Raw genomic sequence first — 55,481 nt, forward strand, 5'->3', positions numbered from 1 at the left:
ACGGCGGCTCCCGCCGCGCATACATCGCCCGCACCGCCGCCACGATCTCCGGCGCCGGCTCCGGCCACGGCGTCGGCTGCACCGACATCACACACACCATCCCACGGCCGGGACAGGGATAGGGGCCCGCCGTCAGATGATCATGAAGCCAAAACCCGCCACACCGACACCGACACGCCAAGCCCCACCAGCACAACACTCGCCGCCGAATTAGCCAGCAGGGTCACCCGGCGTCGGAAAACGCGCCCGACTGGCGATCAGCACCTGACAGCGCCCGGCGCAACGCCTCCAACGCGGGCGCAGGCTCATCCCAGGAGCATGAGCTACGCGCAGGAAGGGCACGCCCCCGTGTACGCCGCCGACACCCCATGATCACCAGACTGGCGCATTCCCCGACACCTGGCGTCGGAAAACGCGCCCGAACAACGATCAGAACCCCGCGAGGACCTTCCGCAGCGCCTCCAGCGCCGGGGCAGGCTCGTCCCAGAACACCATGTGCCCCGCCCCGGGGACCTCGACGAGCTGCGCCGCCGGGTTCGCCGCGGCCGCCTCCGCAGCGCCCGCGGACGTGACCACCGGGCTGTCGCCGCCGTGCACGAGCACGGTGGGGGCGGGCACCCGCGGCCAGGTGTCGAAGAAGTCCTCGCCCTCGAAGCCGGCGTGGGTGGCGGCGACCGCCTCGCGGTCGCAGCTGGACAGCCACCGGGCCCGCAGCTCCTGCTCGCGGCGCGGCCAGCGCGGCCAGGACCGGGCCACCTCGTCGGCGTCGGTGCCCCGCTGCGCCTGCTCCAGCTGCCCGAGGAACGCCTCGAGCGTGGTCGGGTAGGGCCCGCGCCCGGGCCCGCTCATCGGCGGGTCGACGAGCACGGTGCCGCGCAACGGCACCCCGCGGGCCGCGACCACCGCGACGATCCGCGCGCCCATCGAGTGGCCGAGCAGCAGCGGTCGGTCCAGGCCGAGGCCGTCGAGCACGGCCACGGTGTCGTCGGCGTAGTCGTCGAGCGTGTAGGACTTGCCCGCGTCGGAGAGCCCGCGGCCGCGGACGTCCAGGACGATCGGGCGGACGAGGTCGGTGACCTCCCGCGCCACGAAGTCCATGGTGATCGCCGGGCTGGTGATCCCGGGCAGCACGACGAGCGGCACGCCGGGGCCGCCGTAGTCGAGGACGTGCAACCGCAGGTCGCCCGCGCGCACCCAGCGTGAGGTGGCGGGCACGTCGGCGAGGTCCGCCAGCGCGGACTGCAGCACGGCCCTCATCGGATCTCCTCCAGGTAGCCGAGTGCGTCGGCCAGCTCGATCACGTCGCCGTACTTGGCCTGGATGTCGAACAGGTTCGCCTCGTGGGGGTCCTTGGCGCGGTCGCCCACGCACTGGCGCGGCACGAGCACCGGGAACCCGCTCTGCACGGCGTCGACGGCCGTGGCCCGCACGCAGCCGCTGGTGGTGGCCCCGCACACCAGCACGGTGTCCACCCGCAGGCCGGCGAGCAGCCCGGCGAGGCCCGTGCCGAAGAACGCCGACGCGCCCTTCTTGGTGATCAGGTGGTCGCCGGGGCCGACCGGCAACCGGTCGTCGACGGCCACGGCGCGACTGCCCTCGCGCAGCGCCCGCATGCCGGGCGCCTTGGTCAGCCAGGTGACGGCGTCGCCCTCGGCCTCGGCCGGGGTGTAGGCGATCGTCGTGAACACCACCGGTACGCCTGCCGGGCGCGCGCACTCGATCAGCTGCGCCGTCGCGGCCACCACGTCCGAGAGGTCGGCGCCGGTCGGCGCCTCCGGATCGGTGAAGCCATGGGTCAGGTCGACCACGACGATCGCGGGCCGCTCCCCCCGCCGCACCGACGCGCCGAACCCGGCCCGCTCGTACACCGCGTCGATCATGCGTTCCTCCGGCGGGCCGCGCAGGCGTCCACGGCCTCGACGATCGTCTGGTAGCCCGTGCACCGGCACAGGTTGGACGCCACCACCTCGCGGATCTCCTCCTTCGTCGCATCGGGTCGCTCGGCGAGGAAACCCTGCGCGAGCATCAGGAAGCCGGGCGTGCAGAACCCGCACTGCAGCCCGTGGTGGGCGGAGAACTCCTGCTGCAGGTCCGACGGGGTGCCATCGGGTGCCTCCAGGGACTCGACGGTGCGGATGTCGGCGTCCTCCACCTGCGCGGCGAACACCAGGCACGCCCGCACCGGCGCCCCGTCCACGAGCACGGTGCACGCTCCGCAGATCCCGTGCTCGCACCCCACGTGGGTGCCGGTGAGGCCGAGGTCGTGGCGCAGCACGTCCACGAGCGTGCGGCGGGGCTCCACGGCGAGGTCGTGCCGCTCGCCGTTGACGGTGAGCTCGACCAGCTGGATCTCAGCCACGGTGTGCCTCCAGCGCCCGGAAGACGGCCTCCCGGGCGATCGGGGTGTCGTCCAGCTCCACGCCGGTGTCGCGCAGGGCGTCGTTCACGGCGCCCAGCACCGCGGCGGGAGCGCCGATCGTGCCGCCCTCCCCCGCCCCCTTGGCGCCGTTGGCGGTGAACGCGCACGGGGTCTCGAGGTGGTGGATGGCGACGTCGGGGATCTCGGCGGCGGTCGGCACCTTGTACTCCATCAGGCTCGGGGCGAGCGGCTGCCCGGCAGCGTCGTAGGTGATCTGCTCGAACAGCGCACCGGCGATCCCCTGTGCGATGCCGCCGCGGCACTGCCCCTCGACGATCTGCGGGTGGATCGCCACCCCGCAGTCCTCCACGCACACGTACCGCAGGATCTCGACGCCACCGGTGCCCGGGTCCAGCTCCACCACCACGCCGTGGGTGGCGTTGGAGAACGTGCCGTCGCCTGCCACGTCGAAGCTCGCGGTGGCGGTGAGGCCCGGCCCGACGCCCTTGGGGAGCAGGTGGGCCCGCAGGTAGGCGACGTCGGCGAGCTCGGCGAACGAGAGCCGCCGCTCGGGGTCGTCCCGCAGCCGCACGCCACCCGCGCCGTCCAGCTCGACGGAATCGACGTCGGCGTCGAGCAGGTGCGCCGCGATCTCCCGCAACTGGTCGCCGAGCTTCTCCGACGCGGCCGCCACCGCGCTGCCGCCGATCGTGATCGAGCGGCTGGCGAACGAGCCCCACCCGTAGGTGATCCGGTCGGTGTCGCCCTGCACGATCTTGACCTGCGCGAGGTCGAGGCCGAGCCGGTCGGCCACGATCTGGGCCATCGTGGTCTCGTGGCTCTGGCCGTGGCTCATCGTGCCGGTGGTCACGGACACGGTGCCCGAGACGTCCATCCGGATCTCCGAGATGTCGAACCCCGGCACCACCTGCATCTTGCGCTGCGCGAAGGCGCCGGAGCCGTAGCCGGTGCGCTCGGAGAAGCAGGAGTAGCCGATGCCGATCACCCGGTCCGAGTCGCGCACGTCGTACCAGCCCTCGTCGCGCAGCACCTGCTCGCACAGGTCCAGCGACTCGCGGTAGGAGCCGGGGTCGTAGGTGATGCCGTTGACGCCGGTGTACGGGAACACCGTGATCAGGTTGCGGCGGCGGATCTCCACCGGGTCGACGCCCAGCTCCCGGGCGGCGCGCTCCATCAGCCGCTCCATGACCATCACGTACTGCGGGCGGCTCACCCCGCGGTACGGCCCGGTGGGCGCCTTGTTCGTGGTGACGGCGCGGCCGCGCACCCGGTAGGCGGGCACCCGGTACACCGACGGCATCTCCGCCGAGGCCATCAGCGGCTCGATCCCGGCCGTGAACGGGTAGCAGGAGTAGGCGCCCATGTCGCAGACCACGTCGGCGTCCAGGCCGAGGATGTGGCCCTCGGCGTCGAACGCGGCGCGCACGTCGTAGCGCTGCTCCCGGGCGAGGAAGGCCGCGGTGAGGGCGTCGCGGCGGTCCTCGATCCATTTCACCGGGCGGCGCAGCCGCAGCGCGGCGGCCGACGCGGCGATCTCCTCGCGCCCCACCACGCACTTCTGCCCGAACCCGCCGCCCATGTCGGGCACGGTCACGCGCACCTGCTTCTCGGCCAGTCCGGCGCAGCCGGCGAGCACGGTGCGCACCTGGTGCGGGATCTGCGTGTTGGTCTGCACGAGCAGCTGCTCGTCGCGGTCGTCCCAGTGCGCCACGACGCCGCGGGTCTCCAGCGGGAGCGCGTTCTGCCTGCCGGTCTTGGTCTGCACCCGCACGACGCAGGGCGCCTCGGCGAAGACGTCGTCGATGCCCTCGGTGGCGAAGAGCGAGACGTCGACGAGCGTGTTGCGCGGGGCCTCGGCGTGCACGAGCGGGGCGTCGTCGGCGAGCGCGGCGGTGTCGCTGACCACCGGCGGGAGCTCCTCGTACTCGACGAGCGCGGCCTCCACCCCGTCCTCGGCGGCGTAGGGGTCGCGGGCGATCACGATCGCGACCGGCTCGCCGACGAAGCGGACGGTGTCGCGGGCCAGCACCGGCATCGCGGTGGGCACGAACTCGTGCGGAGGCCGGTCGAGCAACGCGGTGATGTCGCCGAGGCCGAGGTCGGCCGCAGAGAACGCCGCGACCACACCGGGCACCGCGCGCACCTCGTCGAGGTCGACCGCGACGATCCGGCCGTGGGCCACGCTGCTGCGCACGAACTGGGCGTGCAGCATCCCGGGCAGGGCGATGTCGTCGACGAACCGGCCGCGCCCGGCCACCAGCCGGGGGTCCTCACGCCGCGGGACGGAGGCGCCGATCCAGGCGCCGTCGCGGCGGAACCGGGGTTCGCTCATCGGGTGGCCGCCTCCTCGCAGGCTCGGGCGACGAGCGTGCGGACGAGGCCGCGCCGGTAGTGCGCGCTCACCCCCGGCTCGTCGCGGACGTCGATGGCCTCCGCCGCAGCTGCCCCCACCCGTGAGTGGATACGAGTGCTATAGCCCTCGTTTCCACTCACGGCCTGGGTGAGGACGGCTTCCGCCTCGGGGACACGCAGCGGGACCGGGGCGACGCCACCGAGCACGACGCGGGGCGCGTCCAGGTCGACAGCGGCCGCGACGATCGCGAAGTCGCCGCGGCGCTCCGCGAACTCCGTCAGCACCGCCCGGGGCGCCGGGCGCGGGAACAGCACCTCGACGATCAGCTCGTCGGGCTCCAGCGCGGTGGTGAACACGCCCTGGAAGAAGTCCCCGGCCTCCACGGTGCGTCGCCCCGCCGGGCCCTCCACCACGATCCGCGCGTCGAGCAGCACCGCGAGCAGGCACCACTCGGCGGTGGCGTCGGCGTGCGCGAGGCTGCCCCCCACCGTGCCGCGCGTGCGGATCGGCAGGTGCCCCACCCAGCGCATCGCGTCGGAGAGCAGCCGGAACCCGGGCCCGAGGTCGGCGGTCTCGACGGCGTGGTGGGTGGCCAGCGCGCCGATCCGCAGGCCGTCGCCGTCGCGGGCGATGGCGTCCAGGCCGGGGATCCGGCTGATGTCGATCAGGTGCTCCGGCCGGGCGAGGCGGAAGTTCATCATCGCCACCAGGCTCTGCCCGCCTGCGATGACCTTCGCCTCGTCCCCCAGCTCGGTGAGCAGCCCCACCGCGCCCGCGATGCTGCGGGCGCGGTGGTAGCTGAACTGCGCGGGCTTCACGTGGTCAGCTTCTCCATGAGCGGCTCCTCGTCACCGGTGATGTGGTCGAGCTCGCGCCCCCGCGTCTCCGGCGCCGCCACCGCCATCCAGAGCACGGCGGCGAACACGAGCACGCCGAGCACGGTGAACGTCAGCGGCAGGCCGAGCACCGGCCACAGGACGCTGCCGAACAGCAGCGGCGCGAACCCGGTGACGGCCCGGCTCGACGACGACGCCCAGCCGAACCCACTGGCGCGCAGCGGCGTGGGGTAGAGCTCGGACACGTAGGCGTACATCACCGGGATCACGGTGAGCGACAGGAAGCCGAACACCGCGATCATGCCGATCGCCGCCGCCGGCACGTCGAGGACCAGCGCGAACACCACGAGCGCCACCGCGGCGGCGGGCCCGGACACCCCGATCACCCACTTGCGGCCCACGACCTCCACGAGCAGCACGGCGGTGACCACGCCGAGGATGCCGACCGCGTTCATGATCGTGGTGCCGGCGAACGCGGCGACCTGGTCCATGCCTTGCGCCCGCAGGATCGAGGGCATCCACGACAGCGCGGCGTAGTACACGAGCATCACGGAGATGAACAGGGCCCAGGCCGCCGACGTGATCCGCGGGTTGAACGCCCACACGAGCCGCAGCTGCTCCAGCCCGGCGGCGACCCCGCGACGCCGGCGGGCGGGCGGTGCCGCGGCCGTGATCTCGTACGGCTCGAGGGTGGCGCCCGTGCGCATGACGAGGTCGTCGATCACGGCGCGGGCCTCGGCCTCACGCCCGGTGCGGGCGAGGTAGAGCGGCGACTCGGGGATCCCGCGGCGCACCCAGAACAGCAGCAGTGCGGGCAGCACCATGAGCGCGAGCATCCAGCGCCAGTTGCCCGACACCGGCACCAGCAGCGTGGCCGAGAGACCGGCGAGCGTGGTGCCGACCGGCCACCAGCCGTCCATCGCGGCGAGCACCCGGCCACGCTGCTTGCGCGGGGAGAACTCGCTGACGAGCGCGTAGTCGACCGGGATGCAGCCACCCAGGCCGACGCCTGCGAGGAACCGCAGCACCAGGAAGATCTCCCAGCTCGGCGACAGCGCGCCCAGCACCGAGAACAGCGCGAAGATCAGCAACGTGATGCTGAAGGCGCGCTTGCGGCCCACGCGGTCGGCCACCGTGCCCCACGCCACGGCACCCACGGCCATGCCGACGAGGTTGGCCGTGGCCACGAGTCCGCGCTGGCCGGTGGAGAGGCCGAACTCGGTGCCGAGCAGCGGGGTGAGGAAGCCGTTGAGCGCGACGTCCCAGGCATCGAACATGTATCCGAGCCCGCCGATGATGAAGATCTTTCCCTGCACCCCCCATCTCCAGGGGAGGTCTTGCACGACCTGATCGCCGCTACGCATGGTGGGCTCCGTTCTGGAGGGGAGGGATCAGCGCACGAACGGGTAGGAGAACGACTCGAGGTCCGGGTTGTTCAACGGGGTACCGCGCCAGAGCCAGTCGTAGGACACGTCGGACTCGCCCTGGAAATCACGCAGCGCCTGGTCGCGCCGCTCCTGCTCGGGGCCGTCGGGCAGGTGGTAGAAGCGCATGTTGGCCAGCGACGCGTCCTGCACCATGCCGGCGTGCGTGGCCCGGCGGGACACGTAGCGCACCAACGCACCCGCGATGCCCTCGCGGGTGACTCCACCCAGCTCCTCGGCCAGCACCGCAGCATCCTCCATCGCCTGGGACGCACCCTGCGCCTGGTACGGCAGCATCGCGTGGCACGCGTCGCCGAGCAGCGCGACGTGGCCGTCGACCCACACCGGGTCGCGCCTGCGGCGGAACATCGCCCACTTCGACGCGTCGCCCTCGGCCTTGGACAGCATGGCCCCGACCCGGTCGTCCCACTCGGAGAAGGCGTCGACCATCTCGTCGGCGGTGGCCGGGCCGCTCCAGGTGCGGTCGACGTCGAGCGTGTTGGGCACGATCGCGACCACGTTCAGGTACTCGCCGCCGCGGATGCAGTAGTGCACGAGGTGGCGGTCGGGGCCGTACCAGATGGTGGAGTGGTAGCGGTCGAGCAGGAACCGGGTGGCCGGGTCGGCAGCGATCTTGTCGCCGGGGATGAGGGCGCGGTAGGCCATCTCCCCGGAGAAGGCGAGCGTGTCGGGCAGGCCCATCGCGTCGCGCACCGCGGAGCGGACGCCGTCGGCCCCGACGAGCACGTCGCCGGGGAACCGGCGGCCGTCGGTGGTGAGCGCCGTGGGTACCTCGGGGTCGGCGAGGTCGATGTCGACCACCTGGGCGCCGGTGTGCACCTGCACCACCGGGCCCGGCCCGTCCGGGTCCAGGCAGGCGTCGAGCAGCACCTGGTGCAGGTCGGCGCGGTGGTAGTGCCAGTACGGCGCGCCGAACTCCCGCTTGACGCGTTCGCCGAGCGGCAGCGTGGCGATGATGCTGCCGTCCTTCCAGCGGCGCCGCACCTGGTCCTGCGGCTCGGTGTGGATGGCCTCGAGCTGCCGACGCAGCCCCAGGCCGAGCAGGATCCGGCTGGCGTTGGGGGCGGTCTGGATGCCGGCGCCGACCTCGCCGAGCTCCGGGGCCTGCTCCAGCACCGTGGTGCGGAGCCCGCGTCGACGCAGCGCGAGAGCGGTGGTGAGACCACCGAGACCGCCACCGGCGATGGTGACGGCGAACGACTGGCTGGCCGGCACTGGTGCCCTCCTAGATCCACAGTGGACAGTTCGCCTGGGGCCGCACTCTGTGCTCTGGGCCACCCGGCGGAGATAATCCGAACACTGACGATCCCATGAGCGCAAGGGGTTCGGCGAGCTGTAACGCGTCAGAAACCCGCGGAAACGCCGGCGACCACCTCAGTCGTCGACGAGGCTCTCCCAGTGCTCGGTGAGCGCCGTGAGGCGGCGCAGCAGCGCCACCTGCTCCGCGCGGTCGTAGCCCTGCATCAGGAGTTTGTCCAGGTCACGGGCCCGTCGATCGGTCTCGCGGAGCGTGGCCTCCCCCTCCGGCGTGAGGTGCAGCAGGCGCTTGCGGCCGTCCTCGGCCGGCCGTTCGCGCACGATCAGGCCGCGGTCCTCGAGCCTGCGCACGATGCTCGCCATCGTCGACCGGTCGAGCGCCACGGACGACCCGAGCGACCCCTGCTCGACCCCGGGATAGGCGTTCACGGCCGTCAGCACGGCGAACTGGGGCCCCGTCAGCACCGGATCGACGAGCCGGACCCACGCCGCCGTGTACGCCTGGTGCATCCGCCGCGCCACGTAGCCGGGCGCCGCGAGCAGCTCCTCAGGTGGCGGCAGCCCCTTCGAGGACTCGATTCCCGCACGTCCCGCGCGTCCCCCGGTACTCACGACCCCAGCTAAGCACGCCGCCGGTCACGCACTCGAAACACGACACCCCTTGACCGGGCACCCCGATAGAGGGATCGTCAGCGTTCGGACTATCTCCGGAGGACCCTGTGGACCAGAACCTGTTCAACGAGATCTGCCTGCAGCAGCTGACCCTGTCCGGGGTGCACGAGGGCGAGACCGTCGCCGTCCTGACCCGCGGTGACGAGCGCGGCGAATACGCGAACGCGTTCATGTGGGCGGCCCAGAAGCTCGGGGCGGCGACCTTCCACCTGCGGCTGCCCTCGCCCGCGTCCGCCTCTGGCGCGTGGGCCGTCGGCGACTCCGGCCTGGCGGCCAACCCGCTCGCCGTCGAGGCGCTGGGGCGCGCCGACATGCTCGTCGACTGCACGTTCCTGCTGTTCAGCAAGGAGCAGTTCGAGATCCAGGGCGCGGGCACCCGCATCCTCACCGCCGTGGAGCCCGCCCCGCTGCTCGCCCGCCTCATGCCGACCAAGGAACTGCGCGAGCGCGTCGAGATCGGCGCCGAGCTGCTGGCCAAGGCCCAGACCATGCGCATCACGAGCCCGCACGGCACCGACGTCACCTACCGGCTCGGCGTCTACCCGACGATCAGCGAGTACGGCTACACCGACCAGCCCGGGCGCTGGGACCACTGGCCCGCCGCGTTCGTGTTCACCGGCGGCGCCGACGACGGCGTCGACGGAAAGATCGTCCTCTCCCCCGGCGACGTGCTGCTGCCGTTCAACACCTACGTGCAGACCCCCGTCGAGATCACCATCGAGCAGGGCTTCATCCGCGACATCCGCGGCGGACTGGACGCCGAGCTGCTCTCGTCGTACATCAAGAGCTTCGACGACCCGCGCGGCTACGGCATGAGCCACGTCGGCTGGGGCCTCGACGAGCGAGCCCACTGGCACGGCCTCACCCAGTTCGGCGGCGGCATGGGCATGGAGCTGCGCAGCTTCTACGGCAACGTCATGTTCTCCATCGGCCCCAACAACGAGCTCGGCGGCCCCAACGACACCCCCTGCCACTTCGACATCCCGATGCGCGGCAACTCGCTCTACCTCGACGACGAGCTGATCGTCGACGCCGGCGAGCTGACCGTGCCCGAGATGCGCCCGGCGGGTAAGCGCTGAACATGGGCACGCACCACATCGGCATGATCGTCCCGAGCTCGAACCTCACCATGGAGACCGAGCTGCCGCGGATGCTCGCCGCGCGCGAGCGCGAGTTCCCCGAGGACCGGTTCGTCTTCCACTCGGCGCGGGCCCGCATGCAGCACGTCACCCCGGAACAGCTGCGCGCCATGAACGCCCAGGCCGAGCGCGCGGCCACCGAGCTGGCGGACGCCCGGCCCGACGTGCTGGCCACCGCCTGCCTCGTCGCGATCATGGCCCAGGGCCCCGGCTACCACTGCACCGCCGAGGACACGATCACGGCGGCCCTGCGCGCCGAGGGCTCGGACGCCCCTGTCGTGTCGAGCGCCGGGGCCCTGCTGTCCGGGATCGAGGCGCTCGGCGCGCGCCGCGTCGCCATCGTCACGCCGTACATGAAGCCGCTCACCGAGCTCGTGGTGCAGTACATCGAGGCCACGGGCGTCGAGGTGGTCGACGCGCTGTCGCTCGAGGTGCCCGACAACCTCGCCGTCGCCCGGCTCGACCCGGCCGACCTGCGCGAGCACTGGCGCAAGCTTGACCTGGCGCGCGCCGACGCGCTCGTGCTGTCGGCGTGCGTGCAGATGCCGTCGCTGGAGTCGATCGCGGCGGTCGAGGCAGAGGCCGGCATCCCGGTGCTCTCGGCGGCCACCGCGACGACGCACCAGATCCTCACGCGGCTGGGCCTGCAGCCGCGCGTGCCGGACGCGGGGCGACTGCTCGCCGCATGAGCGATGCGGGAAGCGGCGATCCGGACCACCATTGGGGCCGTGCCGAACGACGAGCCCGCACCGCTGCGACCGACGCCCCGCTATCGCGCCGTGCTCCGGCACGCCGAGGAACAGGCCAGAACCCACGGGCACGACCACCTCGGGGTCGAGCACCTGATGCTCGCCATCCTCGACGCCGGGCGGTCGGTGGCCACGGAAGTGCTGCAGAAGTACGTCGACCTGCCCGACCTGCGCAAGGCGATGGAGCGGGCGCTCGCGTCCGAGGGCTACCACCGCGCGACGCACCCCCGCTCCGACGACGACGCCCGGTCCGAGAGCACACCCGTGCTGCTCGTCCGCGGTGCCGAGCGGGAGCACGCGGTGACCCACTGGGCGCTGCGGCCCGCGAGCGGACCGGGCGAGCGGTTCCGCATGATGCTGGACTGGTCGGGCGAATCGGTCCTGGTCGACGCGCCCGACCTGTTCGAGGCGCTGACCCGCATCCGCGAACGGATCGAGCCCGCGGGCTGGCTCGTCGCGGTGCAGGGCGCCCGCTCGGACGTCTACCCGAGCGCCATGCAGCGCGAGATGGCCTCCGGGCTCACCGCCTTCGTGCTGCACACCGACGAGCCCGGCCGGCTCCAGGAGGTCGTCGACATCCTCGACCCGGCCGAGCCGCACGCGGTCACCACCGTGGCCGCCCAGCGTGCCCACGCCGAGGAGTGGGAACGCTCGGCACGCGCGGGCACGGCCTCGCCGTAGCCCCGCGGGCGCTGCTCAGAAGGGCAGCTGGATCGGGTTGACCACGTCGGCGACAAGCAGGATCGCGCTCCACCCGATGAACAGCAGCGCCACCACGTAGGCCACCGGGAGCAGCTTGGCCGCGTCCACCGGTCCGGGGTCGGGCTTGCCCCGCAGCCGCGCGATGCGCTTCTTCACCGCCTCCCACAGCGCGGGGAAGATCTGCCCGCCGTCGAGCGGGGGCAGCGGCAGCAGGTTGAACAGGAACAGCGAGATGTTCACCAGCGCCAGCAGGTTGAGCAGGAACAGCACCTGCTGCGTGGCGGTGAAGTCCTCGTTCGCCAGGAACTCGCCCCCGATGCGGGACACCCCGACGATGCCGACCGGCCCGTCCTGATCGCGCTCGGCGCCGAGGAACGCCGAACCGAACAGGTTCGGCAGCCGCTCGGGCAGGTTGAGGATCGCCTGCCCGGTGCGGAGCACGACGTCACCGACCGCCACCGCCACGGCCACCGGGCCCTGCCGCGCGATCGTGGGCACCGGCGTGACACCGAGGAAGCTCACCTGCACGACACGATCCGGGTCGTCGAGGTCTTGCGCCTCGGTGCGGATCAGCGTCGGGGTGAGATCCAGCCGCTCGCCGCCGCGCTCCACCGTGATCGTCACGGTGCCGGACGCGACGCGAATCGCCTCCTGCAGCGCGCGCCAGTCGTTCTCGACGACCGGCGCGCCGTTGAACGCGACGATCTTGTCGCCCGGCCGCAGGCCCGCCGCGGCGGCCGGGCTCGGCGGGGCGTCCGCGGGGCAGGAATCGGTCTGCGGCGCCGTGGCAGGCAGGACGCACTCGCTGACCGTGCCGATCGTGGTGCTGCTCGTCGGCACCCCGATCCCCATGATCGCGATCGCGAACAGCACGACGGCGAGGATCAGGTTCTGGACCGGCCCCGCCGCCATCACGATGATCCGCTTCCAGGGCGCGCGCGTGTAGAACTGCCGGTGCGCGTCCTCGGGCATGACGTCCATGGCCGACTGCTGCCGGGCGTCGTCGATGAGCCCCTGGAACGGGCCGGTGCGGCGGCTGCGCCCCAGCGTGCCGCCCTTGGCGGGCGGCAGCATGCCGATCATGCGGACGTAGCCGCCGAGCGGGATCATCTTGACCCCGAACTCGGTCTCGCCGACCTTGCGCGACCACAGCGTGCGGCCGAACCCCACGAAGAACTCCGGCACCTTGATGCCGAACTTCCGCGCCGCGAGGTAGTGGCCCAGCTCGTGCCAGGCCACCGAGAACATGATCCCGGCGAAGAGCACCAGGATCCCCAGAACGAACATCATGAGAGTGGCGCCCTCCTCGACGCGGCGAGCTCCCCGGCACGTGCCCGCGCCCACTCCTCCGCCGCCAGCACGTCACCAACGGTAGCGGGGTCGCCGGTCCAGCCGTCGGCGGCGTCGAGCACGCGCTCCAGCACGTCGAAGATGCCCACGAACGGCAGCCCACCTGCCACGAACGCCGCCACGGCCTCCTCGTTCGCGGCGTTCAGCACCGCGGGCACGCACCCGCCCGCCGTGCCCGCCGCCCGCGCCAGCCGCACCCCGGGCAGCGCGTCGTCGTCGAGCGGCTCGAACGTCCAGCTCTGCGCGGTGTCCCAGCGGCACGGCGCGGCCGCGTCCGCGAGCCGGTCGGGCCAGCCGAGCGCCAGCGCGATCGGGAGCTTCATGTCCGGCGGGCTGGCCTGGGCGAGCGTCGACCCGTCGGTGAACGTCACCATCGAGTGCACGATCGACTGCGGGTGCACCACCACGTCGATCCGCTCGTAGGGCACGTCGAAGAGCAGGTGGGCCTCGATGAGCTCGAGCCCCTTGTTGATCAGCGTGGCCGAGTTGATGGTGACGACCGGCCCCATCACCCACGTCGGGTGCGCCAGCGCCTCCGCCACCGTGACGGCGGCGAGGTCGGCGCGTCGCCTGCCCCGGAACGGCCCACCGGACGCGGTGAGCACCAGCCGGTCGACCTCCTCGGCCCGGCCCCCGCGCAGGCACTGCGCCAGCGCCGAGTGCTCGGAGTCGACCGGCACGATCTGGCCCGGCGCCGCCGCGCCCGTGACGAGCGCACCCCCCGCCACCAGCGACTCCTTGTTGGCGAGCGCGAGGGTGGCGCCCGACGCGAGCGCCGCCAGGGTGGGGCCGAGCCCCACCGAACCGGTGATCCCGTTGAGCACGATGTCGGCGCCCGCCGTGGCCGTGAGCTCGGTGGCGGCCTCCGGCCCGGTCAGCACCTCGGTGCCGGGCAGGCGCTCGCGCAGCTCGGCGGCGGTGTCGGCGCCCGCCACGGCGAGCCGGGGCACCCGGTGCTCCCGCACCTGGCGCACCAGCAGGTCGGTGTCACGGCCGCCCGCCGCGAGCCCCGCCACCGTGAACCGGTCGGGGTGTGCGGCGACGACGTCGAGGGCCTGCGTGCCGATGGAGCCCGTGGCACCCAGCACGAGGACGGAACGAGTGGTCATCACCGTCCATCATCCCCGTCGCCGCGTTGTGCGACGATGAGGTCCACAACCCTGTTCAGGAGGAATTCGGTGGCAAGCAACACCCGTGATCTGGCGCGGCGGCCCGCGGTCGACCCGGCGGACGAGCCCTCGGCCGAGTGGGGCTGGCACGGCGGGTTCCCCCGCGGCAGCGTCATCGCCGGATGGGTCGTCGTCGTGATCCTGCTGCTCATGAACTTCACGAACAACAACCTCACCAACAACACCGCCAACGTCTGGCTCACCGGCCTCGCCATCGTCCTGGCGATCGGGCTCGTGCTGCACTCGGTGCGCCAGCGCACGTCCTGGCGGCGCTGAGGCCGTGGCGGCCCCCGCCGTCGAGCTGGAGGTCGGCGACCGCGTCGTCCGGATCTCCAACCCCGACCGGGTGTACTTCCCGGCCCGCGGGGAGACCAAGCTCGACCTGGCGCAGTACTACCTCTCCGTCTCCGACGGCGTCGTGCGCGCCCTGCGGGACCGCCCCTGCATGCTGCACCGCTTCCCCACCGGCGTCACCGGGGAGAAGGTCCACCAGAAGCGGCTGCCCAAGGGCGCACCCGACTGGGTGCAGACCGTCCGCATCCACTTCCCCCGCTGGAACCGCACCGCCGACGAGCTCTGCGTGCAGCACCCCGCCGACGTGATCTGGGCGGTGCAGATGTCCACCGTCGAGTTCCACCCCTGGAACTCCCGGCGCGCCGACACCGAGAAGCCCGACGAGTGGCGCATCGACCTCGACCCGATGCCCGAGGCCACCTACGCCGACGTCCGGCGCGTCGCCCACGTGGCCCACGAGGTGCTCGACGAGCTCGGCGCCACCGGCTGGCCCAAGACCTCCGGCGGCAAGGGCATGCACATCTACGTGCGGATCGCCCCCGACCACGGATTCGCCGACGTCCGGCGAGCCGCCCACGCCTTCGCCCGCGAGGTCGCCCGCCGGTGCGACATCGTCGATCTCACCTGGTGGCGCAAGGACCGCGACCCGAAGTCGATCTTCGTCGACTACAACCAGAACACCCGCGACCACACCATCCGCTGCGCCTACTCGGTGAACGGCGTGCCCGAGGCCGTGGTCTCCACCCCGATCCGCTGGGAAGAGATCGACGACGCCGAGCCGCGCGACTTCACCATCGCCACCGTCCCGGCCCGGTACGCGGAGCTCGGCGACCTGCACGAAGGCATCGACGACGCCGTCTTCCTCATCGACGAGCTCCTCGAGTGGGCCGACCGCGACGCCCGCGACGGCGAGGAACCCCCCGGCGACGACGACGCCCAGGACCTCGACGCCTGAGGCCGCGCCCCTGGCCCTCGGACGCTCACACATCACCACTGGGGCTCACACACCGACTGCAACCGATGTGTCGACCCCACGACCGGTGTGCGACGCCGGGGAGCAATCCGACCCGCCGCTCACACACCACCGCTGTGCGAGCACCACAACCGATGTGCGAGCGCCATCCCGGCCGCGGAGGGCCCACGACGCAGTGCCCTGGGGCTCGCACACCACCACTCGCGCTCACACACCGACTGCAACCGGTGTGCCGGCACCACGACCGGTGTGCGAGGACCATCTCGGTCCGCAGCCCCGCGCGGGAAGCCCCGCACCACACCGCGCCTCGGAGACCACCGGCGTGAGCGGTCCCCGGGCCGCTCACACACCACCACTCACACCGACACACCGACTGCAACCGATGTGTCGTCCCCACGACCGGTGTGCGAGGCCGCTTCGGCGAACCCCTCCAGCGCTCACACACCGACATCCGTACCCACACACCGACTGCAACCGATGTGCCGGCACCACGACCGGTGTGCGAGGCCGTCAGGGGCGCAGCGCCGCCAGGGCGGCCTCGATGTCCGACTCGTCGTTGAAGTAGTGCACGCCGATGCGGAGGCGATCGCCGGTGATCCCCGCCCGGACGCCGTGGGCGGCCAGGGCGGCGGCCACCGCGGTCGGGTCGGACACGCGCACGACCCGGATGTGCGAACCGGGGCCATCGCGGACCGGCACCGCGCCCCGTTCCACGGCCCCGGCCTCGAACCCCTCGGCCAGCCGCAGGCAGTGCGCCTCGACGGTCGGCGGGTGGAGGGCGGCGACGACGCGCAGCGCGGCCTCCGCCCCCACCCACGGCAGCCAGGCGCGGCCGGTGTCGCTGCGCGCGAGCGGGCCGTCGGTCGCCGGCCGCCCGCCGACGCGGGAGCCCGGCTCGGCGGGCGTCTTCCACCCGGGCGCGATCGAGCGCAGCCGCGCGCCCGCGGTCGGCGCGGCGTGGAGCCACGCGGCCCCGCGCGGGGCGAGCAGCCACTTGTAGCCGTGGACGGCCAGGTAGTCGGGGCGGTGCGTGGCGAGCGCGGGGTCGAGCACACCCAGGCTCTGGGTGACGTTGACCAGCAGCTCGGCGCCCACCTCGTCGGCCCGCTCGCGCAGTGCCCGGATCGGCATCCGCTCGCCGTCCAGCGTGGTCGTCTCGCTCACCGCGACGAGCCGGACGTCCGGGGTGATCGCGGCGAGCAGCGCCTCACCCCGGGACTGCCCCGGGCGCGCCCTGGCCAGCGTGACCGGCCGCTCGGGCGAGCGTTCGGCGAGGAACGGGAACAGCACGCTCTGGAACTCGTCGGCGGCCAGCAGCGCCGTGCCGGGCGGGCGGTGCCGCGCGACGGTGGCCGCGGCCTCCGCCAGCGAGCCGAGCACCGCGACGTCCGCGGTCGCCACACCGAGCAGGTCCGCGAACCCGACGCGGGCCCGGTCGGGCACGCGGTCGAGCTCCTCCCAGTCCGACTCGCCCCGCTCCAGCGCGTCCAGCTCGGCGCGGATCGCGGCGAGCACCGAGTGCTCCCCGGGTGGCGCGCCGGGCGTGTCCAGCCAGTGCCGGCGCTCCAGCGCCGGGAACCGGGCACGGAAGCCGGCCGGCGTCATGCCCACCCGCTCACCGCCACGACCGCCTCGATCTCCACCAGGATCTCCGGCGTGGCGAGGCCGGCGACGATCGCCGCCGAGTGCGCGGGGAAGCGCCCGTCGGGGTACCAGCGGTCGAACACCGCGGTGCGCGCTGCGGCGAACTCGGCGAACGCGCCCTCCCCCACCAGCATCGTGAACAGCTTCACGACGTGGGCGGGGGTGGCGCCGAGCTCGTCGAGGACGCGCTCGAGGTTGGCGAACGTCTGCGTGGTCTGGGCGGCGCACCCCGCGACGATCGTGCCGTCCGGCGCCGCCCCGACCTGCCCGGACACGAACACGAGCCGGGCGCCCTCCGGTGGCACGCTCACGTGGCTGTACGCCCCGACCGGCGCCGCCATCCCGTCCGGGTTCCACTTCCGCACCGTCATGTGCTCCTGTCCCTCCGTCGCCGGTCGCTCAGGCACCCTCGGCCACCGCCCCGGAGCGCAGCCGCACGCCGAGCGTCTCGGGCGTGAGGTACGCGGCGACCAGCGAGATCACGGCCCCGCCCATCAGGTACCAGGCCGGCGACCACGACGATCCGCTCCACGCCACCAGCGCCTGCGCCACCATCGGGCCGAGGCCGCCGAACAGCACGACCCCCAGGTTGTAGCCGATCGCCAGGCCGCTGTAGCGCTGCGCGGTGGGGAACAGCTCGGCGAACAGGGCAGGCTGGGCGGCGAGCATCATCGCGTCGCCCAGCAGTATCAGCGCGATGCCGAGCACCCCGGCGGCCGCGCTGCCGGTGTGCAGCAGCAGGAACCCGATCGGCGCGGTGACGGCCACTGCGAGCGCCCCGTACAGCACGAAGGGCCTGCGGCCGAACCGGTCGCACGAGCGCGCGAGCAGCGGGACGAGCACGATCAGGACGAGCATCCCGACCAGGCCGATGGTGCGTGCCGCGCCGTCGGCGTAGCCGAGCTCCGTGACGAAGAACGTCGGGCCCCACACGAGCAGCACGTACGTGCACATGGTCGGGGAGCACACGAGGCCGGCGACGAGCAGCACGGAGCGCCAGTGGTGGCGCAGCACCACGAGCAGCGGGGAACGCGCGCCGCCGTCCTCGGACGCCTGCACGAACTCCTCCGGCTCGGCCAGCTTCATCCGCATGTAGAGACCGATGAGGCCGAGCGGGAGCGCCACCAGGAACGGGACGCGCCAGCCCCAGGCCAGCAGCTGCTCCTCGTCCAGCCCGGACGTGACCAGCAGCGACACCAGGGCCGCGACGAGCATCCCGAGCACGATCGTGATCGTCTGGAAGCTGCCGTACCAGGCCCGGCGCCGCGCGGGCGAGGTCTCGACGATGTAGGCGACCGCACCCATCCACTCGCCGCCCGCGGACACCCCCTGCACCAGGCGGAGCAGGAAGATCAGGATCGGGGCCGCGACGCCGATCGCGGCGTAGGGCGGCACGAGGCCCATCAGGGCGGTGGCGAACGAGATCATCAGGATGATCGCCGACAGCGCCGCCTTGCGCCCGAACCGGTCACCGACGTAGCCGAAGAACAGGCCACCGAGGGGGCGGATCACGAAGCTGATCCCGAACACCAGGAACGCGGTCAGCAGCCCGACGCTGCGGTCCTCCTGCGGGAAGAACAGCGTGGCGAAGACGGCCGCGAAGTAGCCGTAGAGGACGAACTCGTACCACTCGAGGAAGTTGCCGATGCACGCCGCGACGACGGTGCGCAGCTGACCGGCCGAGAGGCCGGGCGCGGTGTCCGGGGATGCGGGGATCACGGGGTTGTGCATGTGTGCTCCAGGGAGGAGGTGGGGGGATCAGCCCCAGGAGGGGAGCCCGAAGGCGTGCGGCGGCGTGACGTCCGCCAGGTACTTCCCGTACGTGATGCCCAGGCGCGCCGTGCCGTAGCGGGCGACCGGCGGGCTGGTGGGCGCGAAGAGCTGCAGCGGGTCGGTCGACCCGCCGCCCCAGGTGAGGCTCGTGGCCCCGCCCGTGACCGGGGTGGCGTCGGTCATCCGCCACGGGATCTCGACGAGCTTGCAGACGTCGAAGGCCGGGCCGTCCGCGCCCGGCCCTTCCGCGCTGGGGACGGCCTTGACGGTGAAGTGGCGCCCGAACCAGGCCGGGGCCGGGGCGGGATCGGCGGTCGGGCCGAGCACGGTCTCTCCCGTCACGAGGGTGTCCCCGAGCGCCGACGTCATCACGAATCGCAGCGCGGCGCCGTCCTCGTCGAGCGTGACCGACCGGACCTGCTTCTTGGGCAGGCCGAACAACTCGCGCCCGAGGATTCCGTGGTTGAGCCCGGCGACGTAGGTGACCAGCGCATATGCACCGTCCGCCCCGTCATCGCGCCGGCAGCGCAGCGACAGCCCGCCCTGCAGGTAGCTCGGGCGCCGCTCCACCCCGGTCGGCGAGTGGAACTCGGCCCCGATGAACTCGGCGACCCACAGCCCGACGGTCGGCTCGGCGGCCGACGTGAGGCCGTCGGGGAGCACGGCGTCGCTCACCTCGGGCGCCACCGGCACGTGGACGGTGAGCCAGCGGACCATCACCTCCTCGGTGCCGGGGTGGAACAGCGGCGCGAACACCGGCATCGCGGCGGCACGCACGCCGGTGTGCGCGGGGCGCTCAGGCGACGGCACCGTGCACCCCGTCCCCGGCGAGCGCTCGCAGCGCACCCAGCACGTCCGCGGCCCCGGGCAGCACGGCCGCGGCGAGGTGCGGTGCCGCCGGGATCCGCGCCGGGGGCGCGCCGAGCCGCACGGGCGGTGCCGCGAGCCGGATCCCCGACTCGGCCACCGCGGCTACGACCTCCCCGCCCACCCCGCCGACCGTGTGCGCCTCGTGCACTACGAGCAGCCGCCCCGTGCGGCGCACGCTGCCGAGCACGGTGGGCAGGTCGATCGGCCGGATCCACCGCAGGTCGATCACCTCGGCGTCGATGCCCTCGGCGGCGGCCCGCTGCGCGGCGTCGAGCACCGCGTGCTGGATCGCGCCCCACGTCACGACCGTGACGTCGGTGCCGGGGCGGCGGACCGCCGCGCCGCCGATCCCCGGCACCGGCCCGCCGAGGCGCACGGCGCGCTTCTCGCCGTGGTAGAGCGTGCGGTTCTCGATCACGACGGTCGGGTCGTCGTGCCAGATCGCGGCCAGGAGGAGGTCGTGGGCGTCCTGGTGGGTGGCGGGCATCGCGACGGTCAAGCCCGGGACGTGCGCGAACAGCGCTTCGAGCGACTGGGAGTGCTGGGCGCACGCTCCCGGTGCGTTGCCCTGCTGGGTGCGGATCGTGAGCGGCGCCGAGAGCCGTCCGCGGGAGATGTAGCGGACGTTCGCGGCCTGGTTGACGATCTGGTCGAACGCCACGAGCGCGAAGTCGGCCCACATGATCTCGACGATCGGACGCCTGCCGAACATGGAGGCGCCCACGGCGCTGCCGAGGATCGCCGCCTCGGAGATCGGGGTGTCGAACACCCGGTCGCCGTGGCGCTTGAGCAGGCCCTTCGTCACGCCGAACACGCCGCCGGGCACGGCGACGTCCTCGCCGTAGAGCAGGGTTTCGGGGCGCTCGGTCAGCGCGCGGTCCAGGGCGGCGTTCGCGGCGCCCGCGTAGGTGAGCTGCGCGTCAGGCATACAGGTGCTCCAGGACGGTGGTGGGGTCGGCGAGCGGTTCGGCGAGCGCCTCGGCAACCGCCGTGTCGATCTCGGCGCGGACGGCGGCGCGCAGCGCGTCGAGCTCCGCCTCCGCGACGCCACCGGCACGCAGGGCTTCCTCGGCCCGGCGGATCGGCTCGGCGGCGAGCGCGGCGTCCAGCTCGCCCGCGGGCCGGTACTGCTGGGCGTCGCCGATGTAGTGCCCGACGATCCGCTGCGTCATGGCCTCCAGCAGCACCGGGCCACGCCCGGCCCGCGCCCGCTCCGCGGCCCTGCCGACCGCGTCGGCGACGGCGACCGGGTCGTTGCCGTCGACCCGCGCCCCCGGCATGCCGTAGCCGGCGGCCCGCCGGAACAGCTGGTCGTTGCGGACCATCGTGTCGGTCGGCGTCAGCTCCGAATAGCCGTTGTTCTCGACGAGGAACAGCACCGGGAGCGACCTCGCGGCGGCGAGGTTCAGGGCCTCGTGCACGGCCCCCTGGTTCATCGCGCCCTCGCCGAACGCCGCGAGCGCGACCCGCCCGGAGCCGTCGTACGCGGCGGCCAGCGCCGCGCCGCACGCGATCGGGGCGCCGGCGCCGACGATCGAGTTCTCGCCGAACATGCCGTGATCAGGGGCGGTGAAGTAGGCCGAACCACCGCGCCCGCCGCTGATCCCGCCCGCCCGGCCGAGCAGCTCGGCGAGCACCGCACGCGGCGCCACCCCGCAGGCGAGCGCCCAGCCGTGCCCGCGGTAGGTCGGGAACACCGCGTCGACGCTCAGGTCGAGTGCCGCGACGGCCCCCGCGTAGACGGCCTCCTGGCCGTTGCACAGGTGCACCGACCCGACGACGTCGCCCGCGGCGCGCAGGGCGGTGATCGCCTCCTCGGTGAACCTGATCCGGTGCATCACCCGCAGGTGATCGGCGAGCTCGGTGGTGCTCTTCATCGGACGATCGCTTTCCCTTCGTGCGTCGATTCGGGGACGACGAGACGGCCCGACCGCAGCAGCGAGGTCGCCATTTCGGCGGCCTCCCGCACGCGGTGCAGCAGCCGGTCCCGCTCCCGGGCGAACCGTTCGTTCGGGGCGGACACGGTGAACGAGCCGCGCGGGGCGCCGTCCGCGCCGAAGAAGGGCGCCGCGACGCAGCAGACGTCGACGGCGAACTCCTCCCGGTCGATCGCGTAGCCCTGCCGCCGGATGGCGGCCAGCTCGCCGACCAGCTCGTCGTGGCCGGTGATGGTGTGCGGGGTGAGCCGGCGCAGCGTGAGGCCCGCGAAGATCGTGTCGACCTGCTCGGCAGGCAGGAACGCGAGCACGGCCTTGCAGGACGCCCGCGCGTGCATGTCGCCGCAGTAGCCGATCTCGAGGTTGCCCACGCGGATCGGGTGGTTGCCGGTGAGGAACTGCGAGAGCACCACCGTGCCGTCGCGCCACTGGGCGATGTAGGAGGTCTCGCCGCTCGCGTTGTGCAGCCGGGTGAGGATCACCGACAGCTCGGGGGCCACCGCGTTGTGCTGCTGCAGGTGGCGCCCGAGCGCGAACGTCCGCGCGCCGATCCGGTAGCGGCCCTCGGCGTCGCGCTCGGCGTAGCCGTCGGCCACGAGCGTGCGCAGCACGTGGTAGCACGACCCCAGCCGCAGGTCGAGCGCGCTGGCCAGCTGCTTCGCGGTCTGCGGGCCGGACTGCACGAGGTGCTCGAACACCCGCATGCCGCGCTGGAGGGTGAGCAGGACGTCGGCGTCGGCGGGTTCGGGTCGCGACATCGACATCAGAGGCTCCCGATCGTCGCGGCCAGCGTGCGCGCGGCCCGCACGAGGTCGGCCTCGGTGACGTGCTCCGCGCTCGTGTGGGCGAGTGCCGCGTCGCCCGGCCCGAACACCGCGGCATCGGCACCGAGCGCGGCGTACTGGCCGGTGTCGGTGCCCGCCGTGAACCCGAGGTGGACGGCGGTGCCGTCGACCGCCACGGCGGCGTCGTGCAGAGCGGTCACCAGCAGTGCGCCGGCCCGGGTCTCCCAGCCGGGGTAGGCGTCGCCGAGCCAGCGCAGCCGGTGCGGCAGCTCGGCCTCGTGCGGGTCGTGCGCCGCCGCGGCCGCGAGCGCCGCCTCCACCGCGGCGCGGACGTCCGCCACGGGCTCGCCGGGCCGCATCCCGATGCGGCCCGCCATCGTGGCCGACGCCGGCACGCTCGCCCGGTACTCCCCCGCGTGCAGCCGGCCGATCGCGAACGGGAGCGCGGTCGGCACGTGGGCGAACAGCGGGTGGCGGTACCCGGCGGAGCGCTCGTCGGCGAGCCGCAGCAGCGCCTCGCGCAGCGGCAGGATCCGGGCGAGCGCGTCGACCCCGCGCCACGGCGCCGACGTGTGCGCGGCCCGCCCCGGCACCTGCACCTCGAAGAACTGCAGGCCGGTGGACACCGGCACGATCTGGTTGCCGGTCGGTTCGAGCACGATCACCGCGGCGGGCGCCCCGAGCGTGCGCAGCGCGAGCCGGGTGCCCACGCCGGTGGTCTCCTCGCCGAGCACCAGGTGGACCACGGGCCGGTGCGCCGGCCTGATCCCCGCGGCGCGCACCGCCTCCGCCGCGACGAGGGCGGCGCCGATGCCGCCCTTCATGTCCGCACTGCCGCGGCCGTGCACGGCCCCGTCCCGGCGCTCCCCCGCGAACGGGGGCACGGCCCAGTCCGCGTCGTCGCCGGCCGGGACGACGTCGAGGTGCCCGTTCAGGGCGAGCACCGGCTCGTCGCGCTCCGGCCGGCCCAGTGGGTAACCGATCACGTTGCGGCGCGACCCGACGCGTTCCTCGCCGGCAGCGAGGTCGGAGCCCGCGAGCGGCTGTTCGTCGACGTCCCAGCCGTGCGCCGCCATCCACTCCGCGCACCAGGCGGCGGCGTCCTCCTCGCGCCCCGAGACGCTCGGGATGCGCACCAGCGCCGCGACCAGCTCGGCCAGCTCGTCCGCGGCGGCCCGCACGGCCGCGTCAGCGGCTGCTGCTGGGGTCGATCCCATCGCGTGCGCTCCTCCCGTCGGCTCGTCCGGCGGGGGTCACACTGCACACCTCACGGCCGGACGTTCGGCAATCCGAACCATGTTTTCGACTATCCGAAAACTTCGCAGCGTTCCGTCGAGCTTGATCACCAGGCAGGCGCGTTCCCCGACGCCATGTGTCGGCTCTCGCTCCAGGCCGGTGATCATGGGAGGGCGGGTGCGGCAGCCTCCGGCCGAGCAGCACACCACGGCGGACACCGAAACCACGAGGTACGGCTCGCGCGGGCAGCCCCAGCGGCCTCAACCGAGTGAGGCCTCCGCCGCCACCCGCAGGCGGGTGAACTCGGCGACCATCGCCGGGAGCTGCCAGTGGGCGTTGAGCCCGCTCGGGTTGGGCAGCACCCACACGCCCGTGTCCCCGAGCCGCTCCGCCTGCTCCCCGACGGCGGCGCGGGGCCTGCCGAAGGCCGTGCGGTAGGCCGTCACCCCGACGACCGCGAGCCACCGGGGGCGCCGCTCGGCCACCAGCGCCCGCAGCCGCTCGGCGCCGGCCTGCAGTTCGGTGGGCGTCAGCTCGTCGGCGCGGGCGGTGGCGCGGGGCGCCATGTTCGTGATGCCGAGCCCGAGCGCGCGCAACTCGCCCTGCTCGGCCGGGAGCAGCAGCCGTGAGGTGAAGCCCGCGCCGTGCAGGGCGGGCCAGAACCGGTTGCCCGGCCGCGCGAAGTGGTGCCCGGTGGCCGCGGACACGAGCCCGGGGTTGATGCCGCAGAACAGCACGCGCAACGGCGGGTCGTCCGGGCCGGGCAGGACGTCCTCGATGGTCCGGCCGCGCGCCGCCTCCAGCTCGGCGCGGGTGAAGCGGGGCACGACGGCGATCATCGCAGCCGGTCAGCCCGCCAGCGCGATGAGGCCGACGGCCGCGCCGGCCATCCCGAGCCCCGTCGCCTGGGCCCGGGTGAGCCGCTCCTGCAGGACGGTGAGCCCGAGCAGCACCGGCACCACCGGGTAGAGCGCCGCCAGCACGACGGCCACGGCGACCAGCTGCTGGCGGGTGGCCAGGGCGTAGCAGGTGATGGCGAGTGTCCCGACCGCGCCGCTCCCGGCTGCGGCGAGCGCGAGCCGCGGCGGCATGCGGAGCGGGGCGCGCGCGGCGAGCAGCATCGGCAGGATCGTCACGACGGAGGCGACGCGGCTGGCCACCAGTGGCCAGAGCCCGGCGGCGGGGTCGACCGGCACGAGCGCGAGGAACTGCAGCGCGAACCCCAGACCCGAGACGAGGCCGTCGCGGCTCCCGGCGGGGGTGGGCAGGCCACGCCCGGTCCGGGTCACGAGCCACAGCGCAGGGGCTGCCGCGGCGATGCCCAGCCAGCACGACGCCGATGGCCGCTCCCCCAGCAGCAGAACGCCCACCAGCACGGGCACGACGACACCGGCGACGTCGCTCAGGGGAACGACGACCGACAGCTGCCCGTCGCCCATCGCGCGGAACAGGAAGGCGACGCCGACGCCGGTGCCGATCCCGGACAGCGCGCCCCAGCCGAGCGCACCGGGCGTCACCGACGGCGCGGGCGTCAGCAGGGCCGCCACGAGGATCACCGCCGTCCCGCCGAGTTGCGCGACGAGCGCCACGGCCGCGCTGTGCACGCGGCGGGCGAGCAGCGCGCTGACGAAATCGGTGATCCCGAAGCAGAGCGCGGCGCCGAGGGCGAGCACCTCACCCACTGGCGCTGTCCCGTTCGGCCTGCCCCACCGGGCAGATCGCGCCCGCCCCGGTGCAGCACGGCCGGTCGCAGAGCCGGCAGATGCGCTCCGAGCTGCCGACCTCGGTGTAGACGGCGCGCAGCAGCCGCTCCAGCACCCGCGCGAGCGCCTCCTGGTCGGCGGCGGGGAGGGTGTCGACGATGGCGACGAGCCGGTCGCCGCGGGCGTCCAGCAGGCCGGCCGACGCCTCCCGGCCCGCGGCCGTCAGCTGCACCGCCACCCACTTGCCCAGCGTGGGGCGCCGTTCGACGAGGCCGCGCGCCTCGAGCGCGTCCACCATCCGCGCGGCCGCGGACTGCGTCAGGCCCACGCGCCTGCCCAGCTCGGTGACGCTGATCCCCGGGTCCGCGCCCAGGACGACGAGCGCCGCCGCGCCGCTGCCGCTCACGCCCGCGGCCGCGGTGGCGCCCCCGAGCGCGAGGTCAGTGACGGCCAGGGCGGTGGCCCCGAGCAGGTTCGCCGTGCGCCTCTTGTCATGCATGACTCATGCATACCCAGCGCTGCGACCGGTTATGCGGCACACTTGCGGCCGTGAAGCTCCCGGTCATGCCGCCCGTCAAGCCGATGCTGGCCAAGCCGATCGGCGACATCCCCGCGGGCCAGCTGTACGAGCCGAAGTGGGACGGGTTCCGCTCGATCGTCTTCCGTGACGGCGACGAGGTGGAGATCGGCAGCCGCAACGAGCGGCCGATGACCCGCTACTTCCCCGAGGTCGTCGAGGCGGTCCTGGCGAACTTCCCCGAGCGCGCCGTGGTCGACGGGGAGGTGGTGGTGGCCGACACCGCCCGCAACACCCTCGACTTCGAGGCGCTCCAGCAGCGCATCCACCCCGCCCAGAGCCGGGTGAACCTGCTGGCCGAGCAGACACCCGCGAGCTTCATCGCGTTCGACCTGCTGGCGCTCGGCGACGACGACCTCACCGAGCGCCCGTTCGCCGAGCGCCGTGCCCTGTTGGAGGAGGCGTTCGCCGGGGCCGCGCCGCCGGTCCACCTCACGCCGGTCACCCGCGATCTGGACGTGGCGCGGCAGTGGTTCGAGCAGTTCGAGGGCGCCGGGCTCGACGGGCTGATCGCGAAGAAGCTCGACCTGCCCTACCAGCCGGACAAGCGCGTGATGAGCAAGATCAAGCATGAGCGCACGGCCGACTGCGTGGTGGCCGGCTACCGGGTGCACAAGTCCGGCCCGGACGCGCTCGGGTCGCTGCTGCTCGGCCTGTACGACGACCGCGGCGTGCTCAACTCGGTCGGCGTGGTCGGCGCGTTCCCGATGGCCACGCGCCGTGCGCTGCTCGAGGAACTCCAGCCGCTCGTCACCACGTTCGACGAGCACCCGTGGAACTGGGCCGCCCACGAGCAGGGCGAGCGCACCCCGCGCAAGAACGAGACCAGCCGCTGGAACGCGGGCAAGGACCTGTCGTTCGTGCCGCTGCGCCCGGAGCGGGTGGTCGAGGTCCGCTACGACTACATGGAGGGCGACCGGTTCCGCCACACGGCCCAGTTCGTGCGGTGGCGCCCCGACCGCGAGCCGCAGTCGTGCACGTACGAGCAGCTGGAGCGGCCGGTCAAGTTCGACCTCGCCGACGTGCTGAACGTCAGGTAGCGCGCACCGGATGCCTGCGCAGGAGCCGGAAGGCCACCTGCATCACCGGTCCGGTGCCCAGCGCGAGGATCACGGTGCCCACCCCGACCGGCCCGCCGAACAGCCAGCCCAGGAGCACCACCACCAGCTCGATCCCGCAGCGGGACGCCCCGATCGGCAGGCCGTGCCGGTGGCAGGCCACCATCAGGCTGTCGCGCGGCCCGGCACCCAGGCCGGCGCCGATGTAGAGCGCGCCGCCCACCCCGAGCAGCAGCACGGACGCCGCCAGCACCAGCGCGCGCAGCACGATCGGCCCGTCCCGGAGGCCGTCGAGCCAGGACGTCGCCAGCAGCGCGTCCAGCGACCAGCCGATGAACAGGATGTTCACCAGCGTGCCCCAGCCGGGTCGTACGCCGAGCGCCCACGACGCCGCGAGCACGACCAGGCCAACGCCGGTGACGACCGCCCCGAACGACAGCCCCAGCTGCGCGCTCAGCCCGCCGTGCAGCGTGTCCCACGGCGACACCCCCAGCCCCGCCTGCACCGACGCCCACACCGCCACGGCGCAGAGGGCCAGGCCGACGAGGAACTGCAGCAGGCGGGAGGGCACGGGACTCCTTCTCGAGGACGTACGGGATCGGCCCTCCGGGCGGGACCCGGAGGCGGGACAGGCGACCTGCGTCAGACGTCCGACGCGGCCAGCTGCCCGCAGGCGGCGGCGATTTCGCGGCCGCGGGTGTCGCGCACCGTGCAGGCGATGCCCGCGGCCTGCACGCGCGCGACGAACTCGTCCTGCACCGGCCGCGGCGAGGCGTCCCACTCGCTGCCCGGCGTGGGGTTGAGCGGGATGAGGTTGACGTGCACGCGAGACGGTCCGACGTGCTTGCGCAACATCTTCCCGAGCAGGTCGGCCCGCCAGGGGTGGTCGTTGACGTCGCGGATCAGCGCGTACTCGATCGAGACGCGCCGGCCGGTGGTCTGCGCGTAGTGCCGGGCGGCCGTGAGCACCTCGGCGACCTTCCACCGGTTGTTCACGGGCACGAGCGTGTCGCGCAGCTCGTCGTCGGGGGTGTGCAACGACACGGCCAGCGTGACCGGCAGGCCCTCCCCGGCGAGCCGCTCGATCGCGGGCACGAGCCCCACCGTGGAGACGGTGACGCCCCGCGCCGAGATGCCGAGGCCGACGGGAGCCGGCGCCGTGATCCGCCGGACCGCCGCGATCACGCGCTTGTAGTTGGCGAGCGGCTCGCCCATCCCCATGAACACGACGTTGGACAGGCGCGCCGGTGCCCCCAGCACCCCGTCGCGGGCCGCCGCGGCGGCCTGGCGCACCTGCTCCACGATCTCGCCGGTGGACAGGTTGCGCTCCAGCCCGCCCTGGCCGGTGGCGCAGAACGGGCAGGCCATGCCGCAGCCGGCCTGGCTGGAGACGCACACGGTGGCCCGGTCGGGGTAGCCCATCAGCACCGACTCGGCGCGGGTGCCGTCGTGGCCCTTCCAGAGGGTCTTGCGGGTGGCCCCGTCGTCGCACGCCTGCTCGAGCACCGGGGTGACCAGCGGCGGGAGCAGGCCGCGCAGGGTGTCGCGCGCGGCCGCAGGCAGGTCGGTCATCGCGTCGACGTCGGCGGTGAGCCGGCCGAAGTAGTGGCGGGCGAGCTGGTCGGCGCGGAAGCCCGGCAGGCCGAGCTCGCCGACCGCGGCCCGGCGGTCGGCCGGGTCGAGATCGGCGAGGTGGCGCGGGGGCAGGGCGCGGCGCGGCGCGTCGAAGACGAGGGGGAGGGCAGTCATGACCCCTCGATTGTGCCAGGTCGCCCCCGCTCCCCCCGCCGGCGCAACGCGTACCCCAGCACGGCGAGCCCGAGGGCGGGCCCCCAGACGGCGAACGGGAACACGATCAGGCCCCACAACTCGCCCGAGTCGACGGTCATGACGATCATCGGGATGGCGGCCACCGTGAAGAGCGCGGCCACGATCCCGCCGGGCACGACGGCGGCGGAGAGCGGCACCGGCCGGCCCCGCACCACCGGCATCCAGCGCGGCCAGACCTCGCCCCACCGCGCGACCAGGCCCGTCGTCAGCATCGCTCCGGCCAGCGCGGCGAGCCCGAGGAGCAGCCCGTGCAGCCGCATCTCCGGCACGGCCGCCAGCTCGGCGGGGTCCATGCCGAGCGGCCACGGCGTCAGCCAGGTCAACCGCATCAGGCCGTACGGCAGCGCGCACAGCGCCGCGACGATCGCGGCCGACCTGCCCCAGCGCGCCGCTGCGGCCGGGTGCGCCCAGCGGGGCAGAGCGGTCCGGGCGCGGAGCACGGTGCGGGCACCGAGCACGCCCCACACCAGCGCACCGCCCAGGAAGAATGTCATGATCACGGACGGGCCCGCGAGGTGCGCAGTGGCGGCGATGACGCCCAGGTAGCGGAGCAGGACCTCGCCGTCGGCGATCCCGCTGACCCAGCCCAGGACGCCCACCAGCACGAACACCCCGACCGCCACCGGGCCGCCGCGCCGGCGCCACGCGCCCGCGAGCACCGTGGCGAACAGCACGACCGGCCCGAACATCGCCATCAGGTAGCCCACGAGCGTCAGCGGCTGGTACCCCGGCACGGCGAGCCCGAAGACCACGACCCACACGGCGGCCGCACCCACGACAACGCCGCGGGCGCGCCCCGTCGACGCGAGCGCGGCGACGCCCACCCCGGCGAGCCCGGCCCCGACCAACGCCGGTGGCACCACGACCGGGGGCACGAGGTCGAGCAGCGAGCCGGTGTTCCCGCGACCGGGCGCGAACGGGTACCGCTGCGGCCACAGCCACCACCACAGCCCGAGCGCGGCGGTGAGGGCGGACCAGGCACCCGCCACGAACGGCAGGGCCGGGGTGCGGGTGTGCGACGCGGGAGCGATCTCCATGGGGGAGACGATCCGCCGGGGGGCGGCGCCCGGTCCTCCCGGCGCGGTGGGATCCGGCTCCCCCGGGAGGGGGACGGCTGGGCCCCGGAGGGCAGGAAAGCCACATTCAGGGCCTCTGCGGCCCTGAATGTGGCTTTCCTGAACTCAGCGGCGCACCCGGTACCGCACCTCACGCAGCAGCCCCGCGCGGTGCGCGCTCGTCAACCAGAACAACCCGCCCGCGACCAGCCCGACCATCCCCTGCGGGTACAACCCGCCCGCGGTACCGAGCGCGAGCAGCGCCCCCGTGGCACCGAGCACCATCAAGGCGCCACCCAGGGCCAGCAGCGACCGCTCGTCCAGCTGGGAGGACAGCATCATCAGCGCCACGCCGATCATCGCCGCCGCCACCGGGACGGCGAGCTCGCCCCACGAGAACCGCCCGAGCGCGGTGACGGCCACCGCCACCAGCGCCGCGGTGACGCCGAGCAGCCGCAGGAACCGGCCCCGCCCGCCGCGCCGCAACGGCTCACCCGGCCCGTACCGGGTGCGCAGGGCCTGCACCAGCACGCCCGTGACGCCCAGCCCGGCGGCCAGCACGACCGTGCCGACACCTCCGTCGAGCGCCGCCGCGCCGATGGTCCACCACGCCGCGCCGACGACCGGCTCGAAGTAGGGCACACGCATACGGCCACGGTAGCGACGCCCCGGCGCCGCGGCCCGACGCACCCGTTCAGGCGGGGCGGAAGGCCTCCTTGCGGCGCACGTGCAGCCGGTAGCCGACGGGCAGCACGAGGCCCGTGGTCGCGGCGATCGCCCGCTCGGCGACGGGCCGGGAGAACTCGATGCGCAGCACCGCCTCGAGGGTCTCCCGGTCCGGGAACCGCCACGTCGTGGCGATGCGCCGCATCGAGAAGCCGTGGCGTTCGAAGAACTGCTCGACCCGGTCCGGGCGGTAGCGCGGCAGGTCGGCCAGCATCCACCCGCCGTAGGGCTCGACCGTGGCGTCCAGGTCGACGATCGCGATCGCCCCGCCCGGCCGCAGCACCCGCTGCGCCTCCGCGAGCCCGGGCTCGCACCCCGGGCCGAAGAAGTACGCGGTGCGCGCGTGCACGAGGTCCACGCTGCGGTCTGGCAGCGGCAGCCGCGCCGCCCCCGCCCGGTGCACGACGGCGAGCCCGGCCGTGCGCTCCCGCGCCCGCTCCACCAGCCCCGCGTGCGGCTCCACGCCCGTCACCGATGCGGCCTCGGCCGCGAAGACCGGCAGGTGGAAGCCGTCACCGCAGCCGACGTCGAGCACGTCCGCGCCGGCCCACGGCACCGCCTCCCGCAGCGCGGCCCAGATGGCGCCCTCGGCGTCCTGCGCGCGGTTCTCCCGCTCGTAGACCTCGGGCCAGTTCCAGATGTTGGGGCTCGGGATCGGCTCGTCCCCGGCGCCGGCCAACCGCCGGAGCGCCCTCACGGCGCGACGATGCTGAGCAGCACCCAGGCCACCACGGCGGTGGGCAGCAGGGAGTCGAGCCGGTCCAGCATGCCCCCGTGCCCGGGCAGCAACGTGCTCATGTCCTTGATGCCGAGGTCGCGCTTGACCATCGACTCGATCAGGTCGCCCAGCGTGGCGCAGGTGACGAGCAGCGCGCCGGTGAGCGCACCGGCCCACCACGCACCGCCCAGCAGGAAGTGCACGCACAGCGCACCCGCCACCATGCCGACGAGCTGCGACCCGCCGAAGCCCTCCCACGACTTCTTCGGGCTGATCGTCGGCGCCATCGCGTGCCTGCCCAGCAGGACGCCCGCCGCGTACCCGCCGACGTCGGAGGCCACCCCGCAGATCAGGAACGTGAGGACGCGCGCGAGACCGTCCTCCGCCACCACCAGCAACACCGCGAACGAGCAGAAGAGCGGCACGTACGCCGCGGTGAAGATGCCCGCGGTGACGTCGCGGACGTAATGGGCGGAGCCGGCGCGCATCCGCCAGAGCAGCACCGCGAGCGCCGTGACGGCGAACGCAATGGCCAGCCCCTGCAAGCGGAACGGCCACGACAGCCACACCATCGCCTGCCCGCCGACGATCAGGACCGGCAGCGACACCTCGATGCCCGCGCCCCGGCGCAGCGCACCCGCCAGTTCCCACGTGCCCACCGCCGTGGCGATGGCCAGCACCCCGATGAACGCGTGCCGCTCGATCAGCAACGACCCGAGGATGACGACACCCAGGAGGACACCGACGGTGATGGCCGCGACGAGATCACGCCCGGCGCGGGACGGCCGGCGGGCCGGGGGCACCATCGCCGTGGTGTGTGGGGAGGAGGCGGTCACCGTCAGACTTCGAGCAGCTCGGCTTCCTTGTGCTTGACCAGATCGTCGACCTGGTGGACGTACCGGTCGGTGGTGCCCTGCAGCTCCTTCTCGGCGCGCCCGACCTCGTCCTCGCCCGCCTCGCCGTCGCGCGCGATGCGGTGCAGCTCCTCCATCGCTTTGCGGCGGATGTTGCGGATCGTGACCCGGGCGTCCTCACCCTTGCCGCGCGCCACCTTGACCATCTCCCGGCGGCGCTCCTCGGACAGCTGCGGGATGACCACGCGGATGATCTGCCCGTCGTTGCTCGGGTTGAGGCCGAGGTCGGAGTTGCGGATCGCGGTCTCGAGCGCCTTGAGCTGGCTCGCGTCGTACGGCTTGATCACCGCCATGCGCGCCTCGGGCACGTTGATCGACGCGAGCTGGTTGATCGGGGTCATCGAGCCGTAGTAGTCGACGAGCACCCGCGAGAACATGTTCGGGGTTGCCCGGCCGGTGCGCACGGAAGCGAGGTCGTCCTTCGCGACGGCGACGGCCTTCTCCATCTTCTCCTCGGCGTCGAAGAGCGTCTCGTCGATCACGGCGTGTCCCTTCGTTCTTCTGGCGGGTCGACACCGCGCGAAGCCGGTGGCGATCCGCCAGGGATAGCACTGCCTTCCGCGTACTCCGGGGTGGTGACCAGGGTGCCGATCCTCTCACCCCGCACCGCCCGTGCGATGTTCCCCTCGACGAGCAGGTTGAACACGATGATCGGCATCTTGTTGTCCATGCAGAGGCTGAACGCGGTGGCGTCGGCCACCTTCAGACCCTGTTCGATCACCTCGCGGTGGGTGATCTCGTCGTAGAGCTTCGCGCCCGGATCGATCTTGGGGTCGGCGGTGAACACACCGTCGACGCCCTTCGCGAGCAGCACGACCTCGGCCCCGATCTCCAGCGCGCGCTGCGCACCCGCGGTGTCGGTGGAGAAGAACGGCATGCCGACACCCGCGCCGAAGATCACGACCCGCCCCTTCTCGAGGTGCCGGATCGCGCGGCGCGGGATGTAGGCCTCCGCGACCTGGCCCATCGTGATGGCCGTCTGGACGCGGGTCTCGACGTGGAACTCGCGCTCCAGGAAATCCTGCAGCGCGAGGCAGTTCATGACCGTGCCGAGCATGCCCATGTAGTCGGCGCGGGACCGGTCGAGACCCCGCTGCTGCAGTTCCTCGCCACGGAAGAAGTTGCCACCGCCGATCACGACCGCCACCTGCGCACCGGTGGCGACCACCTCGGCGATCTGACGGGCGACCGTCTCGACCACCCCGGGATCGACCCCGACTCCCCCGCCGCCGAACATCTCGCCGCCCAGCTTGAGGAGCACGCGGCGGTAGCCGCCGTCGGGGCCGATCCGTGGGTTGGTCATCGCGTCGCCTCGTCCGTCGATCGGCTCAGGCCTGGCCGACCTCGAAGCGGGCGAACTCGCGGACGGTGACACCCGCCTCGTCGAGCAGCGCCTTCACCGTCTTCTTCGGCTCGTGGACCGACGGCTGGTCGAGCAGCACGACGTCCTTGTAGAAGCCGTTGAGCCGGCCCTCCACGATGCGGGGCAGCACCTGCTCGGGCTTGCCCTCCTCGCGGGCCGTGGCCTCCGCGATGCGCCGCTCGTTCTCCAGCACCTCACCCGGGACCTGGTCGCGGGTGGTGTACTGCGGGCGGGCGGCGGCGATGTGCATGGCCACGCTCTTGGCGGCCTCGTCACCCGCACCCTCGTACGCCACCAGCGCGCCGATGGCCGGCGGCAGGTCCGACGCGCGGCGGTGCAGGTACAGCGCCACCGGCCCGTCGACGTGGATGTAGCGCTTGAGCTCGAGCTTCTCGCCGATGCGGGCCGAGAGCGCCTGCACCGCGTCGTCCACGGTGCCGCCGTCGAGCGGCGCCTTCTTGAGGGCCTCGACGTCGGCCGGCTGCTGGTCCACCGCGACGCGGAGGATCTTGTCGGCGAGCGCCTGGAAGTCGTCGCTCTTGGCGACGAAGTCGGTCTCGCAGTTCAGCTCGACCATCGTGCCGCCCTCGGCCGCGACGAGCCCGTTGGCGGTCTCCCGCCCCGCGCGCTTGCCCACGTCCTTGGCGCCCTTGATGCGGAGCAGCTCGACCGCCTTGTCGAAGTCGCCCTCGGCTTCCTCGAGCGCCTTCTTGCAGTCCATCATCCCGGAACCGGTGAGGTCCCGGAGCTTCTTGACGTCGGCGGCGGTGTAGTTCGCCATGGTGGGAGTTTCGTCCGTTCTCTTCAGGAGGTGTGAGGGGTCGTCAGCCCGCGGTCTGCTGGGTGCCGTTGCTGGTGCTGGCCGGCGCCGGCTCGGCAGCCGGGTTCGGCGCCTCGGCGCCCTGACCCGCCCCGGTGAGGCTGGCACCGTCGGACCCGGCACCCTCGGCGAGCAGGTTCTGCTCCCACTCCGCCAGCGGCTCGTCGGTGCCCACACCGGCCTCCGGCTTCTCCTCGCCGTCGCCGCCGCGCGAACGCTGCGAACGCTGCATCAGCCCGTCGGCCGCGGCGCGCGCGATCACCTTGGTGAGCAGCGCGGCGGACCGGATCGCGTCGTCGTTGCCCGGGATCGGGAAGTCGACCTCGTCGGGGTCGCAGTTGGTGTCGAGGATCGACACGACCGGGATGCCCAGCTTGCGGGCCTCGCCGACGGCGATGTGCTCCTTCTTGGTGTCCACCACCCAGACCGCACTCGGCACCTTCGACATGTCGCGGATGCCGCCGAGGGTCTTCTCCAGCTTGTCCTTCTCACGGGTGAGCATGAGGATCTCCTTCTTGGTGCGACCCTCGAAGCCACCCGTCTGCTCCATCGACTCCAGCTCCTTGAGGCGCTGAAGCCGCTTGTGCACGGTCTGGAAGTTCGTGAGCATGCCGCCCAGCCACCGCTGGTTGACGTACGGCATGTTGACGCGGCCCGCCTCGTCGGCGATGGCCTCCTGCGCCTGCTTCTTCGTGCCGACGAACATGATCGTGCCACCGTGGGCGACGGTCTCGCGGACGAACTCGTAGGCCCGGTCGATGTACGACAGGGTCTGCTGCAGGTCGATGATGTAGATGCCGTTGCGCTCGGTGAGGATGTAGCGCTTCATCTTCGGGTTCCAGCGGCGGGTCTGGTGCCCGAAGTGCACGCCGGAATCCAGCAACTGCTTCATGGTGACGACGGCCACGGCCGGTGCTCACCTCTCGATCAGGCGTGACCGGTGACGGTCACGCACGCGGTTCTGCGGAGCGCCGGTCGGCGGCACCGCCCTGGCGTGGCGCCGGTGGCCGGACCCGGGAGGCCCCGGGACCGCCCGTCCACCGTCCCGCTCGACACGGGTACGCGCACGCGCGAAGTCACCTCGACGTCGTCGAGATGCAGATCGAGTGTACGCCGCGACCGGAACCGTCCCGAAGGCGCGTCCCGCAGCTTGTCCACCTCACCCCGAACCATCCACAACCACGGCCACCACCCACCACACCTCCCCTCCCCCGCCCACCCTGATCCCGTGACCCCCGTCCACCTCCGACCCCCGCGCGCAGCACGCCCGATCGCCCGGGCCGTGTCGCGGCTGGTCGCGGTCCTCGGCCTCACCGTGCTGCTCGCGGCACCGGCGGGCGCCTCCCCCGTCGCGCCTCCTGGCGGCAGCGCACAGGCACCCCCACCTGCACCTCCACCCGACAGCGCAGGCGTCCCCGCCCCCGGAGCGCGGTACGCCTGGCCGCTCCTCCCCGTGCCTGTGATCGCCACGCGGTTCCGGGCGCCGCCCCACCCGTACGGACGCGGTCACCGCGGCGTCGACCTCGTGGGCGCCGCAGGCCAACCGGTGCTCGCGGCCCGGGCGGGCACCGTCGTCTTCGCCGGCCCGGTGGGCACGCGCACCGTGGTGTCGGTCGACCACGACGACGGGCTGCGCACCACCTACGAACCGGTCCGCCCCGCGGTGCGCCCCGGCGCGGTGGTCCGAGCTGGCGACGTGCTCGGGCAGCTCGAGCCCGGCCACCCTGGTTGCCCCGCTGCGGTCTGCCTGCACTGGGGCGTGCGCCGCGGGGCCCAGGAGTACCTGGACCCGCTGGTGCTCCTCCGCCCACCCCGGGTGCGGCTGCTCCCGGTGCCGGAGGCAGAGGCCCAGGCGGCGCCGGAGCCGGAGCCGCGTGCACAGCAGCATCCGCAGGCATAGGCGCTACCGGAGGTGGAGCCTCAGCCGGAGGCGCAGCCGGGAACCGAGCTGGAGCCATGAGGTGCGATTGCCACAGGCGCTGGCGCCACCAGGCGGCTGCTCCCCTGGACGCGACAGCTGCGGGCCGAGGTTTCGCGCGATCAAGGCGAGATGGCCGCTCCCGAAGATCATCCAGCGACCTTTTCCCCTTGATCGATGCGCTCGGGCGCAATTTCGGGCGTCGCCACGCCCGTGATCAGGAAGCTGGCGCATTCCCGGGTCGAAAACGCCCGATAACGCGCCAGAACCGTGATCATGCCCTTGACACCGCCACCGGTGGCGCAGGTGGTGTCGGCGCCGCAGGTGGTGCCGGTGACAATGCCGGTCGCACGCCGCCCGCCGCGCGCCGCGCGCCGCGCGCCGCGCGCCGCGCGTCGCCCGCCGCGGCGAGCGTGTCGACCGGGGCTCAGCCCGCCGCGAGCTCCTCCAGCCGCCCGCGCAGGCGCCCCACCAGCCGGGTGTGCAGCTGGCACACGCGCGACTCGGTCACCCCGAGGAGCCGGCCGATCTCGGCGAGCGTGCGGTTCTCCAGGTAGTAGAGGCGCACCACGTCGCGGTCGCGCTGCTCGAGCTGCTCCACGGCCACAGCGAGCTGCCGCAGCGTCTCCGCGGCCTGCACCACCGCCATCGGGTCGGGTGCGTCGTCGTCGGCGAGCAGTTCCGACACCCCGCCACTGCTCTCGTCGAGCGCCTCCACGCTGATCAGCTGCGTCTGCCTGCTGAGCAGCCGCACCTCCTGTACCGGAAGGCCCAGCTCCTGAGCGAGCTCGGCGTCGGTGGCCGCGCGCCGGAGCCTGGCCTCCAGCCGCTCCTGCGCCCGCTCCAGCTCGCGCACCCGCCCGCGCACCGTGCGCGGCACCCAGTCCTGCGCGCGCAGCTCGTCGAGGATCGCGCCGCGGATGCGCGCCACGGCGTAGCTCTCGAACCGGGGGCTGCGCTCGGGGTCGAACCGCTCCACCGCATCGATGAGCCCGAACACCCCGCACTGCACCAGGTCGGCCACCTCCACGTAGGAGGGCAGAGCGCTGCCGAGCCGGTGCGCCACGGCGCGCAGCAGCGGCGTGTAGTGGACCACGAGCCGGTCGCGCAGCACCCGGGACCGATCGGTCAGGTAGGCCGCCCACAGCTCGTCCACCACTGCCGGCGTCGCCGGCGCCACCGGGGCGTGCACCATCGCGGCCGCCGTTCTGAGCTGCGCAGACGGGGCCGGGAGGACGTCATGCCCGCGGGTGCGCCTGCTCATGTACCACCTTCAGCCGCTCGACCGTGACCTGCGTGTAGAGCTGAGTGGTTGCTAGCTTAGCGTGACCGAGCAACTCCTGTACGTAACGGAGGTCCGCGCCGCCCTCCAACATGTGCGTGGCCGCCGCGTGCCGGAGGCCGTGCGGCCCGACGTCCGGCGCGCCGGGCACCGCACCGAGGGCCTGGTGGACCACGCGCCGCGCGACGCGTGGGTCGAGCCGGCCGCCGCGGGCACCCAGCAGCAACGCGGGCGGCGACCCGGGCCTTGCCAGAGCGGGCCGGCCGACGGCGAGCCAGCGCCGCAGCGCGTCTGAGGCGGGCACCCCGTAGACGACGGTGCGTTCGTGGTCGCCCTTGCCCACGACGCGCAGGGCCCGCCGGTCCGGGTCGACGTCGTCGAGGTCGAGCCCGCACAGCTCCGCCACCCGCACCCCGGTCGCGTACAGGAGTTCCAGCACGAGCAGGTCGCGCAGTGCCACCGGGTGCTCCTCGGCCGCACCGTTGCCGGCCGCGTCGAGCACCGCGCCGGTCTGCTGCACGGTCGGGACCGCGGGCAGCTCCCGCCGCGGCCGGGGCGTCACCAGCCGCGCCCCGGGATCGTCGGGCAGGCGCCCGGTGCGGTGGGCCCACGCGGTGAAGCTGCGCGCCGCGGCGCCGCGACGTGCGAGCGTGGCCCGCCCCAACCCCGCCTCGTGCCCCGCCGCGAGCCAGCTCCGCAACCTCGGCAGGTCCAGGCCCTCGAGCTCGTCCAGGCCGCCGAGAAGGCCCGTGAGATCACCCCGGTAGGCCCGCACGGTGTGCGCGGACCGCCCGCGCTCCAACGCCAGATGCTGCAGGAACGCCTCCAGCGCGGCCGCCGGCCCGGGCGCGAGCTCTGGCAGGGAAGGCACCAATCGACGGTGCTCGCCCGGAGTCCCCCGGTCAAGTGACACATCGGCAATCACCCACCCGTGGCCGGGCCCCGGCCGCGCCGCTACCGAGCGGAGTCCCGCGGCCCGGCGCCGCCGGCGCCGACCGCTCACACCACGGCCTCACCTCCCTCCGCTTGCCTGCGGCGCCAGCGGCCCGCGCAGTGCTCCACGAGCCCGCGGCGCTCGAGCGTGATCAACGCGCTGCGGACGTCGCCGATCGGCACCCCGGACTCCAGCGCGAGCCATCGGGTGTCGCGCGCGGCACGGGCCGGCAGGGCGTCGTGGACGAGGGCCGCCCGGGGGCCGAGCCCATCGGTGGGCCGGTCCCCTTGCGGCTCGGGACCGCCGGCGAGGTGTGCACCGATCGGTGCCACCGCCTCCAGCACCTCGTCGCTCCGGGTGACCAGCAGGGCGCCGTCGCGGACGAGGCGGTGGCACCCCGCCGACATCGCCGACGTGACCGGCCCCGGCACCGCCATGACGGTGCGCCCGAGCGCCAGCGCGTCGGACGCCGTGCGCTGCGCACCGCTGCGCAGGCCGGCCTCGACGACGACGGTGCCGGTGGCGAGCCCGGCGATCAGCCGGTTGCGCACGAGGAAGCGGTGCCGCCCCGGCACACCGCCGGGCGGGTACTCGCTGACCACGAGCCCGCTCGCGGCGATCCGCTCCAGCAGCAGCTCGTGGGACGCGGGGTAGGCGCGGTCGACACCGCACGCGAGCACCGCCACGGTGGCGCCCTCCACGGCGAGAGCACCGCGGTGGGCGGCGCCGTCGATCCCGATGGCGGCACCGGAGACGACGGTGCACCCGCGGTCGGCGAGCCCCGACCCGAGCTCGCCGGCAACGTGGGCGCCGTAACTCGTGGCCGCCCGGGCCCCGACCACGGCGACGGCGTGGCCGCACAGCTCGTCGAGCCGGGCAGGGCCGCGCACCCAGAGCGCCAACGGCGGGGCGAGCTGGGCCGAGCCCACCACCTCGAACGCCTCGATCGCCTCCGCGGGCCATTCCGGGTGTTCTGGTGTGATCAGCCGGGCGCCCGCTGCCGCAGCGGCGTCGAGGTCGGCCTGCGGCCGGTGCACGGACCGCCGGACGCCGGTCTCGGCGGCCACCGCCTCCTCGACGCGCCCGTCGAACACCCGCGCCGCCGCCTCGACCGGCCCGGCCTGCGCCACGAAGGCGGCCAGCGCGGGAGCGGGCGGCTCGGCCACCCGCGACAGGTACGCCCGCGCCAGCAGGATCTGCTCGTTCATGCCGCCCTCCGGTCGCGGAAGTAGAGCGCCGTCTCGACGAGGTCGGCGTCAGGCCGGTCGTGGCCGGCGAGATCGGCCAGCGTCCAGGCCACGCGCAACGCCCGGTCGGCTCCCCGCGCCGTGAGCTGCCCTGACCTCAGGCCGGCGTCGAGGGGGCGGATCGCGCTACGCGGCAGCGCGAACCGGGTGCGCAGCACGGGCCCGGGCACCTCGGCGTTGGTGCGCCACCCGAGGGCGCCCCACCGCTCGGCGGCCGCGGCGCGCGCGGCGAGCACGCGCGCCCGCACGGAGGCGGTGTCCTCACCCTGGCCGGTGGCGGTGAGCGCGGTGACCGGGAACATGCGGGCCCGCAGGTCGACGCGGTCGAGCAACGGGCCGGACAGCCGGCCGAGGTAGCGGCGGCGCACGAGCGAGGGGCAGACGCAGTCGCGGTCGTGGGCGGGAGCGCAGGGGCAGGGGTTGGCCGCGAGCACGAGCTGGAACCGGGCCGGGTACTGCACGGTGCCCTCGGCCCGCGCCAGCCGGACCTCGCCCTCCTCCAGCGGGGTGCGCAGCGAGTCGAGCAGGCTCGCGCCCCACTCCGGTGCCTCGTCGAGGAAGAGCACCCCGCGGTGGGCGAGCGACACCGCACCCGGCCGCGGCACCCCGGAGCCACCGCCGAGCAGCGCGGCCATGGAACTGGAGTGGTGGGGCGCGACGAACGGAGGCACCGTGGTGAGCGCCTGGCCCGGGGGCAGCCGACCGGCCACCGACCGCACGGCGGCGAGCGCCAGCGCCTCCTGCGGCTGCAGCCGTGGGAGCAGGCCGACGAACCGCTGCGCGAGCATCGTCTTGCCCGTGCCCGGCGGCCCGACCAGCAGGACGTGGTGGCCGCCCGCCGCCGCGATCTCGATGGCGTGCCGCGCGTCGTCCTGTCCGACGACGTCGGCGAGGTCGGGCGGCTCGGCCACCTCGTCGTCGCCGAGCGGCTCCGGCCTGCGCAGCGCGGACCCGGTGCGGAGGAAATCCAGCACATCAGCGAGGCACGTGGCGCCGTGGACCTCGAGGCCCTCCACCAACCCGGCCTCGGCCAGCATCGCCGCCGGCACCACCGCGCGCCGCATGCCCGCGTCGCGCGCGGCGATCAGGCACGGCAGCAGGCCGCGCACCGGCCGGAGCCGGCCGTCGAGTGCCAGCTCGCCCATCAGGACCGTGCCGTCGAGCTCCGGCTGCGGCAACACCTCGCCCGCGCCGAGAATCGCACAGGCGAGGGCGACGTCGAACCCGCTGCCGGTCTTGCGCAGGTTGGCGGGCGAGAGCGCCAGCACGATCTTCTCGTTGGTCCAGGTGAACCCCGTGTTGACCACCGCCGCACGCACGCGGTCCTTCGATTCGTTCAGCGCGGCGTCGGGCAATCCGAGCAGGTGGAACTTGGGAAGGCCCTTGCCGACGTCGGCTTCGATCTCCACGACGTGGCCGTCGACCCCGACCAGGGCCACCGAGTAGGCGCGCGCGATGGGCATCAGAACGCCGCCTCGTAGTGGTGGACGACGACGGGAGCGCCCGGCTCGGCCACCACGGCGAGCACGTCGAACCGCACCGGCACCCAGCGCACCTGGTGGGCCTGCAGCCAGGCGTTGGTGACCAGGCGGATGCGGGACACCTTGCGCGCGTCGACCGCCTCCGCCGGCTCGCCGAACCAGGTGCTCGAGCGGGTCTTGACCTCGCAGACCACGAGCCGGTCGGAGTCGGTGGCCACGAGATCGATCTCGCCGTGGCGGCACCGCCAGTTGCGCGAGAGGATCACCAGACCCCGTTGCTCGAGGTACCGGGCCGCGAGGTCCTCACCGCGGCGCCCGAGCACGTCCTTCGCTGCCATACCGACAACGATCGGCGGACCGGGGGTGTACGGACAGGCCGGCCGATGAACTGTGGACAACCGGGGCACGAGGTGGACAACCACGGCTCTGCCAGGCCGAGGATGTCGGTGTGGGGCGCATCGACGCAGGTGGATCTCAAGACACGCACGGCCGGGAGGGCGCGGCGGCCCGCGATCCACCCGGCAGCACGTCACGGTCGCCGAGGCAGAAGCGGGGTGCGGCTCGAGGGTTGGTTACGGGCGGGCGAGGACGGTGGGCACGGCCACCCCGCCACCAACGACCTGAACAGCACCCCACTGCTGCGGCGACAACACCCGCGTGCGGCTCGCGCCGGGAAGCCGTGTCGAGAAGCACTTCACAGTCGCCACGACGACAGCGGTGCGCGGCTCGCCAGGTGGGTGAGGCGCGGGCGAGCGCGACACACCCACCCCGCCACCAACGACCCGAGCAGCACCCCACCGTCGCGACGACAACACCCGCGTGCGGCTCGCGCCGGGAACCCGTGTCGAGAAGCACGACACCGTCGCCACGACGACAGCGGTGTGCGGCTCGCGCGGTTCTCAGAGGCGGGCGAGCGCGGTCGGCGCGCCCCATCCCGCCACCAACGAACTGAACAGCACCCCGCGGTCGCGGCGACAACAGCAGCGTGCGGCTCGCCAGGTGGATGAGACGCGGGCGAGCACGGTCGGCACACCCACCCCGCCACCAACGAACCGAACCGCACCCCACCGCCGCGGCGACAACACCCGCGTGCGACTCGCCCGGGAAACCCGAATCCAGAAGCACGACACCGTCGCCACGACGACAGCAGTGTGCGGCTCGGACGGATCATGCGCCGTAGACCACCGTCCAGCGCGGCGTGCACCGGTCGGTACACCCGACAGAACGCCACGACGCGGCGACAGCAGAGTCCGACTCGAGGACCCGACGCGGTCGCTCGCCACCACCCCACCGGAGTTCAGGAAAGCCACATTCAGGGCCGCTAAGGCCCTGGATGTGGCTTTCCTGAACTCCCCGGGCGCGCCCGGGACCCTACGTGCCGAACTGGTTGCCCTCCGGCAACCGCAGGTCGGGCTTCTCGAGCTCCTCGACGTTGACGTCCTTGAACGTCAGCACCCGCACGTTCTTGACGAACCGTGCCGGCCGGTACATGTCCCACACCCACGCATCGGACATCCGGACCTCGAAGTAGATCTCCCCGTCGGCGTTGCGGGCGGCGACATCCACCGAGTTGGCCAGGTAGAAGCGACGCTCCGTCTCGACGACGTAGGAGAACTGGGCCACGATGTCCCGGTACTCCTTGTAGAGCGTGAGCTCCATCTCGGTCTCGTACTTCTCGAGATCCTCGGCGCTCACGGTGCTACCCCTCCTCTGGAACCCTCGGACGACCCGACGGCCAGCGCCCCATTGTGGACCAGACCCTCCGGGAGGTCCTCCCCCAGGCCTGCCTCGATCGGGTCCTCGTCCATCGGATCGTCGTCGAACACGTCCTCGCCGTGGGCCGTGACGGGTGGGCGGATGCCGTCACGGGCCGCGCGCACGTTCACGAACGAGTAGCGGTGCACCCGGCTGGGGCCGTGCGTGAGCATCGCCTCGTCGTGCACGGGGGTGCAGTAGCCCTTGTGCTCGGCGAAGCCGTACTGGGGGAACTCGCGGTCGAGCTCGACCATGATCCGATCCCGGGTGACCTTGGCGAGCACGGACGCCGCCGCCACGCACGCGGCGACCTGGTCGCCCTTCTGCACGGCGAGGGCAGGCGTGCCGAAGCCGCGCACCGCGAACCCGTCGGTGAGCACGTAGCCGGGCACGGTGGAGAGCCCGGCGACGGCCCGGCGCATCCCCTCGACGTTGGCGATGTGCACGCCTCGGCGGTCGACCTCCTCCGGCGGGATCACGACGACGGACAGGTCCTCGGCCCGTTTCCGGATCAGCGTGTAGTACTCCTCGCGGGCCGCGGGCGTGAGGAGTTTCGAGTCGGTGAGGCCCTCCAGCCGCTTGGCGTCACCGGGGCGCAGCACGCACGCGGCCACGACGAGCGGGCCCGCGCAGGCGCCGCGGCCCGCCTCGTCGACGCCGGCGACCGGCCCGAGACCGTGCCGGTGGAGGGTGCTCTGCAGCGTCCAGCTGCCCGAGCGCCGCACCACGGCGCGGGCCGGGCGCAACTCGGGCGGCAGCGTGGGGCGCACCGGGCGGCGGCGCGCCCGCCGGTGGGGTACAGGTCGTGCGGCCATCGAGGAGCAGTCTGCGCCAGGCGGTGAACGCACGTGCGCTCAGGGTCGCCGGTCCGGGAGGAACGGCGGATCCAGCAGGTGGCGGTCGCGGCGGCGGCGCAGCACGGCCAGCGGCGCCGCCCCGAGCAGGCCCAGGGCGAGCGGCGCACCGGCGGCCGCGTCGCCCGCCATGCCGACGGCGGCGACCTGTGGGTTCTGCGCTGCCACCCAGGCGAACCGGTCGAACGGCAGCACGATCATGCGGGCCTGGCCGATCACGTTCTCGACGGGCACCGCGCCGTGGTCGGGCATGCGCGAGTCGGCCGAGTTGTTGCGGCTGTCACCCATCATCCAGAGCTGCCCCTCGGGCACGGTGACGGGACCGAACGAGGCCTGCTTGGGCGGGCCGGCTTCGGGCAGGTAGAAGATGTACGGCTCGTTGAGCGACTGGCCGTCGACCATGACCTGACCGCGGGAGTCGCAGCACTGCACGGTCTGGCCGCCCACGGCGATGACCCGCTTGACGAAGTCCTTCTCGTCGGGCGGGGCGAGCCCGATCAGCGAGCCGAACAGCTGCAGCCCGCGCACCACCGCGTTGCGCGGCTCGTCAATCTCGATCTCGCTGCTCCAGCTGTCCGGCCCCCGGAACACGACGACGTCGCCGGGGGCGGGGTCGGTGAAGCGGTAGGTGATCTTGTCGACGAGCACGCGGTCGTTGTTGCAGCCGGTGCAGCCGTGCAGCGTGGTCTCCATCGACCCGGACGGGATGACGTAGACCTTCGCGAGGAACGTCTGGATCAGGAACGTGAGGGCGAGCGCCACCACGATCAGGATCGGGAGTTCCTTCCAGAACGTGGGCCGCCTGCGCCGGCCGGGACGCAGCTTGCGCCCGCTGGCCTCGATCTGCTCCTTGTACTCCGACGCCGGCCTGCTCCCCGGCGTGGCGCCCGCGCGGCGGCGGTGGCGGCCCGGCACCTCCCCCGAGCCGGGGTCGGCGGGGGGAACCGTGCCGTCGATGACGACGGTGGGCTCGTCGTCCTCCGGCGCCCGCCGCGGCGGCTGCGGCGGTGGGACGCGTCCCGGAGGCGGCCCGCTGCGCGCGCCGTTCTGCCCGACACCGTTCGGGCCGACGTCGGGAGCCGCCCCGTTGCCGGTGGGCCCGCCGCCGTGGCGCCCGTGCCGGGGCGCCCGGGGGTCGCGCTGAGCACGCCGGGGCGGGACGGGTCCCTGGTCTCGCGGCGCGAACGGCTCCGACGCGGAGAGCCGCGGAGGTGCGGCCCGCCGGTCGTCGGGGAGCTCAGAAAGGGCCACGCCAACGAGGCTACGGCAACGGCGCCCGGTCGGTCAGGACGCGGACGTGGTCTCGCGCTTCTCCTTGATCTTCGCGGCCTTGCCGCGCAGCTCACGGAGGTAGTAGAGCTTGGCGCGGCGAACGTCACCGCGGGTGAAGACCTCGATCTTGTCGATGTTCGGGGAGTGCACCGGGAAGGTGCGCTCGACGCCGACACCGAACGAGACCTTGCGGACGGTGAAGGTCTCGCGGGCCCCGGAACCCTGGCGCCGGATCACGACGCCCTGGAAGACCTGGATCCGGGACCGGTTGCCCTCGATGACCTTCACGTGCACCTTGAGCGTGTCGCCCGGCCGGAAAGCGGGGATGTCGGAGCGCAGCAGCTGTGCGTCCAGTGCGTCCAGGGTGTTCATCGCGAAGATCCGTCCTCGGTGCGTGATAGCGGTCGTGCGGGGGCGCCGTTCGATGTCACGTCGAGGCGCCGGGCAGGCCCGTTGGGGCTCGGGCAACCAGTCCATAGTGCCAGACGCGCGATCGCGGGGCGCACTCACCCGTCCCGCAGCTGCGCGAGGAAGGCGCGATCGGCATCGTCGAGGGCGTCGTCGGGGAGAGCGGAGAGCAGATCGGGGCGTCGCTGCGCCGTGCGTTCGAGCGCGCGGTCGCGCCGCCAGCGGGCGATCCGGGCGTGGTTGCCGCTGCGCAGGACCTCCGGGACGGCGAGCCCGCGCCACACCTCCGGGCGCGTGTAGGCCGGACCCTCGAGCAGGCCGTCGGAGAAGGAGTCCTGCTGGGCGGAGGCGGGGTTGCCCAGCACCCCGGGCAGGAGCCGGGCCACCGCCTCCACCATCACCAGCACCGCCACCTCGCCGCCGACCAGCACGTAGTCGCCGATGCTCACCTCGTCCACCTGCAGGCCGCGGCGGCGGGCGTCGTCGACGACGCGCTGGTCGATGCCCTCGTAGCGGCCGCAGGCGAACAGCAGCCGCTCGTCACCCGCCCATTCCTGCGCCGTGGCCTGCGTGAACGGCCGCCCGGCCGGGGTGGGCACCACGATGCGCGGCGCCCGTTGGTCGAGCTCCAGCACGGCGTCGAGCGCCTCGCCCCACACCTGGGGGCGCATCACCATGCCGGGGCCGCCGCCGTACGGGGAGTCGTCCACGGCCTGGTGGACGTCGTGGGTCCAGTCGCGCAGGTCGTGCACGGCGAGCTCGACGATCCCGGCGCCGATCGCACGGCCCAGCAGCGCCTCGCGCAGCGGGGCCAGGTAGCCGGGGAAGATCGTGATGACGTCGATCCGCACGAGCGGATGCTGCCAGGCGCCGCCGTCAGCCTGCCTTGCGGCTCCGCACGAGCCGCTCGACGACCGCCCGCGCCGCTTCCAGCCGCACCCCTCGCTCGGCCAGGACGTGGTGGGCGGCCCCGCCCTCGGTGTGGATCAGGCCGAGCAGGATGTGCGCGGCGCCGATCTGGTCGTGCCGCAGGTGGATCGCCTCGCGCAGCGCGAGCTCGAGGGCCTTCTTGGCCTGGCCCTCGAAGGGGATGTGCCCGAAGAGCCGCGGCGACCGGCCGCCGTGGGCGGCCCGGGTGCGGTCGAGCGCGCCGGGCCCGAACGCCTCCTCGACCTGGCGGCGCACCTCGTCGAGGTCGATGCCGATCGCCGAGAGCGCCTCGGCGTCGAGGGACGGGCTCGGGCCGGGCCGCAGCCCGGCGACGGCCTGCAGCGCGTCCGCCTCGTCGACGCCCAGCTCGTCGAGCACGGCGAGGGCCACCTCGTCGCGCACGGAGTAGATCGCGGCGAGCAGGTGCTCGGTGCGGATCTCGTCCGCGGCGCGGTGGCGCGCCTCCTCCTGCGCCTCGACCACGACCTGGCGGGCCTCACGTGTGAATCGTTCGAACATCTCGTCCCCTCAGAACCCGTACCGGCGGTACTTCTTGTGCACGGCCTGGCGGCTCACGTGCAGCGCGTCCGCGATCTGCTGCCAGGACCACCCCTGGGACCGCGCGTTGGAGACCTGCAGCTCCTCCAGCGACTCCAGCAGTCCCCGCAGGGACGCCACCGCCGCCAACCCGACGGCCGGGTCCCTGCTGGACGCCGCCGCCGCGACCTTCGTCGCATCACTCATGCTGTCAACCTACGTTGACACGCCGGAACTGTCAACCTGAGTTGACAGTTCTCCGCCGAACGGCCGTTGCGCGCACCACCCGTCCCCGAGTGCACTGGACGCCCGCCCCGCACGGAGGGAACGCCGTGCCCGCTCAGAGCGCCACCCGGTCCACCCGCCGCCCGCCGAGCGGCGGGGTCGGGCGCGTGCTCATCCGGCTGCTCGGAGCGCCCTCCGCCACCGCCGACGGGGCCGTGCTGCCCGAGCTCACCGGGCCCCGCCCCCAGCAGCTCCTCGCACGGGTGGCGCTCGCAGGCGACGCAGGCGTGCCCCGCGACCGGCTGGCCTGCGCCCTGTGGCCCGACTCCGGCACCGCGCAGGCCCGCACCAACCTGCGCAAGCTGCTCCACGACCTGCGCAGGGCCCTGCCCGGCGAGGCGCTGGACACCGGCGGGCGCGCGGTGCGGTGGCGCGGCTCGCCGGACGTGTGGCTCGACGTCCGCGCCTTCACCGAGGCCGTCGACCGCGGCGACGCCGAGGCCGCCGCGGACTGCTACGGCGGCGACCTGCTGCCCGCCTGCGAGGACGACTGGACCGTGGCCGTGCGCGAGCGGCTGCGCCGCCTCGCCGTCGAGCAGCTCGCCGGGCTCGCGGCCGGAGCCCAGGCCGAGGGCCGCGACGACGCGGTGCTGCGGTACGCGCGGCGCCTGCTCGCGATCGACGAGCTGCACGAGCCGGCGTGCCGCCTGCTGATGGCCGCACTGGCGCGGCAGGGCGAGCGCAGCGAGGCGCTACGCGTCTACGACCGGCTCGCCGCGGCACTGGCCCACGACCTCGGCGTCGTCCCCGAGCCCGCCACGACGGCCGTCGCGGAGCGCCTGCGCGGACCGGGCCGCGGCACCCACCCCGGGCCGCCGCTGGTCGGGCGCTGCGTCGAGTGCCGGGAGGCCGATGCGGCCTGGCGCGAGGCCGCCCGCGGCCGGGCCAGGATCCTGATCGTCACCGGCGAGGCGGGCATCGGGAAGACCAGGCTCGTGGAGGAGCTGGCCCACCGGGTGGCCGCGAGCGGGCACGCCGTGGCCGCGGGCCGGGCCTACGAGGCCGCGGGCCGCCCGCCGTGGGGGCCGGTGATCGACTGGCTGCGCTCCGACCCGGTGCGGGCCGGTCTCGACACCCTCGGCGACGCGCACCTGATCGAGCTCTCCCGGTTGCTGCCCGAGCTCGCGACCAGGCACCCGCGGCTGCCCGAACCACCCGCGGACGACGTCGGCCGCCGCCACCGCCTCCTCGACGCCGTCCGCCGCGGGCTCCTCGCCACCGGGCGGCCGCTGCTGCTCGTCGTCGACGACCTGCAGTGGTGCGACGCCGACACGCTCGACCTCTGCGGCTACCTCGTGCAGAGCGCCCCGACGGCGCCGTTGCTGATCGCCGGCACGGCGCGGATGGAGGACTCCGCAGGGGCCCGGGCCGCGGCGCGGCTGCGCCAGTGCGCCACCGGCGCCGTCTCGACCATCGCGCTCGGGCCGCTCGGCCCCGCCGCCACGGCCGAGATGGCGGCGCGCGTCGAGGAGCAGCCGCTGCACCCCGACCTGGCGGCGCGGCTGTGGCAGGAGACCGAGGGGAACCCGCTCTTCGTCCTCGAGGCGCTGCGTGCGGGCTTCGGCCGCGGGCGGACCGGGCGGGTGGCGCTCACCCCGACCGTCCACGCCGTGATCACCGCACGCCTGGACCACCTCTCCCCCGGGGCGCGCCGGCTCGCCGAGGTGGCGGCGACGATCGGGCGCGAATTCCCGGCTGCCGTGCTCGCGACCGCGGCGGGCCGCACCGAGGACGAGATCACCGAGGACCTGGACGAGCTCTGGGAGCACCACGTCGTCCGCGAGCGCGGCCCGGCCTACGACTTCACCCACGACCGGGTGCGCGACGTGGCCCTCGAGCGGATCAGCCCCGCGCGGCGGCGCACCCTGCACCGTCGCGTGGCGGAGGCCATCGCGGCGCACCACGCGGCCGACCTCGACCCGGTGAGCGCCCGCCTCGCCGTCCACTACGCCCGCGCGGGGCTGGACAGGCTCGCGGTGGAGGCGTACGAGCGGGCGGCGCGCCACGCCCACCGCGTCTTCGCCCTCGACGACTGCATCGCGTTGCTCGAACGGGCCCTGCTGCTGCTCGAGGAGTCCCCGCGCGGGACGGCACGCGACGAGGTGGAGCTGCGGCTGCGCGCCGCGCTGGGGGTGCCGTTGGTCGCCCGGCGCGGGTACGGCGCCCCGGAGGTGCTGCGTTGCTACGAGCGCGCCCTCACCCTGCACCGCAAGCTCGGGCGACGCCCCGGGCCCGCGGTGCTGCGCGGCCTGGCGCTGCACGCCGTCGCCACCCTGCGGCTCGACCGGGCCGCCGCGCTGGGCGCGGAACTGCTCGCCGACGACGCCGACCGCACCGCCCGCACCGAGGGCGAGTACGTGCTCGGCGTCACCGCGTTCTGGCGCGGCGACCTCGGCGAGGCCGAACGCAGGCTGCAGGCCGCCATCGACCGCTACCGCCCCGAGGACGCGCCGCTGCACATCGCGCGCTACGCCCAGGACCCCCTCGGGGTGTGCCTGTCCCGGCTCGCCCTCACCCAGCTGTTCCGCGGCCGGGCGGCCGACGCCGACGCGACGATGCGCGAGGCGCTGCGCGTGGCCGCGGAACTCGACGACCCCATGACCACCGGGTACGTGCGGGCGTTCGACGCCATCCTCGCCGCGCTCGAACCCGGCCTGCGCGACCTGCACGACACGGTCGGCGCGCTGGACACCGTCACGCGCACGATGCGGATCGGCTACTTCGCGGTGGTCGCACAGCTGCTGCGCGGCTGGCGCGACGTGTGCGACGGCGACCCGCGCGGCGTCGTGTCCATCCGCGAGGCCGTGGAGCGGTTCCGCGTCGACCAGCCGCTGCACCTGACGCTCGCTCTGTCGCTGCTCGCCCGCGCGCACCTGCGCCTGGGCGACGTGGCCTCGGCGCGGGCGGCCGTGGCCGAGGGCCTCGCCCGCACCGAGGAGAGCGGCCAGCGCTACCTGCTGCCCGAGCTCCTGCGCATCGACGCCGAGCTGCGCGCCGCCGCGGGTGACGGCGCGGGGGCGGCCCGGAGCGCGCGGCGCGCCCTCGCGGCGGCCGACGCCCTCGACGCCCCGTGGCTGCGGGCCCGCGTGACTGCCTGATCGGGAACGCTGCGGGAACGCCTCCTCCGCCATGGTCACCGCCTCCACGACCACCAGGAGGGACCATGACCACGATCGCCGCACTGCGCGAGCAGGTACGCGGGCCCGTCGTCGAGCCGGGCGAGGACGACTACGAGGAGCTGCGCCTGGTCCACAACGGCCTGCACGACCGCAGGCCCTCGCTGATCGTCCGGGCCACGTCGACGGCCGACGTGGTCGCCGCGGTGAACTACGCGCGCGAGTCGGGGCTCGACCTCGCCGTCCGCGGCGGCGGGCACAGCGCACCCGGCTTCAGCACGTGCGATGGCGGCGTCGTGCTCGACCTGGCCCCGATGAACTACGTGCTGGTCGACCGCGTGCGGAAGACCGCACGCACCGGCGGGGGCGCCACCTGGGGCGACTTCAACCACGCCACGCACGCCTATGGCCTCGCCACCACCGGGGGCATCATCTCGACCACCGGCGTGAGCGGGCTGACGCTCGGCGGCGGGGTGGGTTACCTGGCCCGTGGCTGCGGGCTGTCCTGCGACAACCTCGTCGGGGCCGAGGTGGTCACCGCCGACGGGCAGATCGTCGTCACGAGCGAGCACGAGAACGAGGACCTCCTCTGGGCCCTGCGCGGCGGCGGCGGCAACTTCGGCGTCGTGACGTCGATGGAGTTCGCCCTGCACGACGTCACGACGATCTACGGCGGCCCGATGCTGTACGAGGTCGAGGACGCCCCCGCGGTGATGCGCGCCTACGACGACTACATCCAGGAGGCCCCCGAGCAGCTCGGGGCGTTCTTCGGCTGGCAGATGGCCCCGCCGCTGCCGTTCATCCCCGAGGACCGGCACGGCGACATGTTCTGCGCGATGGTCACCTGCTGGAGCGGCCGGCCAGAGCAGGGCGAGCAGGCGATCAAGCCGTTCCGCGACGTCGCCGAGGTCAAGGCCGAGCTCGTGGGCCCGATGCCCTACCCGGCGCTCAACTCGGCCTTCGACGGCCTGTTCCACAAGGGGATGAGGCAGTACTGGAAGGCCGACTACGTCCGCGACCTGCCGGACGCGGCGATCGCCGCGCACACCCGGTACGGCCCGCCGACGCCGAGCCTCACCTCGACGATGCACCTCTACGCCATCAACGGGGCCCCGGCCCGGGTCGGCCCGGAGGAGACGGCGTTCGGCCACCGCGACGCGCGGTACGTGATGGTCATCGGCGCGTTCTGGGACCCGCCCGTCGACGACGAGGGCGCCATCCGGTGGGCGCGCGACTACTACGACGCCGTGCACCCCTTCTCGGGGACCGAAGGCGGGTACATCAACATGCTGTCGGAGGACGAGGGCCGCGTGCCGCAGAACTACGGGCGCAACTACGAGCGGCTACGGCAGGTCAAGGCCGCCTACGACCCGGACAACCTCTTCCACCTCAACCAGAACATCCCGCCGGCGCGGTGACGCGCGGGACTCGCGCGACGTAACGGGGAACTCGCCCGACGAAACGGGGGACTCGCGCGGCTGGGCCATGCCGTGGGCGCGCGAGTCCCCCGCCTCGCGGAGCGAGTGTCGCATTCTGCGCGGGCGGGACAGGTCAGTCGAGCAGGCCCTCGGGAGGGGTGAGGACCAGCCGGCTGTTCGCCAGGTCGACGGTGGGCACGATGGCCCGCACGAACGGCACGAGCGCGTCGGGGCGCTCGTGCCGTGCCAGCACCAGCAGCTCGCCGCCCGGGCCGTGCACGACCTCGCGGACGGAGCCGACGACGGTGCCGTCCTCCAGTTCGGCCCGCAGGCCCTCCAGCTGGTGGACGTGGAACTCCTCGTCGTCGGCAGGCGCGCCCACGGCGTCGGCGGGCACGAGGAGCCGGGTGCCGCGCAGCGCCTCGGCCGCGTCGCGGTCGGGCGCCTCCACGAACCGCACGAGCAGGCGTCCGGAGTGCGGGCGCGCCGACTCCACGGTCAACGTGCCCGCCGGGCTGCCCGGGCGCTGCGCGATGAGCGAGACCCCCGGGGCGAACCGCTCGTCCGGGGAATCCGTGTGCACCTCGACGACGAGTTCGCCGCGCAGGCCATGGACCCGCACGGCGATCCCCACCAGATACGTAGTGCCCCCCACCGGCAACCCGTCACCCATCTCGACGGCCCAGCTCCCCGCTGGCCGCACCTGCGGGTCGCCCGAGTATGCCCACACGCGCGGCGTCCCGCCGGCGCACCCAGCAGAAACCTGGATCCGCCGATATCCGCAACGGGCTACCGGTGGGGGGCACTGCTACCGGTCGGTGTCGACGACATCCACCCGCACACCCCGGCCACCGATGCCGCCCACGACGGTGCGCAGCGCGGTGGCGGTACGGCCGCCGCGACCGATCACCTTGCCGAGGTCTTCGGGGTGCACCCGGACCTCGAGGGTGCGGCCGCGGCGGGTGGTGACGAGCTCCACCTGCACGTCGTCGGGGTGGTCGACGATTCCCCGGACGAGGTGCTCGAGAGCGTCGGCCAGGACGCTCACGACTCGTCGGAAGAGGCCTCGGAGGAGGCCTCGGACTCGCCCTTCGCGCGGCGATCGCCCTTCTTCTTGGGCGTGGTGGCCTCGGAGGTGGGCTCCTCGCCGGCGGCCGCCAGCGCGGCCTGGAAGCGGGCGTGCCGGTCGACCTTCTCCGGCTGCGCCTTCAGGGTGCCCTCGGCGCCGGGCAGACCCTTGAACTTCTGCCAGTCGCCGGTGATCTCGAGCAGGTGCTGGACCGGCTCGGTGGGCTGCGCCCCCACGCCGAGCCAGTACTGGGCCCGCTCCGAGTCGATCTCGATCAGGCTCGGCTCGTTCTTGGGGTGGTACTTGCCGATGGTCTCGATCGCCCGGCCGCTGCGGCGGGTGCGGGCGTCGGCGACGACGACGCGGTAGTAGGGCTGGCGGATCTTGCCCAGCCTCATCAGCTTGATCTTGACGGCCACGCTGGTCGGTGCTCCTCGCGGATCGTGTGCTTCGGGTGAGTCCGCGCGGCTCGCGTGGGGTTACGGGCTGCGCATTACTCGGCGTGTGCGTGTCTGCGGCACGGTAGAGGGCCAGCCGCAGGACCGATCGGCCATTCTGCCAGACGCGCGCGCGTGATGGGACGTCAGGCCATCGGAACGATGCCCAAGAGCCCGAGCACGAGCGCGATGCCGGGCAGCAGGTTGTTGACCTGGTGGGCGACGATGCTGGCAAGGAGCCTGCCGGTGTACAGGCGGGCGATCGCGATGGGGATCGCCACCACCAGCAGCAGCGGGGTGCGGGTGAACTCGAAGTGCGCGAGCGCGAAGAGCAGCGTGCTGACCGCGAACGCCACCCAGCGACCGCCGATCTTCTCCAGCCCGCCCCAGAGAAGGCCGCGGTAGAGGATCTCCTCGCACATCGGCGCCACGATCACGACGAGGACCAGCACCAGCGCCGCCAGCAGCGGGCCCGCCCGGATCCCGCCGAACACGTCGCCCACGGCGGAGCTGGCGTCATCGCCGACGATGGACACGTAGACGATCGACGCCGGGATGGTGAGCACGAGGCCCCCGAACCCGAACACGAGTCCGATGCCGACGTCACGCCACGACCACTCGAGGCGCAGGTCTGCCCGCGGACCGTTGCCGCGCAGCCGGGTGATCAGCAGCGCGGTACCCGCCGCGAGCAATGTGGGTGCGGCAAGGCCGGCGACGAGCACGCCCACGCCGGGTTGGGTGCCGCTGAGCAGCACGTAGGCACTGATGAGCCCGCCCACCAGGAGGAAGACGGCCTCCGCGAACAGGTACGCGCCCAGCCCCCAGCGGTGGGTGCGGACGGGCGCAGGTGCACCCCACGCGGCCACGGGCCCCTTGCTGCGCCCGATCGACGGGGCGGGGTAGGGACCGGTGGGCGGGTAGGGACCCGGCGGGTAGGACGGCCCGGCGTGGGGCCCGCCCGGCCCGGGGTAGGGCCACCCCTGCACCGGTGCCTGCTGCCCCGGTGCCTGCTGCGCGGTGGGCGGTGGCGGCGGGAACGGCGCGACGGGCGACGACGGCGGAGCCGCGGGGCCGCCGTAGGGGGGCGGTGGCGCCCCGTAGCCGTAGGGCGGCGGCGGGGCCGCGTACGGGGCCGGGGCCCCGGTCGGCACTGCCCCGTACTGCGCTGTCCCGTACTGCGCCGCCTCGTAGTGCGGCGCCTCGTAGTGCGGCGCCCCGTTCTGGGACGCGCCGTTCTGCGGCGCCCCGTTGTGCGGCGGTTCGCTCTGGGGCGTCCCGTGGAGCGCTGCACCGTCGAGCGCTGCCCCGTTCTGCGGAGCGGCCGGGACGGTGTCGGCGGGCACCGGCCGGCTCGCCCCGTCGTCCGGCGCTGCGTCCGGCGCTGCGTCCGACGCGGACGGGTGGGGGTCGGCTTCCCGCTGCGCAGGGTCGATCGGCGCCCCCTCCTGCTCGGGCTGACCGTTGCTCTGCACCGCTCCCACGGCCCCGACGCTACCGGCCGCTCGCCTGCGCCGCCGCTCGCCGGGCCGTCCGCCATGCTGTGACCATGACGGTCTACGACCAGATCGGCCGCACCTACCGCACCACCCGGAGGCCGGACGCGAGGATCGCCGCCCAGGTGGCCTCGGCCCTGTCGGGCATGGGGAGCGTCGTGAACGTCGGTGCGGGAGCGGGGTCGTACGAGCCGGCCGGCACCGCCGTCGGGGTCGAACCCAGCTCGACCATGATCGGGCAACGCCCCGCAGGGTCGGCGCCGTGCGTGCGCGCTGTGGCCGAGGCGCTGCCCCTGCGCAGCGGGTCCGTGGACGCCGCGCTCGCGGTGCTCACCATCCACCACTGGAGCGACCTCGAGGCCGGGATCGCACAGCTGCGCCGCGTTGCCCGGCGGCGGATCGTGATCCTCACCTGGGACCAGGAGGTGTTCGACGAGTTCTGGCTGGTCCGCGAGTACCTCCCGGCCGCCGCCGCGGTCAGCGCGGGTCACGCGGTGCCCCTCCCCCGCCTGGCCGAGCTGCTGGGCGGGGCGCGGGTCGAGCCGGTGCCGGTGCCACACGACTGCACGGACGGCTTCGGGGCCGCGTTCTGGCGGCGCCCGGCCGCCTACCTGGACCGGGGCGTGCGCGCCGGGATCTCGATGCTCGCCCAGGCCGAGCCGTCCGCGCTCGCCGCGGGCCTGGCGGCGCTCGCCCGCGACCTGGACTCCGGTGCGT

57 protein-coding genes and 1 pseudogene (1 of these 58 running past the window's edge) are annotated in these 55,481 nt (G+C 73.8%); 10 read left to right on the top strand and 48 right to left on the bottom strand.

The annotated features are described in order from the left end of the window. Positions 1-429: 429 nt before the first annotated feature. From ACFPL3_RS37920 to ACFPL3_RS37955, 8 genes are all read right to left on the bottom strand, one after another. Entirely contained in the window at positions 430-1,257 is an 828-nt protein-coding gene (locus ACFPL3_RS37920) for an alpha/beta fold hydrolase (protein ID WP_343947233.1), read from the bottom strand. Then, entirely contained in the window at positions 1,254-1,880 is a 627-nt protein-coding gene (locus ACFPL3_RS37925) for an isochorismatase family protein (RefSeq protein ID WP_343947232.1), read from the bottom strand. The genes ACFPL3_RS37920 and ACFPL3_RS37925 overlap by 4 nt, the downstream gene beginning before the upstream one ends. Then, positions 1,877-2,359: a (2Fe-2S)-binding protein gene (locus ACFPL3_RS37930; protein WP_343947231.1), complete on the bottom strand. Its 483-nt coding sequence runs from the start codon at positions 2,357-2,359 to the stop codon at positions 1,877-1,879. Before ACFPL3_RS37930 ends, ACFPL3_RS37925 begins: the two co-directional genes overlap by 4 nt. Further along, positions 2,352-4,712: a xanthine dehydrogenase family protein molybdopterin-binding subunit gene (locus tag ACFPL3_RS37935; RefSeq protein WP_343947230.1), complete on the bottom strand. Its 2,361-nt coding sequence runs from the start codon at positions 4,710-4,712 to the stop codon at positions 2,352-2,354. Before ACFPL3_RS37935 ends, ACFPL3_RS37930 begins: the two co-directional genes overlap by 8 nt. Next, entirely contained in the window at positions 4,709-5,551 is an 843-nt protein-coding gene (locus tag ACFPL3_RS37940) for an FAD binding domain-containing protein (protein WP_343947229.1), read from the bottom strand. Before ACFPL3_RS37940 ends, ACFPL3_RS37935 begins: the two co-directional genes overlap by 4 nt. Further along, positions 5,548-6,933 (bottom strand): MFS transporter, encoded by a 1,386-nt coding sequence (locus tag ACFPL3_RS37945; RefSeq protein ID WP_343947228.1) that lies wholly within the window; start codon positions 6,931-6,933, stop codon positions 5,548-5,550. Before ACFPL3_RS37945 ends, ACFPL3_RS37940 begins: the two co-directional genes overlap by 4 nt. Positions 6,934-6,960: 27 nt before the next feature. Next, a complete protein-coding gene (locus ACFPL3_RS37950) occupies positions 6,961-8,229 on the bottom strand; it encodes an FAD-dependent monooxygenase (protein WP_343947227.1) in 1,269 nt (422 codons plus the stop codon). Positions 8,230-8,388: 159 nt separating this feature from the next. Next, positions 8,389-8,883 carry a MarR family winged helix-turn-helix transcriptional regulator gene (locus ACFPL3_RS37955; protein ID WP_343947226.1) on the bottom strand — a complete coding sequence of 165 codons (495 nt, stop codon included), beginning with the start codon at positions 8,881-8,883 and terminating at the stop codon, positions 8,389-8,391. A gap of 107 nt (positions 8,884-8,990) precedes the next feature. Between ACFPL3_RS37955 and ACFPL3_RS37960 the strand changes: the two genes are divergently transcribed. Genes ACFPL3_RS37960 through ACFPL3_RS37970 form a run of 3 tightly spaced genes read left to right on the top strand, consistent with a single transcriptional unit; the run spans position 8,991 to position 11,512 of the window. Further along, positions 8,991-10,022, top strand: coding sequence for a 2,5-dihydroxypyridine 5,6-dioxygenase NicX family protein (locus tag ACFPL3_RS37960; protein WP_343947225.1), 1,032 nt, complete (start codon positions 8,991-8,993; stop codon positions 10,020-10,022). A gap of 2 nt (positions 10,023-10,024) precedes the next feature. Further along, complete coding sequence (locus ACFPL3_RS37965) at positions 10,025-10,771, top strand: maleate cis-trans isomerase family protein (RefSeq protein WP_343947224.1); 747 nt, start codon at positions 10,025-10,027, stop codon at positions 10,769-10,771. A gap of 39 nt (positions 10,772-10,810) precedes the next feature. Then, positions 10,811-11,512: a Clp protease N-terminal domain-containing protein gene (locus tag ACFPL3_RS37970; RefSeq protein WP_343947223.1), complete on the top strand. Its 702-nt coding sequence runs from the start codon at positions 10,811-10,813 to the stop codon at positions 11,510-11,512. A gap of 15 nt (positions 11,513-11,527) precedes the next feature. On the opposite strand, the gene ACFPL3_RS37975 is transcribed toward ACFPL3_RS37970, so the two are convergent. Continuing rightward, positions 11,528-12,823 (bottom strand): M50 family metallopeptidase, encoded by a 1,296-nt coding sequence (locus ACFPL3_RS37975; RefSeq protein WP_343947222.1) that lies wholly within the window; start codon positions 12,821-12,823, stop codon positions 11,528-11,530. Next, positions 12,820-13,992, bottom strand: a complete 1,173-nt coding sequence (gene dxr / locus ACFPL3_RS37980) for a 1-deoxy-D-xylulose-5-phosphate reductoisomerase (RefSeq protein ID WP_343947221.1) — start codon at positions 13,990-13,992, stop codon at positions 12,820-12,822. Before dxr ends, ACFPL3_RS37975 begins: the two co-directional genes overlap by 4 nt. A gap of 36 nt (positions 13,993-14,028) precedes the next feature. On the opposite strand from dxr, the gene ACFPL3_RS37985 reads away from it, so the two are divergent. Continuing rightward, a complete protein-coding gene (locus ACFPL3_RS37985; RefSeq protein WP_379590620.1) occupies positions 14,029-14,328 on the top strand; it encodes a DUF2631 domain-containing protein in 300 nt (99 codons plus the stop codon). A gap of 4 nt (positions 14,329-14,332) precedes the next feature. Then, a complete protein-coding gene (locus ACFPL3_RS37990; RefSeq protein ID WP_343947219.1) occupies positions 14,333-15,301 on the top strand; it encodes a DNA polymerase domain-containing protein in 969 nt (322 codons plus the stop codon). A 528-nt stretch (positions 15,302-15,829) separates the two neighbouring features. Here ACFPL3_RS37990 and ACFPL3_RS37995 read toward each other — a convergent pair. The 11 genes from ACFPL3_RS37995 to ACFPL3_RS38045 form a co-directional block, all read right to left on the bottom strand. After that, positions 15,830-16,924: an aminotransferase class V-fold PLP-dependent enzyme gene (locus ACFPL3_RS37995; RefSeq protein WP_379590651.1), complete on the bottom strand. Its 1,095-nt coding sequence runs from the start codon at positions 16,922-16,924 to the stop codon at positions 15,830-15,832. Continuing rightward, positions 16,921-17,334 carry a RidA family protein gene (locus ACFPL3_RS38000; RefSeq protein ID WP_343944841.1) on the bottom strand — a complete coding sequence of 138 codons (414 nt, stop codon included), beginning with the start codon at positions 17,332-17,334 and terminating at the stop codon, positions 16,921-16,923. The genes ACFPL3_RS37995 and ACFPL3_RS38000 overlap by 4 nt, the downstream gene beginning before the upstream one ends. 28 nt (positions 17,335-17,362) lie before the next feature. Further along, complete coding sequence (locus tag ACFPL3_RS38005; RefSeq protein ID WP_343944842.1) at positions 17,363-18,694, bottom strand: MFS transporter; 1,332 nt, start codon at positions 18,692-18,694, stop codon at positions 17,363-17,365. Between the two features lie 27 nt (positions 18,695-18,721). Next, positions 18,722-19,546 carry an acetoacetate decarboxylase family protein gene (locus ACFPL3_RS38010; protein WP_343944843.1) on the bottom strand — a complete coding sequence of 275 codons (825 nt, stop codon included), beginning with the start codon at positions 19,544-19,546 and terminating at the stop codon, positions 18,722-18,724. Then, positions 19,533-20,534, bottom strand: coding sequence for an alpha-ketoacid dehydrogenase subunit beta (locus tag ACFPL3_RS38015; RefSeq protein ID WP_343944844.1), 1,002 nt, complete (start codon positions 20,532-20,534; stop codon positions 19,533-19,535). The genes ACFPL3_RS38010 and ACFPL3_RS38015 overlap by 14 nt, the downstream gene beginning before the upstream one ends. Continuing rightward, positions 20,527-21,483, bottom strand: a complete 957-nt coding sequence (locus tag ACFPL3_RS38020; protein ID WP_343944845.1) for a thiamine pyrophosphate-dependent dehydrogenase E1 component subunit alpha — start codon at positions 21,481-21,483, stop codon at positions 20,527-20,529. Before ACFPL3_RS38020 ends, ACFPL3_RS38015 begins: the two co-directional genes overlap by 8 nt. After that, entirely contained in the window at positions 21,480-22,307 is an 828-nt protein-coding gene (locus ACFPL3_RS38025) for an IclR family transcriptional regulator (RefSeq protein ID WP_343944846.1), read from the bottom strand. Before ACFPL3_RS38025 ends, ACFPL3_RS38020 begins: the two co-directional genes overlap by 4 nt. After that, entirely contained in the window at positions 22,307-23,545 is a 1,239-nt protein-coding gene (locus ACFPL3_RS38030) for a M20 family metallopeptidase (RefSeq protein ID WP_379590624.1), read from the bottom strand. Before ACFPL3_RS38030 ends, ACFPL3_RS38025 begins: the two co-directional genes overlap by 1 nt. Before the next feature lie 279 nt (positions 23,546-23,824). Then, positions 23,825-24,403: a G/U mismatch-specific DNA glycosylase gene (mug, locus tag ACFPL3_RS38035; RefSeq protein WP_343940402.1), complete on the bottom strand. Its 579-nt coding sequence runs from the start codon at positions 24,401-24,403 to the stop codon at positions 23,825-23,827. Positions 24,404-24,412: 9 nt separating this feature from the next. Continuing rightward, a complete protein-coding gene (locus ACFPL3_RS38040) occupies positions 24,413-25,246 on the bottom strand; it encodes an EamA family transporter (RefSeq protein WP_343940400.1) in 834 nt (277 codons plus the stop codon). Further along, the gene (locus tag ACFPL3_RS38045; protein WP_343940398.1) at positions 25,239-25,766 is read right to left on the bottom strand and encodes a MarR family winged helix-turn-helix transcriptional regulator; all 528 of its coding nucleotides are present in this window, start codon (positions 25,764-25,766) and stop codon (positions 25,239-25,241) included. The genes ACFPL3_RS38040 and ACFPL3_RS38045 overlap by 8 nt, the downstream gene beginning before the upstream one ends. A gap of 50 nt (positions 25,767-25,816) precedes the next feature. Here ACFPL3_RS38045 and ACFPL3_RS38050 point away from each other — a divergent pair, with 50 nt between their 5' ends. Next, entirely contained in the window at positions 25,817-26,884 is a 1,068-nt protein-coding gene (locus tag ACFPL3_RS38050; RefSeq protein WP_343940396.1) for an ATP-dependent DNA ligase, read from the top strand. Here ACFPL3_RS38050 and ACFPL3_RS38055 read toward each other — a convergent pair. From ACFPL3_RS38055 to rpsB, 10 genes and pseudogenes are all read right to left on the bottom strand, one after another. Then, positions 26,877-27,473, bottom strand: a complete 597-nt coding sequence (locus ACFPL3_RS38055) for a YczE/YyaS/YitT family protein (protein ID WP_343940394.1) — start codon at positions 27,471-27,473, stop codon at positions 26,877-26,879. The two genes, ACFPL3_RS38050 and ACFPL3_RS38055, sit on opposite strands and share 8 nt — an antisense overlap. Positions 27,474-27,544: 71 nt before the next feature. After that, on the bottom strand, positions 27,545-28,651 hold the full coding sequence (gene rlmN, locus ACFPL3_RS38060; RefSeq protein WP_343940392.1) for a dual-specificity RNA methyltransferase RlmN: 1,107 nt from the start codon (positions 28,649-28,651) through the stop codon (positions 27,545-27,547). Beyond that, a complete protein-coding gene (locus ACFPL3_RS38065; RefSeq protein WP_343940390.1) occupies positions 28,648-29,769 on the bottom strand; it encodes a hypothetical protein in 1,122 nt (373 codons plus the stop codon). The genes rlmN and ACFPL3_RS38065 overlap by 4 nt, the downstream gene beginning before the upstream one ends. 144 nt (positions 29,770-29,913) lie before the next feature. Continuing rightward, positions 29,914-30,435 (bottom strand): hypothetical protein, encoded by a 522-nt coding sequence (locus ACFPL3_RS38070; RefSeq protein WP_343940388.1) that lies wholly within the window; start codon positions 30,433-30,435, stop codon positions 29,914-29,916. 46 nt (positions 30,436-30,481) lie between these two features. Continuing rightward, positions 30,482-31,210: a class I SAM-dependent methyltransferase gene (locus tag ACFPL3_RS38075; protein WP_343940386.1), complete on the bottom strand. Its 729-nt coding sequence runs from the start codon at positions 31,208-31,210 to the stop codon at positions 30,482-30,484. Then, a complete protein-coding gene (locus ACFPL3_RS38080) occupies positions 31,207-32,037 on the bottom strand; it encodes a phosphatidate cytidylyltransferase (RefSeq protein WP_343940406.1) in 831 nt (276 codons plus the stop codon). The genes ACFPL3_RS38075 and ACFPL3_RS38080 overlap by 4 nt, the downstream gene beginning before the upstream one ends. Positions 32,038-32,069: 32 nt before the next feature. After that, a complete protein-coding gene (gene frr / locus ACFPL3_RS38085; protein WP_343940384.1) occupies positions 32,070-32,627 on the bottom strand; it encodes a ribosome recycling factor in 558 nt (185 codons plus the stop codon). Between the two features lie 86 nt (positions 32,628-32,713). Further along, a pseudogene (gene pyrH, locus ACFPL3_RS38090) lies at positions 32,714-33,448 on the bottom strand (UMP kinase); the annotation flags it as partial. Between the two features lie 25 nt (positions 33,449-33,473). After that, on the bottom strand, positions 33,474-34,289 hold the full coding sequence (gene tsf, locus ACFPL3_RS38095) for a translation elongation factor Ts (RefSeq protein ID WP_343940382.1): 816 nt from the start codon (positions 34,287-34,289) through the stop codon (positions 33,474-33,476). 43 nt (positions 34,290-34,332) lie between these two features. After that, on the bottom strand, positions 34,333-35,235 hold the full coding sequence (gene rpsB / locus ACFPL3_RS38100; protein WP_343940380.1) for a 30S ribosomal protein S2: 903 nt from the start codon (positions 35,233-35,235) through the stop codon (positions 34,333-34,335). Between the two features lie 321 nt (positions 35,236-35,556). On the opposite strand from rpsB, the gene ACFPL3_RS38105 reads away from it, so the two are divergent. After that, entirely contained in the window at positions 35,557-36,228 is a 672-nt protein-coding gene (locus ACFPL3_RS38105; RefSeq protein ID WP_343940378.1) for a M23 family metallopeptidase, read from the top strand. A gap of 167 nt (positions 36,229-36,395) precedes the next feature. On the opposite strand, the gene ACFPL3_RS38110 is transcribed toward ACFPL3_RS38105, so the two are convergent. The 13 genes from ACFPL3_RS38110 to ACFPL3_RS38170 form a co-directional block, all read right to left on the bottom strand. After that, complete coding sequence (locus tag ACFPL3_RS38110; RefSeq protein ID WP_379590630.1) at positions 36,396-36,524, bottom strand: hypothetical protein; 129 nt, start codon at positions 36,522-36,524, stop codon at positions 36,396-36,398. Between the two features lie 149 nt (positions 36,525-36,673). Further along, positions 36,674-37,510 carry a FliA/WhiG family RNA polymerase sigma factor gene (locus ACFPL3_RS38115; RefSeq protein ID WP_343941226.1) on the bottom strand — a complete coding sequence of 279 codons (837 nt, stop codon included), beginning with the start codon at positions 37,508-37,510 and terminating at the stop codon, positions 36,674-36,676. Beyond that, on the bottom strand, positions 37,485-38,399 hold the full coding sequence (locus ACFPL3_RS38120; RefSeq protein ID WP_343941227.1) for a tyrosine recombinase XerC: 915 nt from the start codon (positions 38,397-38,399) through the stop codon (positions 37,485-37,487). Before ACFPL3_RS38120 ends, ACFPL3_RS38115 begins: the two co-directional genes overlap by 26 nt. 128 nt (positions 38,400-38,527) lie before the next feature. Then, on the bottom strand, positions 38,528-39,670 hold the full coding sequence (gene dprA / locus ACFPL3_RS38125; RefSeq protein WP_343941228.1) for a DNA-processing protein DprA: 1,143 nt from the start codon (positions 39,668-39,670) through the stop codon (positions 38,528-38,530). Continuing rightward, positions 39,667-41,172 (bottom strand): YifB family Mg chelatase-like AAA ATPase, encoded by a 1,506-nt coding sequence (locus tag ACFPL3_RS38130; RefSeq protein ID WP_343941229.1) that lies wholly within the window; start codon positions 41,170-41,172, stop codon positions 39,667-39,669. The genes dprA and ACFPL3_RS38130 overlap by 4 nt, the downstream gene beginning before the upstream one ends. Next, positions 41,172-41,528, bottom strand: coding sequence for a YraN family protein (locus ACFPL3_RS38135; protein WP_343941230.1), 357 nt, complete (start codon positions 41,526-41,528; stop codon positions 41,172-41,174). Before ACFPL3_RS38135 ends, ACFPL3_RS38130 begins: the two co-directional genes overlap by 1 nt. Positions 41,529-42,561: 1,033 nt before the next feature. Then, complete coding sequence (locus ACFPL3_RS38140; RefSeq protein WP_343941231.1) at positions 42,562-42,885, bottom strand: DUF2469 domain-containing protein; 324 nt, start codon at positions 42,883-42,885, stop codon at positions 42,562-42,564. Continuing rightward, positions 42,882-43,760, bottom strand: a complete 879-nt coding sequence (locus ACFPL3_RS38145) for a ribonuclease HII (RefSeq protein WP_379590634.1) — start codon at positions 43,758-43,760, stop codon at positions 42,882-42,884. Before ACFPL3_RS38145 ends, ACFPL3_RS38140 begins: the two co-directional genes overlap by 4 nt. Before the next feature lie 39 nt (positions 43,761-43,799). Next, positions 43,800-44,714 carry a signal peptidase I gene (gene lepB / locus ACFPL3_RS38150; RefSeq protein ID WP_343941245.1) on the bottom strand — a complete coding sequence of 305 codons (915 nt, stop codon included), beginning with the start codon at positions 44,712-44,714 and terminating at the stop codon, positions 43,800-43,802. Positions 44,715-45,083: 369 nt separating this feature from the next. Next, entirely contained in the window at positions 45,084-45,443 is a 360-nt protein-coding gene (rplS, locus tag ACFPL3_RS38155) for a 50S ribosomal protein L19 (RefSeq protein WP_142098862.1), read from the bottom strand. A 134-nt stretch (positions 45,444-45,577) separates the two neighbouring features. Further along, positions 45,578-46,330: a tRNA (guanosine(37)-N1)-methyltransferase TrmD gene (gene trmD, locus ACFPL3_RS38160; protein ID WP_343941233.1), complete on the bottom strand. Its 753-nt coding sequence runs from the start codon at positions 46,328-46,330 to the stop codon at positions 45,578-45,580. Between the two features lie 25 nt (positions 46,331-46,355). Next, the gene (locus ACFPL3_RS38165; RefSeq protein ID WP_343941234.1) at positions 46,356-46,928 is read right to left on the bottom strand and encodes a Clp protease N-terminal domain-containing protein; all 573 of its coding nucleotides are present in this window, start codon (positions 46,926-46,928) and stop codon (positions 46,356-46,358) included. 9 nt (positions 46,929-46,937) lie between these two features. Next, positions 46,938-47,153 carry a helix-turn-helix domain-containing protein gene (locus tag ACFPL3_RS38170; RefSeq protein ID WP_142049003.1) on the bottom strand — a complete coding sequence of 72 codons (216 nt, stop codon included), beginning with the start codon at positions 47,151-47,153 and terminating at the stop codon, positions 46,938-46,940. 125 nt (positions 47,154-47,278) lie between these two features. On the opposite strand from ACFPL3_RS38170, the gene ACFPL3_RS38175 reads away from it, so the two are divergent. Together ACFPL3_RS38175 and ACFPL3_RS38180 are read left to right on the top strand one after the other, a co-directional pair. Next, positions 47,279-50,329 carry an ATP-binding protein gene (locus tag ACFPL3_RS38175; RefSeq protein WP_379590637.1) on the top strand — a complete coding sequence of 1,017 codons (3,051 nt, stop codon included), beginning with the start codon at positions 47,279-47,281 and terminating at the stop codon, positions 50,327-50,329. Positions 50,330-50,394: 65 nt separating this feature from the next. Continuing rightward, a complete protein-coding gene (locus ACFPL3_RS38180) occupies positions 50,395-51,765 on the top strand; it encodes an FAD-binding oxidoreductase (protein WP_343941236.1) in 1,371 nt (456 codons plus the stop codon). 133 nt (positions 51,766-51,898) lie between these two features. On the opposite strand, the gene rimM is transcribed toward ACFPL3_RS38180, so the two are convergent. The 4 genes from rimM to ACFPL3_RS38200 form a co-directional block, all read right to left on the bottom strand. Further along, positions 51,899-52,438 carry a ribosome maturation factor RimM gene (gene rimM, locus ACFPL3_RS38185; RefSeq protein ID WP_379590639.1) on the bottom strand — a complete coding sequence of 180 codons (540 nt, stop codon included), beginning with the start codon at positions 52,436-52,438 and terminating at the stop codon, positions 51,899-51,901. 135 nt (positions 52,439-52,573) lie between these two features. Beyond that, complete coding sequence (locus ACFPL3_RS38190; protein ID WP_142049011.1) at positions 52,574-52,813, bottom strand: RNA-binding protein; 240 nt, start codon at positions 52,811-52,813, stop codon at positions 52,574-52,576. After that, complete coding sequence (gene rpsP, locus ACFPL3_RS38195) at positions 52,810-53,253, bottom strand: 30S ribosomal protein S16 (protein ID WP_343941238.1); 444 nt, start codon at positions 53,251-53,253, stop codon at positions 52,810-52,812. Before rpsP ends, ACFPL3_RS38190 begins: the two co-directional genes overlap by 4 nt. Positions 53,254-53,417: 164 nt before the next feature. Then, complete coding sequence (locus ACFPL3_RS38200) at positions 53,418-54,752, bottom strand: CPBP family intramembrane glutamic endopeptidase (RefSeq protein WP_343941239.1); 1,335 nt, start codon at positions 54,750-54,752, stop codon at positions 53,418-53,420. 65 nt (positions 54,753-54,817) lie between these two features. Here ACFPL3_RS38200 and ACFPL3_RS38205 point away from each other — a divergent pair, with 65 nt between their 5' ends. Next, positions 54,818-55,481 carry the 5' portion of a class I SAM-dependent methyltransferase gene (locus ACFPL3_RS38205; protein ID WP_343941240.1) on the top strand. Its footprint extends 83 nt past the window's final position, so only the first 664 of its 747 coding nucleotides appear in the window; the start codon lies at positions 54,818-54,820; its stop codon lies off the right edge, out of view.

The organism is Pseudonocardia zijingensis, assembly GCF_042657305.1.
Lineage (GTDB): Bacteria > Actinomycetota > Actinomycetes > Mycobacteriales > Pseudonocardiaceae > Pseudonocardia > Pseudonocardia zijingensis.

What these genes read in the sequence shown, in the direction of transcription:
- ACFPL3_RS38135 (WP_343941230.1), bottom strand. Translation starts at nt 41,528, where the DNA reads ATGGCAGCGAAGGACGTGCTCGGGCGCCGCGGTGAGGACCTCGCGGCC.
- ACFPL3_RS38145 (WP_379590634.1), bottom strand. Translation starts at nt 43,760, where the DNA reads ATGGCCGCACGACCTGTACCCCACCGGCGGGCGCGCCGCCGCCCGGTG.
- ACFPL3_RS38130 (WP_343941229.1), bottom strand. Translation starts at nt 41,172, where the DNA reads ATGCCCATCGCGCGCGCCTACTCGGTGGCCCTGGTCGGGGTCGACGGC.
- dxr (WP_343947221.1), bottom strand. Translation starts at nt 13,992, where the DNA reads ATGACCACTCGTTCCGTCCTCGTGCTGGGTGCCACGGGCTCCATCGGC.
- ACFPL3_RS38070 (WP_343940388.1), bottom strand. Translation starts at nt 30,435, where the DNA reads ATGCGTGTGCCCTACTTCGAGCCGGTCGTCGGCGCGGCGTGGTGGACC.
- ACFPL3_RS37985 (WP_379590620.1), top strand. Translation starts at nt 14,029, where the DNA reads ATGAGGTCCACAACCCTGTTCAGGAGGAATTCGGTGGCAAGCAACACC.
- tsf (WP_343940382.1), bottom strand. Translation starts at nt 34,289, where the DNA reads ATGGCGAACTACACCGCCGCCGACGTCAAGAAGCTCCGGGACCTCACC.
- ACFPL3_RS38110 (WP_379590630.1), bottom strand. Translation starts at nt 36,524, where the DNA reads ATGATCACGGTTCTGGCGCGTTATCGGGCGTTTTCGACCCGGGAATGC.
- ACFPL3_RS38015 (WP_343944844.1), bottom strand. Translation starts at nt 20,534, where the DNA reads ATGCCTGACGCGCAGCTCACCTACGCGGGCGCCGCGAACGCCGCCCTG.
- ACFPL3_RS38005 (WP_343944842.1), bottom strand. Translation starts at nt 18,694, where the DNA reads ATGCACAACCCCGTGATCCCCGCATCCCCGGACACCGCGCCCGGCCTC.
- ACFPL3_RS38000 (WP_343944841.1), bottom strand. Translation starts at nt 17,334, where the DNA reads ATGACGGTGCGGAAGTGGAACCCGGACGGGATGGCGGCGCCGGTCGGG.
- ACFPL3_RS38025 (WP_343944846.1), bottom strand. Translation starts at nt 22,307, where the DNA reads ATGTCGATGTCGCGACCCGAACCCGCCGACGCCGACGTCCTGCTCACC.
- dprA (WP_343941228.1), bottom strand. Translation starts at nt 39,670, where the DNA reads ATGAACGAGCAGATCCTGCTGGCGCGGGCGTACCTGTCGCGGGTGGCC.
- ACFPL3_RS38045 (WP_343940398.1), bottom strand. Translation starts at nt 25,766, where the DNA reads ATGCATGACAAGAGGCGCACGGCGAACCTGCTCGGGGCCACCGCCCTG.
- ACFPL3_RS37995 (WP_379590651.1), bottom strand. Translation starts at nt 16,924, where the DNA reads ATGACGCCGGCCGGCTTCCGTGCCCGGTTCCCGGCGCTGGAGCGCCGG.
- ACFPL3_RS38115 (WP_343941226.1), bottom strand. Translation starts at nt 37,510, where the DNA reads ATGAGCAGGCGCACCCGCGGGCATGACGTCCTCCCGGCCCCGTCTGCG.
- ACFPL3_RS37925 (WP_343947232.1), bottom strand. Translation starts at nt 1,880, where the DNA reads ATGATCGACGCGGTGTACGAGCGGGCCGGGTTCGGCGCGTCGGTGCGG.
- rplS (WP_142098862.1), bottom strand. Translation starts at nt 45,443, where the DNA reads ATGAACACCCTGGACGCACTGGACGCACAGCTGCTGCGCTCCGACATC.
- rimM (WP_379590639.1), bottom strand. Translation starts at nt 52,438, where the DNA reads ATGGGTGACGGGTTGCCGGTGGGGGGCACTACGTATCTGGTGGGGATC.
- ACFPL3_RS38020 (WP_343944845.1), bottom strand. Translation starts at nt 21,483, where the DNA reads ATGAAGAGCACCACCGAGCTCGCCGATCACCTGCGGGTGATGCACCGG.
- ACFPL3_RS37935 (WP_343947230.1), bottom strand. Translation starts at nt 4,712, where the DNA reads ATGAGCGAACCCCGGTTCCGCCGCGACGGCGCCTGGATCGGCGCCTCC.
- mug (WP_343940402.1), bottom strand. Translation starts at nt 24,403, where the DNA reads ATGATCGCCGTCGTGCCCCGCTTCACCCGCGCCGAGCTGGAGGCGGCG.
- ACFPL3_RS38180 (WP_343941236.1), top strand. Translation starts at nt 50,395, where the DNA reads ATGACCACGATCGCCGCACTGCGCGAGCAGGTACGCGGGCCCGTCGTC.
- ACFPL3_RS37975 (WP_343947222.1), bottom strand. Translation starts at nt 12,823, where the DNA reads ATGATGTTCGTTCTGGGGATCCTGGTGCTCTTCGCCGGGATCATGTTC.
- ACFPL3_RS37965 (WP_343947224.1), top strand. Translation starts at nt 10,025, where the DNA reads ATGGGCACGCACCACATCGGCATGATCGTCCCGAGCTCGAACCTCACC.
- ACFPL3_RS38165 (WP_343941234.1), bottom strand. Translation starts at nt 46,928, where the DNA reads ATGTTCGAACGATTCACACGTGAGGCCCGCCAGGTCGTGGTCGAGGCG.
- rlmN (WP_343940392.1), bottom strand. Translation starts at nt 28,651, where the DNA reads ATGACTGCCCTCCCCCTCGTCTTCGACGCGCCGCGCCGCGCCCTGCCC.
- ACFPL3_RS38030 (WP_379590624.1), bottom strand. Translation starts at nt 23,545, where the DNA reads ATGGGATCGACCCCAGCAGCAGCCGCTGACGCGGCCGTGCGGGCCGCC.
- ACFPL3_RS37945 (WP_343947228.1), bottom strand. Translation starts at nt 6,933, where the DNA reads ATGCGTAGCGGCGATCAGGTCGTGCAAGACCTCCCCTGGAGATGGGGG.
- ACFPL3_RS38065 (WP_343940390.1), bottom strand. Translation starts at nt 29,769, where the DNA reads ATGGAGATCGCTCCCGCGTCGCACACCCGCACCCCGGCCCTGCCGTTC.
- ACFPL3_RS37920 (WP_343947233.1), bottom strand. Translation starts at nt 1,257, where the DNA reads ATGAGGGCCGTGCTGCAGTCCGCGCTGGCGGACCTCGCCGACGTGCCC.
- ACFPL3_RS38170 (WP_142049003.1), bottom strand. Translation starts at nt 47,153, where the DNA reads ATGAGTGATGCGACGAAGGTCGCGGCGGCGGCGTCCAGCAGGGACCCG.
- ACFPL3_RS38080 (WP_343940406.1), bottom strand. Translation starts at nt 32,037, where the DNA reads ATGGTGCCCCCGGCCCGCCGGCCGTCCCGCGCCGGGCGTGATCTCGTC.